This window comes from uncultured Bradyrhizobium sp., assembly GCF_936943645.1.
In the GTDB taxonomy this organism is placed as follows: domain Bacteria; phylum Pseudomonadota; class Alphaproteobacteria; order Rhizobiales; family Xanthobacteraceae; genus Bradyrhizobium.
In genome coordinates this window covers 113,194-169,500 of sequence record NZ_CAKZJO010000054.1, presented here as the reverse complement: position 1 = coordinate 169,500, position 56,307 = coordinate 113,194, and the positions used below count along the sequence as shown (strand labels likewise).

The window sequence follows — 56,307 nt, the reverse complement described above, 5'->3', positions numbered from 1 at the left end:
AGATCGACCCATCCCCCCACAAGACCTCACGGAACTGATGATGCCGAGCTTTCACAACGGCGCCGTTGAAATTGCCTATCTCGACGAAGGCGAGGGCGATCCGATCATCCTGGTGCACGGCTTTGCCTCCAGCAAGAACGTGAACTGGGTCTATCCGACCTGGGTTTCGGAGCTGCGCAAGAACGGCCGTCGCGTCATCGCGCTCGACAATCGCGGCCATGGCGAAAGCGCAAAGCTCTACGATCCCGCGCAATATTCGATTCCGGTGATGGCCGGCGACGTGCTCGCGCTGATGGATCATCTCGCGATCCCGCAGGCCGACATCATGGGCTATTCGATGGGCGGACGGATGACGGCCTGGCTCTCTCTCAACGAGCCGCAGCGCCTGCGCTCGGCGATCCTCGGCGGCATCGGCATCGGCGGCCTGATCGAAGGCACCGGCCCCGGCGAGAACGTCGCATTAGCGCTGGAAGCGCCTGCACTCGACGACGTCACCGATCCCGTCGGCCGCACCTTCCGTGCGTTCGCGGACCAGACCCGCTCCGACCGCAAGGCGCTCGCCGCCTGCCTGCGCGGCACGCGCGATCTCATGACGAAGGACGAGGCCGCGCGCATCGACGTGCCCGTGCTGATCGCGGTCGGCTCGACCGACGACGTCGCCGGAAGCGCCAGCGCGCTCGGCGCGATCATCCCCGGCTCCGAAGTGCTCGACATCCCCAATCGCGACCACATGCGCGCGGTCGGCGACAAGGTCTACAAGAACGGCGTGCTGGAGTTTCTGGCGCGGCGGGGGTGAGGGGATGTTGTCCGAAGCGATGAGGTTGTTGCCTCCATAACAGGGCCTCGCCCCCTCCGAGGCAGCTGTCCTCTCCTTCATGCGCAGAGATCTACAGCCCGCTAAGGGCGCTAACGAGACGGAGGAACGTCAGGAGGCCATAAGCGGAACGGTCCACTCTCTTCAGGTCTGCGAAGCAAGAACTGAACGCGCAAGATCGATTATCTCGGCACGAAGATGACTTTTTCCAACTCGGGGATGCAACAACATCATCCCCCAAGGGCTCGATCTCCCAACATCCAAGGAGTGAATGAGTGATAGGCCGGCCGAGTCGCCGAAGGCCTTTGTTAATTCTTCCATACGCTGAGCAAGAACTTTAGAGTTTGCCGCGACCGCATATCGGAGCTGGTACATCCCAGATCGCCGCATTGAAGCGAGAATGAGTGGTCCATATTCTCCGGGGGGAGGCACCTTGCTCGCAAGCACTTGGCTTACCAACCCAAACCAATAAAGGTCAGCGAATGTGAGGTCGACTGAAATGCGGCCGACTTCTTCTCTGTCCACGTCATGACCTCGGATGGCGCTAAATGACGCTTGAACGTAGGTCTCCATGCTCTTGAGAAACGGAATCACGTCATGCACCGACACCCGGGAAGGTAGTTGCAGTAGCGGATCCACGTTGCTCAACGCAAATCGCACCAAGGCCATCTCTTGGCTTTGTTGAAGGTGCATCGCTCCGACGAGGGCGCCGTCGCTCATGCGCCCCCTAGATTGGTGCAGATGCGATAACCAATAAACAATCTCTCGGGGGCCGCCGCCCGATCTCGCCAGCTCAAGGAGCGCTTTCTCCGTCACAGTTGCACATGCTGCGAGCTTTCGCTGGCTGTTGCGCTGCACTTCATCGATGTGAAATTCGCACCATGTCTCGCCGGCGCCGATAACGGAAAGACCCACTATATGATCGATATCCGCGAAGGATATTTGAAAGCGGCTTTGACCCGATGGCCCATGAGAAGAGCCGACAAGCTGTCGTCCGGCGCTCCATTTTCCTAACCATCGTCGAAGCTGCCTCAGGTTGTGCCTTACCTTCTTGTCGTACCCATGAACGGATCTTCTCATGTACATGAGAATGACGCACCGATCAGCGTACCAGACTAAGTCTGCCGGTTCTTCGGAAGCGCTCGTTTTCTCTGGCTGAAACAGCGCATGCGGTCCGAGTATTCTGGCGGAGAAGTTGAATATCAGCTCCTCCTGAACTGATGCGAATGATCTATTTAGCTGCATGGTGCCAGTTTAGATAACCGGCGGTGGCAGTCCACTCTTCAAGTGCGCCTAGGATGGGTTGAGCCCTTGCGAAACCCATCATGATTCGTCAGCGGCGAACGGATTGATGGGTTTCGCTGGTGCTCCACCCATCCTGCGCGTCAACCTTGGTGCGATCGATTGACTGACCTGGCATCTGCCGGTACCCGCCGTCCGCTCCCTTTAGCGGACCGCTCCCGGACGCGTTTCCGAGAGCGGCTGTTTTGTGTGGCCCGTCACGCTGCCTTTTCTTTGAGTTCGAAGTCCATCGTCCAAGTCGACTGACCCGGCTGCTTGCGGAATATCCAGATCGTCAAGGTCGAACCTGGTGGGATGACGATGCTGTCACCTTCGTGCATCGTGAACTGCCGAATGTTGCTTTCGGTCGCCCAAATCGAATGAGAGTAGACATCCTTGTCGCTGGACTTTGTGCAGCTCAATACGCCTCCGTTCAAAACGGCGCGGGTGGCGGTCTGGCTGATGCTCGAGTCCATGTGAATGGTAGTCATTTTGGCAAATCTCCTAAGGTATGAAAAACGGTAGATGCTCCCTTAGGTTGTTGTGGTGTGTCAAGCGTTCACGTAGGACACCGCCCACTCCTGAATGGATTGCTCTCCACTCCCATCGAGTCATTATCCGGCGCGATACCGGCCAATATCCCGTTATCAATTGGGTGGGGAACGCGCCGGCGCGGAGATCATCGAACAAGCGAGCGTGACGACGCTCCAATCTCACCGCTCTTTAGCGTCCTCACCAAACCGCCGCGCGACCGCCATCAACACCACAAACGTCGCCACCCACACCATCCGCGCGCCGTAGCGGTCATGGGGCCCTGAGATCACGCCGCAGATGAAGGCGTTGCCGAGCAGGGCCAGCGTCACGGTCGCTGCGAGCAGCGTCAGGTCGTCGAGCCGGCGGGTCGCCAGCGCATGGGCGAGCAGCGCGACCAGCGCCAGCATCGATGCCAGCGCCACCGGCACGTGCAGCCAGTTGATCGCGGTGAAGTCGAGCTGCCAGTTCTGCTGACGCGCCACGCGCATCGGCGCGGCCTGTGCGGGGATGTAGCGCTCGATGATGCCGCGAGTGTGCGGGATCCAGACGTCGGTGCCTTCGCCGGTCGCCACATGCAGCAATTGCTGCCCCATCGCGCGGAGCGCCGCGCCGGCCTGCCAGGCCGGATAGTCCTGGAGCGCATGCACGACGATGTAACCCATCTCGTCGTTGAGCCCATCGAAGCGGCCGAGCGTGTTGAACATGCTGTTGCCCCACAGGAACTCGTCGGCGGTGGCGGGCAGCTCGTTGCGATAGGGACAGAGCTTGTAGCGTTCGCGCGGGCAATGATCCCTGAGATATTGCGCGACGATGCCGTCCTGCATCATGCGGCCGAAGGCGACGCCGTAGCCGCCGGGCGTCCAGGCGACCTTGCCGGACAGCGCATAATTCGCCGAGACCAGCATCACACTGCCCGCGACGATGGTGAGGCTGGCCTGCGCCAATCCGGCCAGCGGAAGGCGCTGCTTCAGGAACGGCCGTGCCATCCAGCCCGCGACGCAAAGGCCGAGCAGCACGCCGAGCGTGGCGCTGTGGGTTGCCGCGGCGAAGGCGGTGAAGACGAACAGCGCGATCTTTTCGAGCGCCGACGTGCGGTTTGCGCCCACAATCAGCAGGAACAGCGACAGCACCGAAAGCCCGGCGAAGATGTCGGTGAGCAGCATGCTCGCAAGCCAGGGCAGCGCGGTCGACACGATCAGGCCAAGGCTGATTGCGATGAAGCGGAGGGTCTGCATCATCGAGAGCACGCGCAGTGTAAGCTGCAGCAGCCACAGCGTTGCCAGCGACTGGACCGCGAGGTTGATCCAGAAGCCGAAACTCTCGCCGTAGTGCAGGTAGAGGCCGAACACGGTGGAGCGGCTCGGGACAAGATATCCCTCATACCAGCGCGCCAGATAGCCGCCGGTATCCCATTGCAACAGCGGATAGCCGTTCCAGAACGCCGGCGCGATCATCAGCAGGGGCAGGGCCACCGCCGCCAGACGCAGCCAAGGCGCATCCGCGGCGCGCGCGCGCAATTGATCGGTGGTGATGCTCAAATCCGGCCCCGTCCTCGCTTGTCGATCATGCCCGCAATAACGGTTGGCGGAGAATTCACCAATAGTTTGACACCGCCCGGCTTGAATTTGGCAAAACTCTGACCACCTTGAGCCAACCTTGCCGCTTGGGGGCGTCAGAAGAAACCGTGGTGTTTCAACATCTTGACGCGCTTTTGCGGCGCAAGATGCTGTTCACTCTCAGGCAAGCCGGTCAGGACGTCGTCGCCTAGACTATGCTATAGAACCGGTCAAACGAGCCCCCCGAAAGGGCAAATTCGAAGAGCAAATCCATGGCAGTGCATCAGGTCAATCCCGGCGGAAAGCTCGCATCGCTCGATCCGATCTGGGATCGGATCCGGGGCGAAGCGGAGGACATCGTCCGTCGCGAGCCGGAGCTTGCGACCTTCATCTATTCGTCGGTGCTGCATCACAGCCGCCTGGAGGATTCGGTGATCCACCGCGTCGCCGAGCGGCTCGATCACTCCGCGCTGTCGGGCGACCTGGTGCGCCAGGCCTACATGGATGCTCTGCGCGACGACCCCGACATCGGCAACGCCTTCCGCGCCGATCTCGTCGCCGTCTACGACCGCGATCCCGCGACCTCGCGCTTCATCGATCCCTTGCTCTACTTCAAGGGCTTTCACGCCATCCAGACCCATCGCCTCGCGCACTGGCTCTATCTGAAGGGCCGCAAGGACTTTTCGTACTATCTGCAGAGCCGCGCCTCCGCGGTGTTTCAGACCGACATCAATCCTGCCGCGCGCATCGGCCGCGGCATCTTCCTCGACCATGCCACCGGCTTCGTCTGCGGCGAGACGGCGATCATCGAGGACGACGTCTCGATCCTGCACGGCGTCACGTTAGGGGGCACCGGCAAGGAGAACGAGGATCGTCATCCGAAGATCCGACACGGCGTCTTGATCGGCGCCGGCGCAAAGATCCTCGGCAACATCGAGATCGGCCATTGCGCGCGCATCGCGGCGGGTTCGGTCGTGGTCAAGCCCGTGCCGCACAATGTCACGGTCGCGGGCGTGCCGGCCAAGATCGTCGGCGAAGCCGGCTGCGCCGAGCCGTCGCGCACCATGGATCAGATGATCAACGCCATGGGACTTTGAGACATGGGACTCTGAGCCCGCGTGCAAGGGCCGGATTTTTGAGGCCCTTTTCCTCCCCAAATTCTTTGGCAATTCATGCTGGCGGTTCGTCGCGTCTCGTCCTAAAACGCGGCCAGCCATTTTCGATCGGAGACTTGCCGTGGACGTCAAAGAAGTCAGAAAGTTAGATGCGTATCTGAAGCGCGTATTCGGCAATCCCAAGATCCGCGTCGTGCCGCGGCCGAAGAAGGACGATTCCGCCGAAGTCTATATCGGCGAGGAATTCATCGGCGTGCTGTTCGTCGACGACGAGGACGATGATCGCTCGTTCCAGTTCCAGATGGCGATCCTGGAAGACGATCTGGTCGATCAGGAATAGTGCGAACCGATTGGTGATGCGGAACTCGCAAGTTTCACCAATTCGTGTCTGACGCGGCGGTGCGATCAGCCGCCGCATTTTCCATATTGCCTCAATGCAGACAGTGCTGATCTCCGGGGCGGGGATCGCAGGGCCGACCATTGCCTATTGGCTCAAGGCGGCCGGCTACGCGCCGACGTTGGTCGAGCGCGCGCCCGCGCTTCGTCGCGGCGGCTATGTCATCGATTTCTGGGGAGTGGGTTACGACATCGCCGAACGGATGGGGCTGCTGCCCGCAATCGACGACGTCGGTTATCATGCGCAGGAGATGCGGATCGTCGATGATGGCGGGCGGCGTATTGCCGGTTTCGGCACGCGCGTGTTCGACGAACTGACGGGCGGACGCTACATTACGCTGGCGCGAAGCGATCTGTCGCGTCTGCTGTACGGGACGATCAGTGACTCCACCGAAATCATCTTCGATGACGAGATCGTTGCACTCGAAGAGCGCGCCGACGAGGTCAGGGTACAATTGCGGCGGGGTGGCGAGCGCGGCTTCGATCTCGTGATCGGTGCCGACGGGCTGCATTCGACGGTGCGGCGCCTTGCGTTCGGCCCGCAACAGGCTTTCGAACGGCATCTCGGCTACGTCGTCGCTGCATTCGAGGCCCGCGGCTATGATGTTCGCGACGAGAATACGTATCTCATGTATGGGCAGCCGGGCCGCATGATGGGGCGCTTTTCCCTGCACGGCGATCGAACGCTGTTCCTCTTCGTCTTTGCCGACGCCGCCGCTGGATGGCCGGGCACGCCTGCCGACCAGAAAGCAAAGCTGCGCGACCTCTATGGCCGTGCGCGATGGGAGTGGCCGGCGATCCGAAACGAGCTCGATCGCGCCGATGAGCTGTATTTCGATCGGGTCAGCCAGATCAGGATGGGCAGCTGGTCGCGCGGCCGCATTGCGCTGATTGGCGATGCGGCCTTCTGCGTGTCGCTGCTTGCGGGGCAGGGCTCGGCTCTGGCCATGATCTCCGCCTATGTGCTTGCGGGCGAGCTCGCACGCGCCGAGGGACGCCACGAGGAAGCATTCAGCGCCTACCAGACCCGCCTTCGCGGCTATATCGGCGCCAAGCAGCGTGGAGCGGAGCGCTTCGCCACGGCGTTTGCGCCGCGGACGTCGTGGGGATTGTGGTTTCGCAATCAGATCGTGAGGGCGTTCTCGTTGCCGGGCGCGGCGCGACTGGCCATCGGCCGAGATATTGCCGACAAGCTGGATCTGCCGCGCTATCGCTGGGCCGATCGCGACAAGAGCGGCGTTTGAACGGCCTGTGGCCTCATGCGTGATGTCTTCCTGGAAGTCGCAGCCGCGCAGTGGCATCGGCGACCGGACGGCCCCGCTCAGCCCTTGGGTCCGCGCAGCTGTGCGGTCAGCCTGTCCATCGCCTCCGCCACCTCGCGCCACTGCGACAGCCAGCTGCGCGGAAAGCGGAAGGTGAGGTCGGCGCCGCCGACGCGGCGCTCCGACAGGCACATACCGGGCGTCGCCGCATCGCGCGTGCATCGCGCGGTCAGCGCCGGGCTTGCCGCGGAATAGAAATCCTCGCTGCCGTAAGGCGTCTCGGTGCGGAACATTCGCATCGTCAGGCCGTCCGCGGGCGTCGCTGCGGATGGGTCGAGATAGCGCGGATAGATCGTGGCCGTGCGCTGCTCCGGCGAGAGCGCATCGTGATGCGCAGCGATCGACAGGAAGATGCGGTCGATCGATTGCACCGCCGCTTCCACGGTGTCGGCGGTGACGTGTTTCGGCGCGCCGGGCGGCTCCAGCGAGGGATAGAGGAAGTCGAGATCGATGCGCTCCTGCGGTCCGGAGTGGCGCTGGATCTTCATGCGGATCGCGGTTACCGGCAGGTTGAACAGCGTGCCGCCCACGCTGACCGGCAGCTTGTCGGGAGCGTTCGCGCCGCCCGAGCCCCAGGTCGGCCACAACAGATAGGCGACCAGCGCGACCGCGCCCATCGCCGCCGCGCTGCCGAGCAGGATCGGCACGACATGCGCCCGGGGGCGCGTGCGTGGGGATCCGAGGGGAGCTGCCGTAAACATCGTCATGAGCTTGCGCGAGGTCGAGCCGGACGTCGGCCGGTGGCCGACGAATCAGCGGCGAATATGCCACGCGGCGGCGATTTCGCGCAGCGTTCCGCACCTGCGGGGCGCGTGGGCCGCCCTGCGCGGGCGGGGCGGCGGCGTTAACCTTCCCTTAAGGATAATGTAGCGTTAACCAGCCCTTTTTGTCACAGGAAGGCGGTGGCGTTGCGTAAGGGCGGACCGTTCCGATGACACCTGAAGCTTTCAATACCCTCTTCTCGATCTGCATCGGTTTCGCGCTCGCGGGCGCGCTCGTGAACGGATACCAGGCGCTCGCGCAGCGGCCCGCCGGCTTCGGCCTGCTGCAGGACGGCGTGGCGCCGAAGACCTTCGCGGCGGTTCCGTTCCTGGTGTTCGCCGCGCCCTTCATCATCATGCGCAACACGCTGCGCGGCATGCGGGTGGAAAGCCGCCGCGTGGAATTCGTGATGATGGCGACCCTCATCGCCGGCTTCTGGAGCATGATGAGCGGCACCTTCTTCCTGATGACGCTGCGCGCGGCCGGCGTTCTGGCTTGATGCCGGCGCCCTGGCCGCTGCCGAAACGGGCGGCCCTTTGCGTCAACGCTGCGGTTTGGCTATGCCTGTGGTCGACGTGACAGGAGACCTCCATGGCGATCTACGAGCTCGACGGGCAGGCGCCCGACCTTCCCGCCGACGGCAATTACTTCATCGCCGAGACTGCGACCGTGATCGGCCGCGTGCGCCTGAAGCCGGGCGCGAGCGTCTGGTTCGGCGCGGTGCTGCGCGGCGACAATGAGTGGATCGAGATCGGCGAGGGCGCCAATGTGCAGGACGGCTCGACCTGCCACACCGACCTCGGTTTCCCGCTTCTCATCGGCAAGAACTGCACGGTCGGCCACAACGTCATCCTGCACGGCTGCACCATCGAGGAGGGCGCTCTCGTCGGCATGGGCTCGATCGTGATGAACGGCGCCAGGATTGGCCGCAACAGCATCGTCGGCGCCGGCTCCGTCATCACCGAAGGCAAGGAATTTCCCGAACGCTCCCTGATCATCGGCTCGCCGGCGCGCGTGCTCCGCACGCTCGACGATGCACAGGTGCAGCGCATGGGAAGTGCGGCCAGGTTCTATGTCGCCAACGGTCCGCGCTTCAAAAAGGGCCTGAAGCGGATCGGTTGACGCTCGGGCGGTATCTGCCCGGTCCCGCGCAAACGGGTTCCACGCCGTAAAAATACCGGTTGAAACATTAAGCCTCCGCTAGCGCCGCACCGGTATCGTGGGGTGTTTTCAACCAGGGGGAGCTGCGCCATGAATGCTGCGGCACCGGCATCCGGCCTCGTCGCCGGAACCAATTTATTGAAGAAGTTCGTTCGCCTCGCGCGCGGCGCCGACACGCTGAGCGTCGCGGAGAAGGTCTACAGCATTGCCGCCTTCCTCGCGATCGTCACCACATTCCTGCTGGTGATGTCGGTGCAGACCGTACGTCTGCAGACGACGTATCGCCACATGCATGTCTCCTCCGCGGAGGCGGCGATCACCGTGGGGCGCATCAACGCGCTGATCTACGCCGTCGTGATGGAGTCGCGCGGCATCTACATGTCCACCGATCGTCGGGCGATGATGCCGTTCGCGGATAGGCTGAACCAGCGTAACCGCGAGCTGGCCGACGCGGTGAAGAGCATGGAGCGCACCGTCGGCAATGACGATGCCGAGCTGTTCGCCGCCTTCCGCCAGCGCATCGCGCAATTCATCGATTTCCGCAAGGAGCTGGTGCGGCGCGGCGTCGAGATCAGCTCCGCGGCGGCGCGCGAGTGGGGCGACAACACCGCCAACCGGACGCTGCGCAGCCAGCTCAACACAGACCTCGAAGCGCTCGAGCAGATCTACAGGCAGCGCGCCCTCGATGCTGACGCGCTCGCCGACGAGAACCGCTACGCGGCGGCCTATCTGTTCGCGCTCGGGCTCGCGGCACTGCTGTTCGCGGGACTGAACGTCGTCGTCATGCGCGGCTCCGTGGTCGGCGCGCTGGCCGATATCACGCAGGCGACCGACCGGATCGCGCAGGGCGACGTCAAGAGCGAGGTGCCGCATCTCGGCCGTCACGACGAGATCGGACGTCTTGCCCGTGCGGTGCAGAATTTCCGCGACGCCGTGGCGCGCATCTTCGAGCTCGAGGAGCTCGAGCTCGGCACGGCGCAGGCACGCGACGCGGCGAGGACCGAGCGCGACACGTTCAACGACAAGTACCAGGCCAAGAAGTGGCAGCTTTCGGCTGCGATCAACAGCATGCCGCAGGGCCTGATCATGTTGGACGGCAAGGCCAACGTGGTCGCGATGAACTCGAAGTACCGGCAGATCTACAATCTGCCCGAGACGATCCAGGCCGGATCGACCCTCGAGGAAATCCTCGAGCACCGGGTCAAGAGCGGGCTGTTCAATGGCGACGTCACGAAATACGTCGCGGCGGTGCTCGGCCGGATCGCCAGGCGCGAGCCGACGGCCTATGAGATCGCCTTGAACGACGGCCGCAGCATCAAGATCTACGAGCGACCGATGGACGGCGGCGGCTGGGTGTCGGTGCAGGAGGACGTCACCGAGCAGCGTCAGCGTGAGCGCATTCTCGAGCGCATGGAGCGCTTCCTCGCCACCATCATCGAGAACGTGGCCGAGGGCATCATCGCCAAGGACGCGCGCAATTTGCGCTACGTCTTCGTCAACAAGGCTGCCGAGAAGATGATCGGAATGTCGCGTGGCGAGATCATCGGCAAGACCGCGCGGGAATTGTTCTCCGCGGAGGCGGCAGCGCTGATCGAGCGGCGCGATCAGCAGCTGCTCGCGCAGAAGCAGCAGCTCGAACCGATCGTCGACACCATCGACAATCCCACGCGTGGCCGCCGTGTGATCTCGGCCCGCCGGGTGCAGATCGGCGGCGCCAACGAAGAGTCCCACATGTTCGTGACGATGGTCGAGGATCGTACCGAGGCACTGGTCGCGGCCGCGTAATTGTCGGCGCGCCGCCGACACGGCGCGTCAGCCGCCTTCGGATTCGCCCGCTTCGATGGTGCCGGCGATCTTCTCGTGGCCGGCGGCCCACAGGGCATGCTCGTCGCTGCCGTTCTGGTAGGGATTGGCCTCGGCCGGAATGTTCTCGCGCGCGGCGCGTTGGCCCTCCGCGAAGGGATCGCGATCTCTCATCGTGACTGGTCTCCTCAAACCTTCAAGCTGGTGCGGTGGCAATTGTTCCGGAACCGGACTTCGCAGCGGCGGTTGACCGGTGAAGGAGATTTCCGATGGCCGCATCCTCCGCAACCGCTTCACTCAAGACCATGATTCTGATCTTCGCGCTCGCGGCGATGCCCGCAATTGCCTTCGCGCAGGCGGCCGGCGGGTCTGCCGGATCGAGTGGTGGCTCCGCGGGATCGACCGGGGGCGTCGCCAATTCGCCGGCCCCACCGCCCGGCACCAACAGCCTCGGCACGGCTCAGTCGTCAGGTCCCGGCGGTGGAGGCGGCGCCGCCACCGGCGGCGGGACGGATGCCGCCGTCGCCGCCGAGAACCGTATCCTCGACAAGAAGCTCAAGAGCATCTGCCGCGGTTGCTGAATGCTCGCGCGGAAGTGAGGCAGGGTGGCTGTCCGGAATGCCCTGCTGACGTTAGCTTGGTCCCTGCTTTGAGCGTGGAGCGTGTCCACGCGGAGGAATCGAGTGATGTTACGCAGGATGATGATGGCGGCGCTGGCCGTAGCAGTGATCGGGCTGTCGGTGCCACAGGCGGCCGAGGCGCGGGGATTCGGGCACGGTGGCTGGGGCCACGGTGGCGGCTGGGGCCATGGCGGCCACTGGCACGGCGGCGGCTTCTGGCCGGGAGTGGGGATCGGGGCGGGCATCGCAGGCGCCGGCCTGTACGGCGGCTATTACGGCTACGGTTACGGCTACCCCTATTACGCCGTTCCCGACGACTATGGTCCTGCCTACAATGATGGCTATGGCGGCTGCTACGTCGTGCGCAAGCGCGTCAGGACGCCTGCGGGATGGCGGTATCGCCGTGTGGACGTCTGCGAATAGCGCCTTGAAATGCGCCTTGGCGCGAGGCTGACCGACCAAAAAACAAGGCCGTTGACGCAGTATACCGTCAACGACCTTGCCAGCCCCGGACATTGAAATCGGCTCACGCCATCCGGTAGCCGCAAGCATCGCGCGGAATCATACGGACGAATGTGATCCAGTTCACAAGTCGGAAAAATTAGTCCCGTTGTGAGGTGCTCAGCCGCGCGAGCGCTTACGTGCGCTGGCGTGGACGCGATGCCGCACCGGTTTCCTGCGGGTAACCGTGGGGGTCTCGACGTCGGTCGATCGTGCGCTGGCAAACGATTGCCGCAGGCCGTCGATGGATTCGTTCAGCGATGCCACCTGTTCGGACAGGCGCTTGGTGTCGGCCTGCTGCGCCGCCATCAGCCGCTTCATGGTCTGGAGCTGGTCCTGCACCACCTGGAGCTGGTCGATCGATTCCTGCTGGGTCGCCTCCAGCCCCTTGGTCTTCTCGACCAGTTGCTCGGAGGCCTGAGCGGTCCGGGCCTGAAGCTGCCGCGAGGCCACCACCCGGTCGGGCTCCGGCGAGGCGCCGGTATAGGCCCGCCAGATCGCGATCGAGGTCACGCCGGCGATCAGCAGGAGGAGGGCGGCGGCGGTCAGCGCGATCGGCTGGGCGCCAAGGCGAAGCAGGGGGTTGGACGGTGTGTCCTGGGCGAGATCGATCATCGCTGACAAAACCCAAATTGAAACTTGGTGAGTGGCGAAGAGCGGCAGCACGGGAACGCAGAACAAGGCGCGGCCGGGAGGGTCCCGAAAGTGTTACTGATCGGCAACAATTGGGACCAAAAAGAGGCTGAGGGTGGAAAAAGATAAGCGGTCCAGTCCTTTCGGCCCGGCGGCCGGCTCATCGAAGTTGATCTCCGTAAAACTACGGATGCGTATCCCCGCGACGGTTCGGCCGCGCTCCGCGACGCGACAACGCCTGCGCCTTCGCGTCGAACGTCCTTCATCTGATCCGGCTTCGTCCGTTCGCAATCGCAAGACATCACGCCTTGCCGCGACGATGCGGCTCTTCGATCGCGATAGGAACAACCACAACGCGCGCTTGTTCGGGAATCGATCCGTCCCCAAGCCCGAGGCCTCTTCCCTATGTATCACCACGTCAAGAAACTGATGTTCACCGTTCGCGTCGACGAGCCGGACCCTCGCTTCGGCAACATGCTGCTCGAGCAGTTCGGCGGCGCCAACGGCGAGCTGGCGGCCGCCATGCAATACTCAATTCAGGGCCTCAACTGCGAAGACCCTGACCGCAAGGATCTGTTGATGGACATCGGCACGGAAGAGCTGAGCCATCTTGAAGTCGTCGGCACTTTGGCGCGCATGCATTTGAAGCCGTCGAAATTCGACCGTCAGGCGGCCGAAGCCGATCCGCTGATCGCGATCGCGGGAGGCGGCGGCGTCAATCTGTTCAATTCGCAGGGCAATGCCTGGACTGCCGACTATCTGAAGATCACCGGGGAGCTGGATGTCGATCTGCGCAGCAATATCGCTGCGGAAGCGCGTGCCAAGATCGTCTACGAGCGGCTGATCAATTTCTGCGACGACGCTGGCACCAAGGACGCGCTGCAGTTCCTGATGACGCGCGAGATCACCCATATGAAGGCGTTTGCGCTGGCGCTTGAAAGCATGGAAAAGCCTGCCTTCAGTATCGGCCGCCTCGCGCCGACGCCGGGTCTGGTCGACCAGTTCTTCAACGATTCGACGGGTGCCGGCGACCACGGCGAGATCGACACCCGCGGCCCCTGGAACGAGGGCGGCGACTGGGTCTTCACGGAATCGCCTGCAATCCAGGCCGGTGAACCCGGGCCGGCGAGCGCCATCGTGACCGAGAGCTCTCCGCCCGTGGACGAGACCGGGCTCGGCGATCTCCTGTTCGACGAGCTTCGCGATATCCTTCACGCCGAGAAGCAACTGACAAAAGCGCTGCCGAAAATGGCGGAGGCGGCGCGCTTCGATCAATTGCGCGAGCTGTTCGAGCTGCATCTCGCCGAGACCGAGGCCCAGATCGAGCGCATCAACGAATGCTTCGAAATGCTCGGCAAGACTGCGCGGGCCAAGCCCTGCAGGGGCATGATGGGCCTCGTCGAGGAAGGGCAGGAGATCATCGAGGAGAGCGAAAAAAAGGAAGATGCGGCCGCCGATCTCGCCTTGATCGGCGCGGCACAGCGCGTCGAGCATTACGAGATCGCCGGCTACACCACCGCGCGCAACCTCGCCCAGCAGCTGCGCCACAGCGCCATCGTCGCCTTGCTGTCAAAGTCGCTGGCGGAGGAGGAGAATGCGGATCAGTTGCTCAACCAGGTCTCGCGATCCCTGATGTCGGTGGCGAAGATGCCGGCGGCGGTGGAGCAAACGGAGTAGCGCGATCTGGATTTCGCGAACCAGCCATCGGCGGCCGGCGAGCCTCATCGGAGGTCACCGGCCGCAAGCTGTTCATACGCCCCGGACGGCTCCGAGCCTACGGCTCGAACTGCGAGAACGGCCCTGCATAGGCCTTGGCGCGCGGCGCCGCATAGGGCCCCAGCCGCGACGTCTTCAGCCCCAGCCGGACCAGAGATTCCGCCAGCGTCACAGCAGAAGCGACGCCGTCGATCACCGGCAGGCCGTGGGTGGCGGCGAGCTCGCTGGCGAGATCGGCCATGCCGGCGCAGCCGAGCACGATGGCCTCCGCGCGGTCGTCGCGGATCGCGGCCGTGATCTCCGTGGAGATCTTGCCGAGCGCCTCGGCGATGCGCTGTTCCAGCGCCAGCACCGGGACATCGGCGGCGCGGACGCGGGCGCAGCGATCGGCGAGGCCGTATTTTCGTAAATTGTGCTCGATCGGCACGATGGAGACACCGAGCGTCGTCACCACGGCGAAGCGCGCGGCGATCAGGCTCGCCATGTGGAAGCCGGCTTCACCGATGCCGATCACGGGGGCCTTTGCGACCGCGCGCGCGGCATCGAGACCGGTGTCGTCGAAGCAGGCGATGATGTGCGCCTCGGCACCGTCGCGGTCCGCCTCGCGGATGCAGCCGAGCATGCCGGGCACGGCGAAGGCTTCGTCGTAAAATCCCTCGATCGAGACCGGGCCCATCGCCGGCTGCCGCGCGTCGATCACGGTGCCGGGCAGCGCAACTGTGCGCGCCGCAGCGGCGATCTTCGCCGTCATGGACGCGGTGGTGTTGGGATTGACGATGTGCAGTCGCATCGCGATCAGACGAGCCCTTTGCCGGCGTCCGATCCTTTGGCCGCCTGCCGCTTGTTGAGCATGTGGATGGTGCCGAGCGCAAGCGTGATCACCGTGAACGACACCGCCGAGATCACCGTGCCGAGCGCATAAATATCAGGGTTCGTCACCGTGGTGGTGAGGCCTTGAAGATCGAGGGGCAATGTATTCACCGCGCCGATCGCCTGGCTGGAGCGGGCGAGCTCGTCCCAGGACAGCGTGAAGCCGAACAGGCCGATGCCGATCACCGAGGGCAGGATGATCGGCAGCACGACATGACGGAAGGTCTGCCAGGGCGTCGCGCCGAAATCGCGCGCGGCTTCTTCCAGCCTGGGATCGAAGCGGTTGAAGATCGCGAACATGATCAGAAGCCCGAACGGCAGCGTCCAGGTCAGATGCGCGCCGAGCCCCGAGGTGAGCAGGCCCATCGACGTCTCGAAATTCTCGTTCCAATGCGCCTTGATCAGATCGTCGATGATACGGAATTCCAGCGAGATGCCGAGCGAGGTGATGATCGAAGGAACGATGAGGCTCGCGATCGCCGAATAAAACAGGATGCTCTGCGCCCTGAACTTGCGGCGGAACGCCATGCCGGCGGCGACCGACAGCACGACGGTGACAATCATCACGATCACGCCGAGCAGCAGTGAGCGGCGGAAGGCTGCGCCGAGATCGACGATGCCGGTGCCCTGGAACAGCTTTGCGATCCAGAATGTGGAGACGCCGTTCATCGGGAAGGTGAGTCCGCCCTGCGGCCCCTGGAACGACAGCACGTAGATCGCGATCATCGGACCGTAGAGAAACAGCACATAGGCCGCGAAGAAGATCGCGAGCACGTAGAACGACCGCGGGCGTCCTTCCTTCATGCTCTAGAGCTCCTTCTTGATGTCCACGATGCGCGACATCATGGTGATGATCAGGAAGGTGATGACGAGCAGGATCACCGCGTTGGCGGCAGCAGCCGGGAATTGCAGCGCATTGACCCGCGTTTCGATGATCTTGCCGGCGGCCGCGATCTGCTGTCCGCCCATCACGCCGATGGTGATGAAGTCGCCCATCACGATGGTAATGACGAAGATCGAGCCGATCACGATGCCGGGCTTGGCCAAGGGAATGATGACGTTGACCAGTGTCTGGAAGCCGGTGGCGCCGGCGTCATAGGCGGCCTCGATCAGCGACTTGTCGATGCGGATCATCGAATTGAAGATCGGCACCACCATGAAGAAGGTGAAGAGGTGCACCAAGGCCAGCACCACGGAGAATTCGGAGAACAGCAGCCATTCGACGGGATGGTTGATCAGGCCCGTCTTGATCAGGCCTGAGTTCACGAGGCCGTTGCGGCCGAGCAGCGGAATCCAGGCGATCATGCGGATCACGTTGGAGGTCCAGAACGGGATCGTGCAGAGCAGCGACAATCCCATCTGCCAGGTCTTGGACCTGACGTGGAAGGCGAGGAAATAGGCGACCCAGAAGCCGATGAACAGCGTGATCCCCCAGACCATGAAGCAGAGTTTGAGGGTCTTCAGATAGGTCTTGCCGATGGTGCAGAGATCGGGGAGCTGCGCGATGCAGCCCTCGAATGTGTCGGTGTAGCCGCGGCCGGAGAACGCCGGCAGCAACTGGTACTCGTTGTAGTCCCAGAACGAGACGATGACGACGAAGACGAGCGGAATGAGGAAGAAGGCGAGAAACACCAGCATCATCGGCCCGGCCTGAAGCCAGGAGATGAACGACGGCGACAGGCGCGTCGGCTTGGCCGCGCGCACCGTGCCTGACCCCGGGATCAAGCCCGGGGATGCCTGTTGCAGGACTTCTTCCGACATCCGCGTTACGCCGCGATGAACTCATTCCATTTGCGGACCATGTAGTCATTCTCGTCCATCACCGCGTTCCAGCAGGCGACGCCGCCCATGCGGTCCTCATAGGAGCCGCCGTCGCGCACCGCGCCGGCCTTCTCCAGCAGCGAGCCGTCGGGCGCCTTGATGTCCTTCTCGGCGGGCTTGCCTTCCATCCAGTAGGCCCACTCGTAGGGCTCCATATGCGCCTTCGCGGTGGAGAGCACGGCGGAGTAATAGCCCTGGCGGTTGAGATAAGCGCCGGCATAGCCTGATAGAAACCAGTTGACGAACTCGTAGGCCCAGTCGAGCTTCGCGCCAGACACGCCCTTGGAGACACAGAAGCCCGACGCCCAGGAGCGGTAGCCTTCCTTCAGCGGCTGGAAGATGCAGGCGATGCCCATCGAGCGCACCTTCGTCACCGCCGGCGACCACATCGATTGGATGACAGTTTCACCTGACGCCATCAGGTTGACGCTCTCGTTGAAGTCTTTCCAGAACGCGCGGAACTGGCCGGCCTTCTTGGCTTCGGTCATCACCTTCATGGTGAGATCGATCTCTTCCCTGGTCATGTTGCCCTTGTCGGCATATTTGTGCTTGCCGGTGGCTTCAACGACCATCGCGGCATCCATGATGCCGATCGAGGGGATGTTGAGGATCGAAGCCTTGCCCTTGAATTCGGGATTGAGCAGCTCGGACCAGGAGCTGATCGGACGCTTGATCAGGTCGGGGCGGATGCCGAGCGTGTCGGCGTTGTAGACGGTCGGGATCAGCGTGACGAACTCGGTCGCCGACGTCGCGAACTTCTTGGAATCCTTGCCTTCGAGGTAGAGCACCTTCCACGGCGCGGTGCCCTGGCCGCCGATCTTCTTGCCGCCGGGCGTCTCGCCCTTGGTGAAGACGGGCGTAATGTTGTCGAATTCCTTGATCTTCTTCGCATCGAGCGCAAGGATGTTGCCCGACGGAACGATCTTCTTCAGCGAGAAATATTCGGTGTCGAGCACGTCGAAGGAGTTTGGCTGGGTCATCACGCGCTTGGTGACGTCGTCAGTGGTCGCGGTGATGTATTCGATCTTGATGCCGGTGTCCTTCAGACACTGCTTGGAGATGTCGTCGCCCTCGTTCACGGCGGTGCCGAGATAGCGCAGCACCTTTGCGTCGGCCGACTTCACATAGGGAAAACCGGTGATGGCGCCGGAGCCGGCGGCAAGGCCGGCGAGACCGGCTGTGCCTTTGAGCAGCGTGCGGCGGCTGACGCCCTTCGTCCCAGTGATCTTGCTCATGTCAGTCACTCCTCTGTTGCGCATTTCCAGTGATCGATCGGCGCTATTGCAGGCGTTGCGCCTTGGCGGGGTCCCAGGTGGCCAGCACGCGATCGCCCGGACGGAACGGGTGGACGTCGAACGCGGCCTCGGGAACGTGGGAGAACAGGGCGGTGCCGTCGTCCAGCGTGAGCGAGACGGCGATGTAGGAGCCCTGGTACTCGGTCTGGGTCAGCAGCGCCGGCGCGCCGAACGCGCCGTCAGCGAACGGCACGATGCCGAGCTGATCGGCGCGCACGGCGATGAGGTTGCCGGCGTCGCTGAGCACGTTGTGGCCGCCGATGAAGCGCGCCACGAATTCGGTGCGGGGGTGGTGGAAGATCTCGCGGGCTGTGCCCTGCTGCTCGATCTTGCCCTGGTTCATCACCACGATGTGGTCGGCGAGCGCCATCGCTTCTTCCTGGCCGTGGGTGACCTGGATGAAGCTGATGCCGAGCTCGCGCTGCAGACGCTTCAGTTCGCCGCGCATCTTCACCCGCAGGAACGGATCGAGCGCCGACAGCGGCTCGTCGAGCAGCAGGATCTGCGGCTCGGTGATTAGCGCGCGCGCCAGCGCCACCCGCTGCTGCTGGCCGCCGGAGAGTTGCGCGGGCAGGCGGCCTGCATATTGGCTCATCGCGACGAGCTCGAGCAATTCGCCGGCGCGCTTGTGCCGCGTCGGCTTGTCGATGCCGCGCATCTTCAGGGCGAAGGCGACGTTGTCGATCACGGACAGATGCGGAAACAGCGCGTAGGACTGGAACATCATCGCGGTGCCGCGCTCGGCCGGCGGCAAATCGGTGACGTTCTGGTTGCCGAGGATGATGTCGCCTTCGCTGACCGCCTCGTGGCCCGCGATCATGCGCAGGGTCGAGGTCTTGCCGCAGCCGGACGGGCCGAGCAGGCAGCAATAGGTGCCGGCCGGGATTTTCAGATTGACGGTGTCGACCGCCAGCGTGGTGTCGTAGCGCTTGGTGACGGCGACCAGTTCGAGGGCGGCGGGAGTGGCCATGGCATGTCCAGGGAGGCGGTGCTTGGGCCTCTCTCCGCAAGGTCCGTGCCAACCGCCCGTCCGGAGGCCAAATTCCGGAACTGTGCAGCGGAGTCAGATCGTTAGATCGAATCCCGGAGATCGGGCTACCTGCCGCGCACACTATTGCCTGCACACAAAACGGGCGCCGATTGTATAAAGTTTCGCCTGTGATTGGATACAGCTCGTCGACTAACATTCGAAGCGAACGTCGTCGATCGAGCCCACGCACCATGGCCGCCAAGTCCCGCCCCAAATCCGACGTGCCAGATGCGAGCGATCGCGTCGGCCGCATCCGGGAGGGGGTGACCGCCGCAATCCTCGAGCATCGCCTGCTGCCGGGCACCAAGCTCGGCGAGGACGAGATCGGCGAGATTTACGGCGCGAGCCGCACGCTGGTCCGCACCGCGCTGCAGCAGCTCGCGCATGAGGGCATCGTCAGCATCGAGAAGAACCGCGGCGCCTTCGTCGCGCGCCCGACGCCGGCCGATGCCCGCGAAGTCTTCGAGGCGCGCCGCCTGATCGAGCCCACCATCGTCGATCACGCCATCGATGCAGCATCGCCGGCATGGCTCGATCGTCTCGGCCGGCATCTTGCCGAGGAGCGCGAGGCCGAGCGGCGCGGCGATGCGCGGGCTTCGGTCCGACTCTCCGGCGAATTTCACAAGCTCGTCGCCGAGATGAGCGGCCACAGCATCTATCTCGGTTTCCTCAAGGAGCTGATCGCGCGTTCCTCGCTGATCATCCTGCTTTACCGCCGCCACGACACGCCGGCCTGCGGCACCGATCATCACGCCGAGATCGTCACCTCGATCCGCGAACGCGACAAGGCGAGGGCACGCGCGCAGATGCTCTCGCATCTGAACGAGATCGAGGCCGAGCTGTTCTTGAAAGATCCCGCCGCCGACGAACTGCGGCTCGCGGATGTGCTGGGTTCCTGAGCGCGCGCAGCACCAGGGCACGATCGTCCGGACTGGATTGCTTCTATTCCTGATCGTCGGGAACCTGCTTCTTGCATTGCGAAGCAGTTGCGGTTTGCAGGACGGCAGGAGACGGCGCGGAGCTTGTCACAATATCGGGTCGGTCATCGGAGGCGTGACTTCTAAGCGTCTCCAAAACCAGAAAGAATTTCTCGGCCAGCATGAGTCAGGTTCGCTGATGCGTTCGTCTTGGTTTCGAGAGTGGCGAGATTCGCTATCAATTCGATCGCCCGCGAATCTCTGCAGCAATTTAGCTCGCAACGTCGCGACGAATTATGACAGTCGACGATCACGCCGCGCGACGTAACGTGACTATTCCTCGCGGGCCTGACAGGCTATATGCTGGCGCTCTGTCATCGAACTGTCATGTCTCCGGAAATGCTGAAATCAGACGCTACGCCGGCGTGCAAAACTGTGAGCGCGCCGCACGGGATTCCTGTCCCAAAAGACAACAAGAGAACGCAAGTTATCGCCGGCTTCCTCAGGCACATTGAACCGGCCGAGCCCGGCGCGGAACCTGCGGTCGTCGAGGGCGCTGTGATCGATCAGACGCCATCGCAAGACACGACGCCCACGCCGCAAGCAGCTCAGTCGACGGTTGCCGCGCATCCCGCCGGCGAGATCGAGCTCAAGCTTCTCGTCGATGCCGATCGCATCGCGGATTTCGACGCCGCGCCCGTCATCGCGGCCAACGCGCGCAACAAGGGCGTGCGCAAGCATCTCAAGTCCGTCTATTACGACACGCCGCAGCGGACGCTTCGGCGCAACGGCCTGAGCCTGCGCGTTCGCCAGAATGGTGCGCGCTTCGTGCAGACCGTGAAGACCGAGGCTGCCGACGATCCGCTGCGCCGTGGCGAGTGGGAGGCCAGCGTGCCGTCGCTTGCTCCCGATTTCGCTCTGGCGATGCCTTTCTTTCCGGAGAAGCTTCGCGGCTCCCTTCAAACGCATCCGCTCGAAGCCGTGTTCACCGCCGACATCCATCGGCATGCACGGATGATCGACCTGCCGACCGGCGTGGTGGAAGTCGCATTCGACCAGGGCCGGCTGACGGCCGGCGACCGTTCGCTGCCGGTGAGCGAGATCGAGCTCGAGCTCAAGAGCGGTAGCGCGAGCACGATCTACGATGTTGCCTTGCTGCTTGCGGAGCAGGGGGCGGTGAAGCCGTCGATCCGCAGCAAGTCGGCGCGCGGCTTCGACCTTGCCGCCGATCTGCCGCCGTCGGCGCGACGGCCGCGCAAACTTCGCCTCGATCCGTCGGTGACGCTCGACGAAGCCTTCGCGACGATCCTGCGCTCCTGCTTCCTTCATCTGCTTCAGTCGCTGCCCGCGGCCGAGGACGGCCGCGATCCGGAAGGCGTGCACCAGCTGCGCGTCTCGCTGCGCCGGTTGCGATCGGCGCTGGATCTGATGCGATCGGTCGGCGCGCTCAGCGATCTCGACGCGCTGCGCTCGGAAGCGAAATGGCTGGCGCAGGCATTGTCCGCTGCGCGCGACTGGGATGTGTTCCGGCTCGAGACCTTGCCGGCGGTCGCAACAGCCTGTCCTGCGGTGGCAGGCTTCGATGCGCTCGGCCGCGCTGCCGCCAGGCGCCAGTCCGATGCCTATCGCGGGGCGCATCATGCGCTCGACGATCGCCGCTGCGCCGTATTCCTGATCGGCCTCGGCCACTGGATCGAGACGCGCGGATGGCGCAACGATGTGGCCGCCGAAGATCTCGGCCGGCTCGCCGAGCCCGCCGTCAACTTCGCGCAGCGCATCCTGTCGGAGCAGCACGCGAAGGTGCTGAGGCGCGGCCGCCGCTTCAAGTCGCTCACGATCGAGGAGCTGCACAGGGTCCGGCTCGCGACCAAGCGGCTGCGCTATCTCGGCGAATTCCTGCTGCCGCTGTATGAGGACCGCAAGTCGACGAGACGCTTCTCGCGCCGGCTTGCCGATCTGCAGGAGCAGCTCGGCGCCTTCAACGACATGGCGGTCACGGCCTCGTTGCTGGAGGGGCTCGATGCCGAGCCCGACAGCGCCATCGCCGCGGCGGCGATTGCCGGCTGGCAGGCGCGCGCATCGGTCGGCGTGCAGCCCGTCTTGCAAGGCAGCTGGCGCGATTTCACCCGCGCACGTGTGCCCTGGTCGCGGCCGACACCGCAGGACTGAGCGCGTCTCGCAGCCCCAAAAAAGTTGCGGCCAGGCTTTGGGGGAAGCCTGGCCGCGCGCGAACCGGTCTGGGACGGGGAGGGGTGGGGATGTGACCGGGTCGCGTAACCTGTTGTCTCGTTTCTAATCTCTTGCCTAGTCTCTTGCGCTGGCGGTGGAGACCGCCGGCCTGGTATCGCCGAGCGAGACCCAGACGTTGGGATCGCTCTGCGACTGGCGCTTGACGAAGCGGTAGCCGGTCTCCGTCCAGGCGACGACGTTCTCGTTCTGATTGTCGAGAACGAACTCGCCCTTGTCGGTCTTCACCGTCAGCACCGCGTGTCCTTCGCCCTTCTTGTCGCGCACGACGGTGATGAGCAGGGCCTCGCGGGGCCAGCCGGCATCCATCAGCATCTTGCGCTTCAACAGCACGTAGTCCTCACAGTCGCCGTAACCGTCGGTCGGCAGCGACCACTTCTCGATCACGCCCCAGTGCTCCTGGTCGGTCAAAGGCTTGACGGTCTCGTTGACCCAGCGATTGACCTTGACGAGGTCGCGCCATGCAGCCTGCGACATCACGATGTCGCGCGGCTGCGTCGGTGCGCCCTGGCACTGGGCGGCATTGTCCGCGCAGAACTCGACCCAGCCGATCGGTGCACGCGTGGTGTCACCGAGGCTCGCGTAGAGCAGACGGCCTTCGCCGGCCTGCGCTGCCGCGCTGATCCCGAAGAGCATGGCGGCGATCGCCAGACCCTTCCCCTGTCCCCTGAAGTCAAACATTGCGGCCCCCGTTTCTTGTTGGGACCACATTTCGCACGGAGCTTTTGAGTTGCCGCTAAGTCAGCCAAGTCAAGTCGAGACGAATACAAGTAAAAGCTGGAGCGAATTCGATCTATACTTGAATCGAATTCTCATAAAATTTGAAACAACTGCAATTGATTCAAATTTTATCGATTAACCCGGAAATGCTGGCGGAACCGCCATTTCCCTCCGCAAACGGCGCGCGCGTTAACCCACGCCGGAGCCGTCGCGAGGCACGAAAAAGGCGGCGTCCGCATCGCGGAGGCCGCCTTCGAGGCTGGAAATACAGGGGTTTTGGCGCGGTTGCGCTTTACCGCGCGGTAACGCTCTCTTCGAGAGTCTCGATCGGTTGCTCGTGCAGGAACTCCAGCGCGAAGCCGTCTTCGAGGTTTCGGACCACGCGGCCCTGGACCCGGCCGAGCAGAACCGTCGATTTGAGCGGCGGCCGGTTCTCCGCGGCAATGGCCGCGCCGGACAGCGAGAGGTCGATGATGCGGCAGGTCATCTTGGTGCCGTCCTCGAGCGTCAGCACCGCGATCGGGTTGCGCGGCACGATACGATCGTGACGGCGGTCTTCCGGCAGATTGAGGATATCGCGGTTGGCGAGCCATGTCAGCTGCGCCGCGAGCTTGTCGCGCTTCCTCGGCGTCGCCCCGATCGTCATGGCAAAGCCGTTGTCGATGATGCGGGTGATCTTGCCCTCGACGCGGCCGATATGGTCGAGATAGGCGACCACGCGGTCGCCGACATTGCCGATGCCGGGGGCGAGCAACGCGAGGCCGCCCGGTGACATGTTGATCACCTGGCAGGGAAATTCCCGGCGGTCGGGCAGCATGTAGCGGCCGAGCAGGTGCACTTTCACCCGCTGGAAGCGCCGACGCTCCTCGGCGGCCGGAAGAAATTTTTTGTTCGCCAACGCCATCATCAACACCCGACCCCCCGCCCGGGCGGAGTCCGGGACGACCCTAAGGTGCACAGGGTTAATGCCGCGTTAGGATTGGGCGCGGCGGACACGGACAGACACAATGCGCTCGAAAAGCCACACCCGATGGCGGCGCTCAAGCCGGCCTCCTCGCCCGACGCTGCAGCACCACCAGCAGCGCCAGCAGCAGCGCGGCCGACAGGCCGAGCGACCAGTGGATGCCAATCGCCGCGCCAAACAGCCCGACCGTGATGCCGCTGAAGGCCCGCATGCCGAGCCCCGCCATATTATAGAGACCGACGACGCGGCCGCGAATGTCGGACGGCGCGTTCAACTGCACCAGCGCCTGCGCCATGGTGTTGAACGACAGCTCGAAGAAGCCGGCGCAGAACAACAGCACGATCGCGACCGGATAGATCCGCACCATTGCGAAGCCGAGCAGTGCCAGGCTCCAGAGCATCGCGAGCAGGATCGCGGCGCGCGGCGTACCCTTGAGGCGTCCCCAGGATTCCAGCGCGATCGCGGCGAGCACTGCGCCGGCCGCATCGGCCGCGAGCAGGACGCTGTAGGAGACGCCGGGATCGCCATGGCCGAGGTCGCCGGCAAAGCCCGGCATCTGGGCGTGGTAGGCATTGCCGATCATGAAGGAGGTGAGGCCGGCAAGCCAGGTCATCGCCGTCAGCACCGGCTGGGTGCCGATGGCGCGGATGGTCATGACGATGTCGGCGAAGCCACGGACCGCAAAGCGCCGCGCTGCCACGCTTCTGTCGCGCACCGGCGCCCAGAACAGCCACAGCAGCATCGGCAGATAGAACAGCGTATTGAAGATGATGCCGTGCGAGGTGCCGAGCGTCAGCATGATGATCCCGCCGACCGCGGGCCCGACCAGGATGCCGAGATAGCGCGCCATGGCGTTGAGCCGAACCGCGCTCGGCAGGTCGGCGGGGCCGACGAGGTCGTAGAGCAGCAGCTGGTTCGGCGTCTGCCAGAGCACGCCAGCGCAGCCATGGATCACCAGCAGCAGCATCGCGTGCCACATCTGGATCGTATCGGTGAGAAAGAAGAATCCCCATCCGCTCGATGCCACGATGAACAGCAGCATGCCGCACTGGATGATGCGGCGCGGATCGAACCGGTCGGCGAGTCCGCCGACCGCGACCGAGAACAGCAGGAACGGTAGCCAGTGCGACAGCACGGCAAAACCCGCCAGCGCCGGCGAATGGAATTTCTGGAACACCACCCAATAGCTGATCACGTGCTCGATATTGTCGGCCATCATCGCCAGCACGTAGGAGGCGAACTGGAGCCGGTACGGCCCCGACTTCATCGCCGCGAACGAGCCGGACGCGGCGGCAGGATTTTGGGGCAGGGGGTTCAAGAGATGACCTGAGGTGAGAGCTCATCCGGCCATACACGCTGGCAAATGAGCGCTCAAGACAATTGGATACGTGGGCATCTGCCATGCGCTGCTGCCGCACGCTCAGTCGTCATCCTGAGGTGCGCGCTCTTGCGCGCCTCGAAGGATGGGCTGCCGGCGCCTGTCGCCCATCCTTCGAGGCTCGCCTTGCTTTGCAAGACGAGCACCTCAGGATGACGGCGGAATGTGGGGCAGGCTGCGAGACTGCCCGCTTGGCACGGCAACGCATCTCACATACGCTTTCCATCAGCCCGCACCAGCAATCATAACAGACGGGCATCGAGGAAACGTCCATGGAATCCATCCGCGTCTGCACTCACGCCGGTCCCGGCTCGGAGCCCGTCATCAAGACCGTGCCATGGCCGAAGGTCGGCAGGAAGGCCGCACTGATCAAGGTCGGCGCCTGCGGCGTCTGCGGCACCGATCTGCACATCCTGAAAGGTCATTGGCCGAAGCCGCTGCCGTGGCCGTTCACGCTCGGACACGAGCTCGGCGGCGTCATCGTCGAATGCGGCGAAGAGTTCACCGAGGATTTCATGAGCAAGCCGCTCAAGGTCGGCTCGAAGGTGATGATCCCGCCCTTGATGCCCTGCGGCCATTGCTATTACTGCATCCACTATCCGCAAACCGCCAACAAATGCCTGACGCCGGTCTATTACGGCCGCTATCTCGGCTTCGACAAGGCGCCGCATATGTGGGGCGGCTGGGCCGAATATGTCTATGTCGATCTCGAGATGCTGCCGGGCACCAAGATCTACAAGCTCCCCGACGACATGTCGCTGCGGCTCGGCGCACTGTCGGAGCCGCTGACCTCCTGCATCCGCGCCTTCAACCGCGCTACGCGTGCGGGCGGCTTTACCTGGGGCGACACGGTCGTGATCCAGGGCTCGGGCCCGATCGGCATTTTGGCAGTCGCAGCCGCCAGGGAGATGGGGGCAGGGCGCGTGATCTGCGTCGGCGCGCCCGAGGAGCCGCGGCTCAAGCTCGCCCGCGAGTTCGGCGCGGAGGCGACGGTGAACATCGAGGAGCTGAAGTCGCCCGAGGGGCGCATCGCGCGCGTCCGCGAGATCGTCGGCGGCTTCGGCGCTGATCTCGTGATGGATTGCTCGGGCCACCCGACCGCCGGCCCCGAAGGCATCGAGATGCTGCGCGACGGCGGCACCTATGTCGAGATGGGCCAGTTCACCGACGCCGGCTCGATCGACACCTCCTGGCACCGCATCTGCACCAAGGACCTCAACGTGCTCGGTTCCTGGGGCTTCACCGGCAACGATTTGCCGCTCGGCGTCGACATGCTCCACCGCACGGCGAACAAATATCCCTGGCTGAAGATGCAGACGATCTACCCGTTCACGGAAGCGGGCGTCGCGCAAGCCGTGCAGGACGCGATGGCGATGAAGACGGTGAAGTCGACCATCGTGCCGTGGCCGGAGCTGGTGGAGTAGGAGATGCCGTCGATCCCGCATGATCTCGCGGCGTTCCTGGTCGAGGCCAAGCGGCGCACCTATGCCGGCCTCGACGATGACGCGACGGTGGCGACGCCGCTGCTCGCGGGGTCAAAGCCGCCTCGCGATCCCGGCTTCAATTCTCTGCGAAAGCATGCGCGTGTTGCTTCCATCTGAAGTTGATGCATCTATAGTGCGCGTCTCGCAAATAGTCCCATGTGCCATGAACACATCTACCGATATTCCAAGTTCCAAAATCGCGTCTCTCGTTCCCGACCTCGATCGGCTCGCTGCGGAGGCGATGGCGGTCTGGAAGGTGCCGGGCGCCGCGCTCGCCATCGTGCAGGGCGACGAGGTCGTGCTCACGCGCGCCTACGGGCAGCGCGACGTCGAGGCGGATCTGCCGGTCACGCCGCATACGCATTTCGTGATCTGTTCGATCACCAAGTCCTTCACCGCCACGGCTATCGCGTTGCTGCACAATGAAGGCGCGCTCGACTGGAGCAAACCGGTCCGCGACTACTTGCCTGAGTTTCGCCTCTGCGATGCTGTCGCGACGGAGCGCGTCACGGTGCGCGATCTGCTCAGCCACCAGTCGGGACTGCCGCGTCACGACTGGATTCATCTGCCTGGCGACCTTGCGCCGGCGGAGATGCTGCCTCTGATGCAACATCTCGAACTCAGTCGCGATATCCGCGCGGCCTGGCAATACAACAATCTCTGCTACAACGCTGTCGGGCTCATGATCGAGCGGCTGAGCGGGAAGAGCTTTGGGTCCTTCATTCGCGAGCGCCTGACGGATCGGCTCGGCATGACGGTAAGCTTCTCGCTGGACGAGCTCGAAGCCGGGCCCGAACCTGCGCGTCCTTACAAGATCGACGTCGATACGCGATTGCCGGGGTTGCGGCTGCCGATCCGTACCATTGCTGCCGGCGCGATCAACACCTCGGTGGCCGACCTCGGCAACTGGATGCGGTTTCATCTCGGCATGGGCGAGTTCGAGGGGGAGAGGCTGCTGCCGGCAACACTGGTGGAGCAACTTCATGCACCACTGGCGCATGTCGGCAAGTCCGAGTTTTCGGAGTTCGGCCAGGCGCACTATGGATTGGGCTTTCAGTCCAACGCCTATCGGGGCGATCGCGTCGTCTCGCACAGCGGCGGCTGGAACGGTTGGGGTTCGCTGATGACGCTGGTGCCGGAGGCCGGCATCGGTGTCGCCGTGCTGACGAACCGGAGCCCGAGCGAGATCCCGCCCATCCTGACCTGGTATATCCTCGATCGACTGCGAGAGCGCGAGCCGGTGGACTGGTTCGCGCGATTCCGCAAGATGCGCGAGGAATTCATCGCTCACATCCCGGTTGACAAGGCGGCGCGCGACAACACCCGTCACAAGGACACCAGGCCTGCGCACGCACTATCCGCCTATGTCGCCGATTACGCCCATCCCGCCTATGGCGTTATCTCGATTGGCGAGCGGGAGGACGCGCTACATTGGTCGTGGCGTGGCATGGGCGCACCGCTGTCGCATTGGCATTTCGAGACCTTCGTCACGCCGGAGATCGTCGACCAGCTCCATCCGGATCATCTCCCCATCACCTTCCAGACCGACCGTCACGGCAACATCGTGCATTTGTCGGCGCCGCTGGAGCCGACGGTGAAGGACATCATCTTCGAGCGCCGCGCCGCCGGCGATTGCGTCGATCCCGCGTTCCGCGCGCGTTGCGTCGGGCAGTTCAGGAGCGGCGCCATTACCCATCGCGTGACCTTGGACGGGGAGGGCAGGCTCATTCTGAAGCCGGACTACCAGCCTGCGTATCGTCTCGAGCCGCAACAGGGCCGTCGGTTTCGCATCGTTGAGCTGGAAGGTTTCGCCGTCGAGTTTCGCGGAGAGCGCGAAGAGATCAGCCAACTCGTCTTCCATCAGCCGAACGGCACCTTCGTCGCCGATCGCTTGCTGGACCAGAAGTAGGAAAGCCAATGACATCCAGCCCGCCACGCTCCCCTTTCCACGCCATCCGCGCGATCGACTACACCGTCATCTTCGTGCGCGACATGGTCGCGATGCGCCGCTTCTACGAGGACGTGCTCGCGTTTCCGCTGCTGCGCGAGTTGTCGCCGAACTGGATCGAGTATGGCCTCGGCAGCAACACGCTGGCGCTGGCACGACCGAGCCGAACTGCGGCCGATGCGCCGCTACCTCGGGGCAGCGCCGCGCTGCAATTGGCCTTCAAGGTCGCCGCGGCCGAGGTCGATGCCTGCGCCGACGAGCTCGTCCGGCAGGGCGTGGCGCTGGTGTCGCCGCCGACGAACCAGTCCTTCGGTCACCGCACGCTGTTCTTCCGCGATCCCGACGGCAATTTGCTGGAGGTCTACGCGGAGATCTGAGCGGAAGCCGACGCCGGAAAAGTTCCCTCTGGCTGCGGCGAACTATCCATGCGCAGGTGAAACTTGGGCCGGGGTTCCGGCTTTCCCTCTGCGGGAGGGATGCCGTGCAGCGAATCTTGAAACCGATCACCTACATCCTGGCCACGATCTACTTCCTGGTGGATGCGGTGTTCATGGCCGTGGCGAGGCCGATCGCGCGCTGGATCGGGCGGCATTTCGAATTCAGGCGGTTGCGCGCCTGGATCAGGTCGCTGTCGCCTTATGCATCGCTCGCGCTGTTCTCCGTGCCCGTCATTGTTCTGGAGCCGATCAAGCCGGTCGCTGCCTATCTCACCGCAACCGGTCAGGTCCTGAGCGGCGCGGTGACGTTTATTGTCGGCGAATTGCTCAAGCTGGTGCTGGTCGAGCGCCTGTTTCATCTCACCCGCGACAAGCTGATGCGCATTCGCGCCTTTGCCTGGGCTTACGGGAAATACGCCGCGGCGAAGGCGTGGCTGCAGGCGACCGAAGCCTGGCGCGCCATCCGTGCCGTGAGCCGCGCGGTGAGGGACGTCGTTGCGCGCGCGAGAGCCAGGCTGGTCGGCAGCTTCAGCCGGTTGGCGGCCTCGCGGGACTAGACCGCGCGGGCGCTAAGCCAGCTTGCGCTTCGCCGCGGTGGCCTTGTCACCGGTGTTCGGCGTGCCGGTCGGCTCGATCAGCATCAGGTGAACCTCCTCGCGCGCCACCGGGCGGTGCTCGACGCCTTTGGGCACGACATAGAGCTCGCCCGGGCCGAGCGTCACGGTGCGGTCGCGCAATTCGATGTCTAGACGTCCTTTCAGAACCAGAAAGAAATCGTCGGTGTCGTCGTGCTTGTGCCAGGTGAACTCGCCCTTCACCTTCACCACCATCACGTCGCAATCGTTGAAGGTGGTGACCGTGCGCGGCGACCAATGCTCTTCGAAGGTCGCGAGCTTGTCTGCCAACGATATGCGATCTGTCATGTTTCCCCCGTTGCTCTCGCGTGAGGTGGGATGTGGGATCGCATGGCGGGCGCCGCAAGCCATGGTCGCTGACCGGTCGATCCTGCCGTGCCGATGTCTCTCGGAGATCGCGCCGCAGCCGGCTATTGGACGCATCCGGTCAACATGGCCTGCGCCCAATCGGGGCGGTTGTTGGCGAGCGCACGCGCCGATGCGGCGTCCCAATCGTATTCGAGGGCCAGCAGCTCGACCTGCCAGCCCCTCTTTTTCCTGGTGAGGATCGCGTAGCGGGCGTGAGGCGAGCGGTGCTCGAGGCTTGCGGCAAACGGAATGTCCGCGAAGACGGGGCAACCGACGCTGCCGGGATTGAGCACCAGGCAGTCGCCTGGTCCCTGAACCGCGGCCTGGCGGTGGCTGTGGCCGCACAGCACCACGCGCGCCGAAGGCTCGCTTGCCAAGCGCGTCGCCAGCACCTCGCGGCGTGCCGGCACGAAGCGGCCGTCGTCGAGCGATTCCTCCAGCAGGCATGCCGTATCGCTGTCGGGCGTGCCATGGCAGGCCAGGATCCCGTCGTCGAGACGAACTTGCGAGGGCAGGCTATGGAGCGCGCGCCGTTGCTCGGCCGTCAATGCGTTGCGGGCAAACAAGCCCGCCGGCGACAGCTTGTCGTCCGGAAACTCCTCGATCCAGCGGTCATGGTTTCCGCGCACGGTCGGCAACGCCAGCGCCTGCAGCGCCTCGAAGGTTTCTTTCGGCCACAATGGGCTGGTGACGCAGTCGCCGAGATTCACGGTGCGATCGACGCCCCGCGCCTTGATGTCGGCCAGCACGGCCTCCAACGCAGCAAGGTTGCCGTGGATATCGGAAATGACTGCCAATCGCATCGTTGCGCTCCCCGTCCAATTCGGTTCGATCGATCCCGGTCCGTTTGTCGCCAGATCCGCTGCGCCGATGTTAATCAAGACTGCCGCAAAAATCCGCTGCAACCTTCAGGCGGGGCGCTCCCCCTCAAGCCATGCAACATAGGCATGGTGATTTCCGCGCGCTTGGCGTAAAGAGCGCCCAGATCAAATCGCCAGCGTGCGGCCGGGCCGATTGCCGCGCACGTCAGCCTCAGGCCTCTCGGCTCACTGTGCCGCGCCTGAATTAACCAAGGTTCTCCATCCCGTGTCTCTTCCGGCCCTGACCCCGCCGCTCGCCCGCGCTTTGGCCGAGCGGAACTATGATTCACTGACCCCCGTCCAGCTCGCCGTGCTCGCCCACGAAGCCACCAGCCGCGACCTTCTGGTCTCGGCCCAGACCGGCTCCGGCAAGACCGTCGCCTACGGTCTGGCGATTGCCAAGAATCTCCTCGGCGACGACGAGCGGTTCGAGCAGGCCGCAGCTCCGCTCGCCCTGATCGTGGCACCGACCCGCGAGCTGGCGCTCCAGGTCCAGCGCGAGCTGGCCTGGCTCTATGGCCATGCCGGCGGGCGCGTCGTCTCCTGTGTCGGCGGCATGGACCCGCGCCGCGAGCAGCGCGAGCTTGCGGCCGGCGCGCACATCGTGGTCGGCACGCCCGGCCGTCTTTGCGATCATCTGCGGCGCAACCGCCTCGATATCTCCGAACTGAAGGCTGTCGTTCTCGACGAGGCCGACGAGATGCTCAATCTCGGCTTTCGCGAGGACATGGAATTCATCCTCGAGACGACGCCCGAGACGCGCCGCACCTTGATGTTCTCCGCGACGTTCCCGCGCGGCATCGTCGCGCTGGCCAGGCAGTATCAGCAGGACGCCTTCCGCATCGAGGTCGCCGGCGACGAGGGCGGCCATGCCGACATCGAGTATCGCGCCATCCGGATCGCGCCCGCCGACGTCGAGCACGCCGTCGTCAACGTGCTGCGCTTCTACGAGGCGCCGAGCGCGCTCGTCTTCTGCAGCACCCGCGACAACGTCAGGCATTTGCAGGCAGCGCTTTTGGAGCGCGGGTTTGCCGTGGTCGCGCTGTCGGGTGAATTGACGCAGAACGAGCGGACCATGGCGCTGCAGTCGCTGCGGGACGGCCGCGCCCGCGTCTGCGTCGCGACCGATGTTGCCGCGCGCGGCATCGACCTGCCGAGCCTCGACCTCGTCATTCACGCCGACCTGCCCAACGACGCCGAGGTGATGCAGCATCGTTCGGGCCGCACAGGACGCGCAGGCCGCAAGGGCACGAGCGTCCTGCTGGTGCCGCCGGCACGGCGACGCCGGGCGGAGCTCTTGCTCAATCTCTCAGGCACGGATGCGACCTGGGGCACGGCGCCGCAGGCGGAGGAGATCCGCAAGCTCGACCACGATCGCATGAAGGACGTGCTGTTCACTGAGGAGACCACGCCCGACGATCTGGCGCTGGCGCAGGCCTTGCTCGCCGAGCGATCGGCCGAGGACATCGCCGCCGCGCTGGCGCGGCTCTATCGCGCGCGGTTGCCGTCGCCGGAGGACATCATCGATCCCGGCGAGCGGCCCGCCCGGTCGCGTGACGATCGCGGTCGCGACAAATTCCGCGATCGCGGCGAGGGTGGCGACGACCGCGCCGACAAGCCCCGGCCGAAATCGGGGAAGGCGTCGGCAAAGCACGCCATGGCCGAGGGCAGCGTCTGGTTCCGCGCGGCGATCGGACGGCGCAAGAATGCGGAGGCGCGCTGGCTGCTGCCGATGATCTGCCGCCGCGGCGGCATCGACAAGCGCGACATCGGCGCCATCAAAATCATGGACACCACCACCGAGTTCGAGATTTCCGAGCGGGTCGCGGAGTCCTTTGCCGCCAAGGTCAAGCGCCCGGACAAGGAAGACAGCATCCGCATCGAGCCGATGACGGAGGCGCCGCAGCGGCAAGAGGCCGCGGACGAGCGGCCGCACGCGCCGCGCCGGGAGCGGGACGATGGTGATCATCGCGAACGCCGCGACGAGCGCCCGCGCGAGCCGCGCGAATTCAAATCGCGTGATTTCAAGTCAAGTGATTTCAAGTCACGTGAATTCAAGCCGCGCGGCAAACCAGCTGGTGAGCGCGGACCGCGTTTCGACGATGCGCCGCCGTTCGGAAAGAAAAAGAAGCATCGCGACAAGCAGGCGCGGGCGGAGCCATCGGTCACGCCATGGCCGGTGAAGGGTGCGCCGGGAAAGAAGCCGAAGAAGAAAAAGCATCGCGGCTGAACGGCCGGCGGCCAGCACAGACAGCAATGATGCCGCCGGAGGACACCGGCGGCATCATCTGAAGGGTCAGGTGTGCGTTCAGCGACCGCCGCCGCCACCGCCACCACCTCCGCCGCCACCACCGCCACCGGCATCACGCATGGATGAACTGTAGCGGGGATCGGTCTGCTTCATATAAGTGGGCGAGGTGTCGTGATGGATGACACTCGGGCGGCTTCGGCCCACGTTCGGCGTCTCGACCACGATGCCACAGCCTTCGAAGAAGGCGGTGTCGCAGCCATAGGTGCGATACTGAGCCGCGTTGGCGCTGGTCGCGCTGAATGCGGCCGCGGCAACGCATGCAATCAAGGCAACTTTCGGCAAAGTGAGTTTCATGGATCTTCTCCAGCCTCGGTTCGGCGAGACCGGAACGGCTCGCACCTTCCTTCGACGGAGGCTGATCGAGGTCGGTTCGAGGCGGAGGTTCACGCCCGCGTGAGGCGGGGCGGTTGGGGAGGGACGTTACGTCGCAGTGAGATCGCGCAGCATGTAGGTTGCGCCTTCGCCGTAGGAGGCTAGCTTTCCGCGCAGCGCCGCATCGGCGGTGACGGCCCGAAAGCCGAGACGCTCCCATAGCGGCCGGGTGGCGTAGACCGAGACCAGCGCGAGCGTCGTGATGCCGGAGGCGCGCGCCAGCTCCGCAATTTCGGCGATGTAATCGCGTGCCACGCCGCCGCGCCGGTCCGGCAGCACGGCGACATCATGGACGTAGAGGCAGTCTGCATGTTCGGGCAGCCGTTCGAGGAAACCGTCGAGCTGCGGGATCTTATGCCGCGTCCAGGGATGCGCGAGGCCGTAGCCGTCGACCGTATCCTCCGACGCGAGCACGCGGCAGCCGGGAGGATAGAGCTGCATCTTCTCCATGAACACTTCCGGGCGTTCCGGCAGATCAGGATGGATCTGCGCGGCGATCGCAACGATCGCGCGGAAATCGGATACGCGCGCGGGGCGCCAATGCGGCTTGCTCATCTCGATCCGTCGTTCTGTCTCACATCATCCAGTTTATTCCACCGCGCAGTCGCGTGCAGTGAAAAATATCTTCGTCCCCTTTTCAGGAATACAAGGCTTCGCGCGGCGTCCTACCCCATGCAAGCCAATTGCATGACAGGAGATATCATGACGTCCCCGATCCGCCTCGCGCTCACGCTCGCAATCTCGCTCGCGATCGTTCCGGCCGCCTTCGCCGCACCGCCGACCAAGACCGGCAAGACCGACAAGGGCAATGTGCTCACCGATGCCAAGGGCATGACGCTCTACACCTTCGACAAGGACATGGACGGCAAGTCCGCCTGCAACGGTCCGTGCGCGACGAACTGGCCGGTGCTGAAGGCCGAGGCGAGCGATGCCGCCGGCGACGGCTACACCGTCATCACCCGCGACGACGGCTCCAAGCAGTGGGCCTACAAGGGCAAGCCGCTCTACACCTTCGCCAAGGATACCAAGCCCGGCGACATCACCGGCGACGGCTTTCTGAACGGCGCCTGGCACCTGGCGACGCCGTAAATGCGCAGCGTGCGCCGGCTGTCGTGTGCGCCGGCGCGCGGTCGTGCCGCTATCTCGGATATTCCAGCTGCATCGCAACGAAGTCGGCGGTGCGCGTCCCGTAGCGCGCATCGATGGCGTGCAGCGTCTGGTCCAGCGCGCGCGCCGGCGGCAGGTCGATTGCGGCCGGCGGCGTCAGCCTTGCCGGCCACTCGGTCGCGACCTTGTCGGGCAGGATGCGAAGGCCGCCGCGGCTGATCAGCGGCTCTGTCGTAGCGGCGAAGGTGAGGGCGCGCGAGCGATAGGTGCGTGACCACGCGTCAGCGACGAGCGCAAGCGAGACCTCGTCGACACCAGGCGTCAGCGCAATTCCGAGCTGCTCGCGATTCCAGAAGGCGAGCGTGTTCGCGATCGCCGTCAGCGCGAAGGGGCGTGCGAATTGAAACGCCTCGCTGCGGTGGCGCGCATCCCAGTGCGCAAGTCCAATCTCGCGGGCGACCGCCTCCGCCCTCGCGCGGCCGGCGATGGCCTCGACCAGGGTCAGGGCCATTGGCATGGACGCGGTGATGCCGGTCGTTGTCGCAACGCCGCGGTCGACCACCAGCCTGCGATCCGCGACATAACGGATCTTCGAATGCTTCCGCAGGTCGCGCACGGAATACCAGTGCGTGGTGGCCTGCCGGTTATCGAGCAGCCCGGTGCTGGCAACGACCATGGCGCCGACGCAGACGCCGATGACGATGGCGCCCTTGCCGGCCTGGCTTCTGATCCACTGCAAGGCCGCGGCGTCGTCCTCTCGGCTCATCGCGGGCACGATCACGTAATCGGCGCCGTCGGGATGGGCCGCATCGAACGCGGCGATGGTTGCGTGCGGCTGCACTTTCAACGCGGGAAAGAGTGTGACGGGTCCAGGCTGCGTCGACAATGTGAGGACGTCGGCAACGTCGGCGCGCGCGAGGATGCCGTAGGGCATCAGATAGTCGGTCGTCTCGGTCATGTCGTTGATGCCGACGATGGCGATCACGGGACGCTTGCGCTTGGGCGGCTTCAGCGCCGCAAGCGTCGCCTCGGTTTCCTCCTTCGAGATCGCAGGCGCGGTTCCCGAAGCCGGGGCGCCCGGCAGCAGCAACAGCCAGGTTCCGCCGACGACTGCGAGCAACGCCACGCAGCCGAGAGCGCTCAATGCCAGAATGCGCCAGCTCATGAGATGTCACCCGATCGTCGTTGCTTCACGCAGCGCGGAAGCTACTCGTTCGCAGCACGATCAGGAATGACGCAGATCCCGCAAAAACGGTCGCGTGCGCCGGCGCGATCAATTGTCACGCAGTGGGAACTACCGCAGTCCCTCATACACCATGAGCCCGCGTGCGATCTGCAGCTTGCGGATCGCGCGCGGCAGCAGCTTCTCGGGCTGGTGCAGATAGCGCCAGGAGGTGAGGGTGAAGGCCGAAAGCGCGCCGCACTCGTCGTCGAACGGCGCGAGCACGCCGGTCACGCTCACCGGCGTGTGCGGGCGGGCGTTGAAGGGCAGCAGCAACAGCTCGAGATGCGCCTTGCTGCCGTCCTCGCGCGCGGCCGTGACGCCGGCGATCGCACCCAGCGTCTCGTCGGCGACGATGGTCGCGATCTCCTCGAGCTCGCTGCGGCAGGCGTCGGTGAACAGCGCCGCAAAGCTCTGGTCCTTGAGGTCGCGCCCCGCCAGTGCGCAGACGCGCGTGCCGGCGACGCGGAAGGGAAAGCCGAGATTGGGCTCGCAGGAGAGCACGAAAATGTCGCCGAGCAGGCCGCGCACCGCGGCCGGATCGATGTCGGCCCTGTCAGGGGCTCGCGCGGCGCCGCGCTTCGTGTCCCAATACGCGAAGAACGCGCGGCTCGACGAATGTTTCATGTCTGAACGCTTACCCCGGAGCGCACATGCGCGGGACAGACCTGTCCCGCTTCAGTGCACCCGCGATCCCTTGTGTTGTTGTGCAGGAGGGGATTTGCAGCGTCCATGCCGCAGCGGCGTTTTCGCCTCCCTCGAGGCCGCCTTTGCGCCGTTAACGTTAAGTTAACTATGCGCTTTGCCCCGCGCGCCGCGCTGCTATGGTGACCCCAGTCGCAAGTCCCGCCGCTTTCTCCAGGTTCTCGGCGGGGTCTGTACACAGGGCGTCAAACAGTTTGGCCACGGGCCGGGGAGGGGTGGGGATTCACCTTCATTCCCTGGGCACGAAAAGGCCGACACGGACAGGCGGGGCTTTCCCAGGGCCCTGCCTTTTCCTTTTGTGCACTTGCGCAAGGCCGGGAAAGGCGACTATCTGCAAGGGGATCGCTCCGATCGCGCCTGAAAGCGAAGCTGCCTTGGATTCCCCGCCGCACGATTCGTCGCAAGATCCCCAGCCGGGCCTGCCGGCCGCCCAACAGGCCGTCCATGAGGAGGCTCCGCGCGAGCCGATCCTGACGCTGCCTGTGGCGCTGACCGCCTATATTCTCCTGCTGGCGGTGATCCATCTGCGAGTGCTGCTGCCGCCGGAGCTGGAGAACTGGACCATCGACGTCTTCGGTTTCATCCCGAAGCGTTATGATTCCTCGCTGCTCAATCTGCAGATCCCCGGCGGCGCCGGCGCCAAGGTCTGGACCTTCGTCACCTATTCGCTGCTGCACGCCAATCTGACCCATCTCGGCTTCAACGTGCTCTGGCTGCTGCCGTTCGGCAGCGCGCTGGCGCGGCGCTTCGGCGCGGTCAGGTTCTTCCTGTTTCTGGCGGTGACGGCGGCGGCCGGCGCGCTCGCCCATCTCATCACCCACGAGCACGCGGTGGCGCCGATGATCGGCGCTTCGGCATCGGTGTCGGGGGCGATGGCCGCTGCGATCCGTTTCGCCTTCGTCCGCGGCAGCTTCCTGTCGTTCAACCGTTCGGATGCCGATACCGCCGCAAGGGTTCCGGCGCTGCCGCTGTCGCGCGCACTGCGCGACGGGCGGGTGGTCGGCTTCCTCGCCGTGTGGTTCGGCGTCAACATCATCTTCGGCGTCGGCGCGATCGGCGTCGATTCCGAAACCACGAGCGTGGCCTGGCAGGCGCATATCGGCGGCTTCTTCGCCGGCCTGTTGCTGTTCACCCTGTTCGATCCGGTGCCGCGCGTGCGAAGCGATGCTGCGGATGCGTCATCACAGGACGTTTCAGACCGTATCTGAAGCGGCGCTTGCGGCGCGGCCCGAATTCATCCATCATTCGCGTGAAGAATGTTGCGAAGCGACGGCCCTAGCCGCGCCTCGCAAAGCGCGCGAGCGTGAAACCCGCGCCAAGCAAAACTGTTAGTTGAAGACTCGAAGAACAGGTCCGGACCGCCCACGGGTGGACGGCTCGGATTCAGGGAGGCGACAATGACGGTACGTTCCATTCTCAACACCAAGGGCCACCAGATCATGAGCGTCGAGCCCGACGCCAAGCTGGCGGCCGCGGTCAAGCTGCTCGGTGAGAAGAAGATCGGCGCGGTGCTGGTGATGAACCAGAGCCGGCTCGAGGGCATCCTGTCCGAGCGCGACATCGTGCGCGTGCTCGGCGAACGCGGCGCCGGCGTGCTGGACGAGCCGGTCTCCCAGGTCATGACCCGCAAGGTCGTCACCTGCAAGGAGACCGACACGGTCGCCGAGCTCATGGAGATGATGACGTCGGGCAAGTTCCGCCATCTGCCCGTGATCGACAATGGCAAGGTGGTCGGCCTGATCTCGATCGGCGACATCGTCAAGCGCCGGGTCCAGGAATACGAGAACGAGCAGGAAGCCCTGCGCGACTACATCAAGACGGCCTGATCAGGCCTGCTCGTCGGCTTTCGGCGCGTGGCCCGCGGGCGCTGGCGCCAGCACGTCGATCGCCTCCTGGATCGACTCCAGCGCGCGCTCGGCGGCGCGCGCGCCGTGGGCGATCAGGTCCTCGGAACGGTGGAAGTCGAACCAGCCGAACTGGCCGACCCGGGGCGAGATCAAGAGATCCGGCGGATCGCCGGCGAGGCGCGCGCGGGTGATGCGGTCCTGCATGATGTTGAAGGCGTCGACCATCACCGAGGAGATGCCCGGGCGCCCGGCGCTGCCGAAGAACTCGCGCTTCATGGTCTTCTCGGGCGAGAACAAGCGCGGAAAGCGCCGCTTGGCGGTTGGCTCTTCCGGCTCGGCTGTAACAGGCGCGGGCATCGCCCCGTGCGAATAGATCGTCGTGGAATGGGTGAAGATATCGCTGGAAAGATTTGCCGCGATGACGATTTCGGCGCCGAGCGCACGGGCCGCCGAGACCGGTACGGGATTTACCAGCGCGCCGTCCACCAGCCAGCGATCGCCGATCAGCATGGGCTGGAAGATGCCGGGCAGCGCATAGGACGCGCGCATCGCATCGACCACGCGGCCATGCGTCAGCCAGATCTCGTGGCCGGTGCGGACCTCGGTCGCGACGCTCGCGAACTTGACCGGCAAATCCTCGATCAGGGTCTCCCCGACCGCGTCCGCGAGGCGGCTTGCCAGCTTCTCGCCGCCGAGCAGGCCGGAGCCGTTGAGGCGGATGTCGAGATAACCGATGATGTTGCGCATGCCCTGCAGGCTGCGCCCCCATTCCTCGAACGTCTCGAGCCGGCCGGCCGCATGGAGGCCGCCGACCACGGCGCCGATGGAGGTGCCGACCACGACGTCGGGCACGATGCCGTTGGCGAGCAGGGTCCTGAGGATACCGATATGGGCAAAGCCGCGCGCCGCGCCGCCACCGAGGGCGAGGCCGATGACGGGACGGCGGGTTGGGCCAAGGCCAATCTTTTCGCCGTTCGCCCCGCTTGCGCCGCGCCCCTTCAAGATCTCCAGCACCGAAACTCTCCTACGCCGGGGCCAAGGCTGCGGCTATGCCTGCGGCCGAGCCCGTCTCGTCAGACTAGGCACCGCACTCGCACTCTGCCATCCCGGGCGCGAAGCATGGTTTATGCCGCTTTGGAGAGGGCACCGGGCAGGAGTATGGCGAGGGGCGGTTGCCTCAGGACTAATCACGCAGGCGTCAACTGGGTTCCATCAATCCGGGGGCCCGTATTTCCTGGGGTTTCAGAGGCTTGAATTTGCCGCGTTTTCGGTGAAAAGCAGGGGGCATGACACGCGGGGGTGACGGCATCATCGGATGGCGGCGCAGCGGCAGGCTGCTGCCGGCGCTGATCTTTGCTGCGTGCCTCGCTACCTCCGGCCAAAATGCTGCCCAGGCGCAGCTATTCTCCGATCGCCCGCCACCGGTCCCGCCCGCCTCGGTGCCCGATCCCGGCGGCGCTATCAATCTGGCACCGCCCGGCGGGCCGGGTGCCGGCCCGCCGAGCCTGCCGCCGACCCTGATGCAGCCGGCGACGCCCAGCATGCCGCCGCCCGCGGTGTCCACCGTGCCGCCCGCCGCGCCGCTCAATGCGGCCGTGCCCGGGCAGGGCGTGCTGTCGCTGACCGCGAAATACGGCAAGGACACGCCGGCGATCACCAGCGGCCTGGTCTGGCGCGTGTTTGCCGACCGTCCCGACGAGAACGGCACCTTCAAGCTGATCCGCGAGGACCGCAACGCCTCGCCGAACATCGTGCTGCCGCCCGGCAATTACGTCGTGCATGTCGCCTTCGGCCTCGTCAGCGCGGTACGCACCGTCAGCCTGAAGGCCGAGACTGACCGCGAATCCTTCGTGTTGCCGGCCGGCGGCCTGCGCATCGAGGGCCGCGTCGGCACCAGCCGCATTCCGCAGAACCAGATCTCGTTCGCGATCTACAAAGGCAGCCAGTTCGAATCCGGCGAACGCGCCTCCCTGGTGCCGAACGTCGCCGCCGGCGACGTCGTGCTGATCCCGGAAGGCACCTATTACATCATCTCTAACTATGGCGACGCCAACTCGGTGGTGCGCTCGGACATCCGCGTCCAGGCCGGCAAGCTGACCGACGTCACCATCACGCACCGCGCCGCCGTGATCACGCTCAAGCTGGTCAGCGACAAGGGCGGCGAGGCGCTCGCCAACACCGCCTGGTCGGTGCTGACCCCCGGCGGCGACGTCATCAAGGAATCCATCGGCGCCTTCCCGCGCGTGGTGCTCTCCGAAGGCGAATACCGCGCCATCGCCAAGAACGAGGGCAAGGTCTACGAGCGCGGCTTCAACGTCGTGAACGGCGTCGACGGCGAGGTCGAGGTCGTGGCGCGGTAGTGCCGGGCGGCGCGGCTGCCTGCCGGATCAAGTCCGGCCTGACGTCGAGCGGCGGCTTCTCATCGCGCGCATCATCATGCATCTCCTGTTACCGCTTGCCAGTTGCGGGGCCGGAGAGCCGATCTTCGCGCTCTGTGTACGGTGTTGAATACCGAGGCAATTTGCCGCTCGGGGCCGACCAAACACCGCTGATCACTGCTTATTCCCGCGCTCTGCGCGTTCATCACAGCCGGTGCAAGATACCTATTTCCGATCATCAATTTTATTCTCTTTCCGTCCTGCTGCGTTATATGTCGGGCATCCGTCTAATGGAGGAGGCCGGAGCAGGCTTGTGCGTCTGCGAGACCGGCAAGGAGCAGGGGACCAAGCTCGTCGGCATGTTCGAAGTGATCCTCACCAGGCGCAAGCGGTTTGGCTGGCGATGGCAGGTGTGCGACCAGTCCGGCAAGATCTTTGCCGACGGCTTCGAGCGCACCCGGCCGTCGGCCAAATATCATGGCGAGCGTGCATTATTCTTCCTGTTGTCGCAGGCTTACTTGCGCAACCGCTCCGCTGCGTCCAGCGAGGACTAGCGGCGAGCGAACCTTCGTAGCCCCACCTCACACATCGACGACCAGCTTGCCCTTGGCGGCGTGATCCCTGATCAGCGCATAGGCTTCGCCGACATTCTCGAGCGTGAAACGCCTTGCATCGACGAGCGGCACCAGCTTGCCGGCTTCGGCGAGGCGCGTGGCCTCGGTCATGATCTCCCCATGGTGCGCGCGGCCTTCGCCCGACAGCAGCGGCAGCAGGGTGAAGACGCCGGAATAGGTGGCGGCGCGGAACGACAGCGGCGCGAGCGCGTGCGTCCCCCAGCCCAGTGCGCTCACCACATGGCCGAAGCGGCGCACCGCATGGAAGGACGCGTCGAGCACTTTGCCGCCGACAGTGTCGTAGACGACGTCGAAGCCGCGGCCGCCGCTATGCTGCGCAACGTAGGCGTCGACCGGGCTGTCGCGGTCGATGAACACCGCGCCGAAACCTTCGATGGTGGCGCGCTGCGACGCCGAGCCCGTGGCGAACACGCTCGCCCCGAAGGCGCGCGCGATCTGGATTGCGACATGACCAACGCCGCCGGCGCCGCCATGGATCAACACCCTCTGGCCCGCCTTCAGGCCCGCGCGATCGATCAGGCCTTCCCAGGCCGTGATGACGATCAGGGGCAGGGCGGCTGCTTCCCGCATGCTGAGATTGGCAGGCTTCAATGCGAGCAGATCGGCATCGACCGCGGCGAATTCGGCCAGCGATCCCTGGACGCCGCCGACACCTCCGGTCATGCCATAGACCTCGTCGCCCGGCTTGAACCGCGTCACCTCGGGCCCGCTGCGCGCGACGATGCCGGCCAGATCGATTCCGGGAATTGCCGGCAGCGGATGGCGCGCATGCACGGCCGTGCCGGCATGGATCTTGGTGTCGAGCGGATTGACGCCGCTGGCCCGCACACGGACAAGCACGTCACGCGGACCGATCTCGGGCGTGGAGATGGTCGAGAGGCGCGGCGGCACGTTGTGGGCTTCCAGCACGGCCGCTCGCATCGTCGATTGTGTCGTCATGATCGTCTCGCTCCGTTGTCGGCCTCCAATATGCCCATGAATTTTTGCATGAGAAGGAACAAGGATGTACGATCATCGTGCGTTTTTGTATGAGGGCTTCCCATGGATTGGAGCGATCTGCGCGTCTTCCTGGCGATCGCGCGCGAAGGCACGCTCGGCGCGGCCGCCCGGAAGATCGGCCAGACCCAGCCGACGATGGGACGGCGGCTTCGCGCGCTCGAGGCGGCGTTGGGTCAGACGCTGTTCCAGCGGACGGCGGACGGCTTCGTGCTGACCGACGAGGGCACCGCGGTGCTGCGTCACGCCGAGCGGATCGAGGACGAGGCGCTCGCGCTTCAGCGCCATGCGACCGGCGCCGAGACGCAGCTCGACGGTACGCTGCGCCTGTCCTCGTCGGACTGGTTCGGCACGGTGATGCTGTCGCCGGTGATTGCCGCATTCGGCAAGCGTCACCCCGCCGTGACGGTGGAGCTTCTGACCGATGCGCGGCTCTACAGCCTGCCGCGGCGCGAGGCCGATCTGGTCTTCCGCATCAAGCCGTTCGGTGAGCCCGAGGTGATCTCGCGAAAGCTGCTGCACATTCCCTACGCGCTCTATGGCAGGAGAGGCAGCAAGCCGCCGCGCGCCGGCGACGGCAGCGGCGTTCGCGTCGTGACCATGAATGCCGAGTTCGCCGACATGCCGGACGCGGTCTGGCTCAAGCGCATGCTGCCGCATGCGGACGTCGCCTCGCGCAGCAACAACAGGCAGGTGCAGGCCGAGCTTTGCGCGCGCGGCGGCGGCCTTGCCGTGCTGCCACGTCCGCTCGGTGACAGCGACCGCCGCCTGGTCGCACTCGACATCGGCACGGCGCCGCCCGGCCGCGACACCTATGTCGGCTATCACCGCGACCTGAAGCGCCTGGCCCGCCTGCGCGCGCTGCTGGATCTGGTGATCGAGCGGCTTGCCGGCTAGGCTCCGGCAGCCGCGGTGCCGTAAGGTGGGCAAAGCGAAGCGTGCCCACGATTGGCCCGAGTGGAGAGAGATGGCGGGCGCAGCGCGTTGCGCTTTTGCCCACGCTACGAATACGACCCACAAGCCCTTGCGTTGCCCGACGGGCAAAACACCCAAGATGCCGGTCAACGCGCGCCAGCAAAAATATTCTTCTTTACCGAAATTCGGAAAGAGCGTATCCATCGCGGCAACCCGGCCCAAGGAAGAGGGGCGTATCGCGATCGTCACGAACGCGGGCCGGGCGGCGGTGGACGCAGGTCACGTCGGCGCAAAGGATTTTGCAGGGCGGGCAACCGTGAGCGAAACACCTGGCGCATACGACCGGTGTGATTGGCGTACGGCAAAATCGTGTGGTCCTGGCGCCCGGGGTCTGTGCGCCAAGTTTTGTGGTGATGCATGTCGTTCAACCGGACGCACGCATCAGCCATCCGCAAGGCGACGGGGGCAATAGTGCAACGCTCCCCGGGGAGATCACGACATAAGCCGTAAAGCCACTGCGCAGGGAAGGCCGGGATGTCCTGGCTACACCTGTATGCCGCTGTGCAGCTTCTTGTTACGCAGGATTCGCACAGTGGACCGCGGGTGCCAGCCGGCGCCCGGCCTTCCCTGCGCCCTCTCCATTCAAGAGGGTGAAGAGATCAGGCAAAGCTCGGGCGAACAAGCCGCGAGAATGCGATCCCATGTCAGCTATTCAACAACGTCAGTCATTCAACAACGCTCTCGTGCCCCGGACGCAGCGCAGCGCTACTTCAGCGTTGCGCTGCAGAGCCGGGGCCCACGTTGCAGCACGTGCTGTGGCTTGCTGGGTCCCGGCTCAGCGCAGCAACGCAAGAGCGTTGCAGTGCGTCCGGGACACGAGAGACGGGGGCCGAACTTCGAACGCGCGCCCGAACGCATCGCCTTCGCACCACCGTCATAGTCTCTAACGCGCACTAACCAACACCTGACTTAAAACTGTCATAATCGCCGAACGGAACCCGCGCCTGCGTCCTTTTTACACGTCGTTAAGTGCGCCTGCATTGGATGCGCCGTGAAAGTGCGTTGGGGACTGCCATGACTGCCGCGAAGAAGATGCCGGGAAAACCGGCCGCCGAAATGTTCGACGACATCCCGGTGCTTCAGCGCAAATGGCGCGCCGCGTTGAAGCCGGGCGACCGCTTGCCGCGCTACGAGGACGTCATGCTCGGCAGTCTCGGACGGCTCGCCGATCACATCGCGCTGCTGAGGAACGACGGCAGGCTCGAACTGTCGCGCAGCGGACGCTACGTGCAGAAATGGCTCGGCGAGGAGCGTTGGGACATTGCGGTCGCGGAGCTGTCGCCCGATTGCGCCACGGCGCTGACGGAAGCCGCACACATCGCGCTCGCGACGGGGCGGCCGCACCACGTCAGCGCGCATTGCGTGCGCGACGGCATGGTCAGGACCTACGATGTGCTGACGCTGCCGACGGCCTCGCGCTGGGGCACCACGCTGGTCGGCGCCTATATCAACGAGCGCGGCGCGCAGTACAATCTGCTGGACGCGATCTTCGCCGCGACCGACGACGCGGTGATCGCGCTGGCGACGATGCGCGATGCCGGCGGCAAGCCGTTCGATTTGCAGGTCGTGCATCACAACAACAGCGCAGGCGCGCTGCTGAATGTCGCGAACGGCAGCCTGTTGTGGCGGCGGATCGGCGAGGGCAACACGCTGCTGGCCTTGCCCGAGATCATGGATTTCCTGCTCAAGGTCGTCGCGGGCAGCCGCGGCGAGCAGCTCGAGATCGAGCACGGGGATCGTCACCTCCGCCTCAGCGCCACCGCCTTCGCCGACATTGTCTCGCTGACGATCTCCGATGTCACGGCCCTGAAGCGGCGCGACGCCTCGTTCCGCCTGCTGTTCGACAACAACCCGATGCCGATGTGGGTGTTCGACGCCGAGAGCAAGGAGTTCCTCAGCGTCAACGACGCCGCGGTCCAGCATTACGGCTACAGCCGCGCCACCTTCCTGCGCATGAAGCTGCACGAGATCTGGCCCGAGGACGAGTGGGACAGCCACGCCGAGGCGCTGGAGCGCGTCGGCGAGGCCTATCATTCCTCGCGCAACTGGCGGCATTTGCGCGCCGACGGCAGCGAGATCGAGGTGCTCACCTTCGGCCGCCGCGTCGCCTTCGACGATCGCGACGGCTATCTGGTCGCCGTGGTCGACATCACCGAGCGGCGCAAGGCCGAGGCGCGCATCGCGCACATGGCGCATCATGACGGGCTCACCGATCTGCCGAACCGCGAATATTTCCAGGAGCGCCTGAAGCAGGCTCTGGACCAGGCCGGCGACAAGCGTGTCGGGGTGCTCTACATCGACCTCGACCTGTTCAAGAACATCAACGATTCCTTCGGTCATCCCGTCGGCGATCGCCTGCTCAAGGAGGTCGCCGGACGCCTGACCACCGCGGTGCGCGGCGCAAATCTCGCGGCCCGGCTCGGCGGCGACGAATTCGCGGTGATCCTGGGGGCTGACGTCTCGCCGAACGAGGCCAGCGCCTGCGCCGGCCTGCTGATCGACATGCTGAAGGCGCCTTACGATCTCGACGGTCAGGAGATGGTGATCGGCGCCAGCATCGGCATTGCGCTGTCGCCCGGCGACGGCGTGACACCGGAAGAGCTGATGCGCAATGCCGACATGGCGCTGTACCGGGCGAAGTCCGAGGGCGGCGGCGTGCACCATTTCTTCGAGCGCGAGATGGACCTGCAGGCGCAGAAGCGCCGCGACATGGAGCTCGATCTGCGCCGTGCCTTCGCCAATGGCGAGTTCGAGCTGCACTACCAGCCGCTGGTGTCGATCGCCTCCGACCGCATCTCCGGTTTCGAATCTCTGCTGCGCTGGCGTCATCCCGACAAGGGCATGATCTCGCCCGCGGAGTTCATTCCCGTCGCCGAGGACATCGGCCTCATCACGCAACTCGGGGAGTGGGTGCTGCGCGAGGCCTGCGCCGAAGCGGTGAAATGGCCCGTCGACGTCAAGGTCGCCGTCAATCTGTCGCCGGCCCAATTCCGCAGCCGCAATCTGGTTCAGATCGTGATCTCGGCCCTGGCGCAGTCCGGCCTGTCGCCGCGACGTCTCGAGCTCGAGATCACCGAGTCGATCTTCCTGGCCGAGACCGATGCCAATCTCGCGATCCTGCATCAGCTCCGCGAGCTCGGCGTCGGCATCTCCATGGATGATTTCGGCACCGGCTATTCCAGCCTCAGCTATTTGCGCAGCTTCCCCTTCGACAAGATCAAGATCGACCGCTCCTTCGTCAAGGATCTGGCCGAGCGGCCCGATTGCGGAGCGATCGTGCGCGCGATCTCCGGGCTCGGCCGCAGCCTCAACATCACCACGACTGCCGAGGGCGTCGAGACCGAGGACCAGCTCGACTGGCTGCGCGCCGAGGGCTGCAACGAGGTGCAGGGCTTTCTGTTCAGCGCGGCGCGGCCAGCGGCCGAGATCGCAAAGCTGCTCGCCGATTTCGGCCAGCGCGCCTCACGGGCGGCGTAGGCCTTCGGGGTAGCTGTCATAGACCAGCGCCTTGAAGGCGGGCGTGATGCGGCTGCGCTCGTTCTGGGTCTGCTGCATCATGAGGTAGACCATGTCGAGCTTGGGATCGACGCCGAAATAGGTGCCGCTGCCACTGTCCCACTTCAACTCGCCGAGCGAGCCCGGCGGCGGCGGCTTCGCATTGCCGGGATCGGTCCGCACCGCAAGGCCATAGCCATAACCAAAGCCGTCGCCCGGAAAATAGAAATAGTCGCGTCCGACGCCGGAGCCGGGCCCGATATGATCCGTCGTCATCGCCTTGAACGCGGCGGGGCTCAGATAGCGCCGGCCCGCAAACGAGCCGCCGTTGAGCAGCATCTGCGAGAAGCGCTGATAGTCGGTGATGGTCGAGAGCAGGCCGCCGCCGCCGGATTGCCATTCCGGATGGTCCAGACGATCGCGCTCTCCAGCGAGCAGGATGAAATCGTTCGGCAGCGGCCGCGCCATCCGCGCCAGCTCATCCTCGGTCGCCAGCGCGAACTTGGTGCTGTTCATGCCGAGCGGATCGAAGATGCGAGCTTTGAGGAACTGGTACAGCGTCTGGCCCGAGACGATTTCGATGACACTGCCGAGCACGTCGGTGGAATGGCCGTAGCGCCACAGCGTTCCCGGCTGCCGCGCCAGCGGCAGCTTGGCGATGCGGTCGGCGAATTCCCTGTTGTTGAACTGGCCTTCGAAGATGTCGGCCGCCTTGTAGGCCTGCTCGACCCATTTGCCGCCGATATAGTCGTAGCTGATGCCCGAAGTGTGCCGCAGCAGATCCTCGATGTTGACGGGACGGACCGGCGGCACGAGATCGAGCTCCAGCTTGCCGTCCGGCTCGGTGACCTCGAGGCCGACCTTGGTGCGCGCGAACAGCGGGACGTATTTCGACACGGGGTCGGTGAGCGCGAGCTTGCCGTCGTCGATCAGCATCATCGCCCCGAGGCACGTGATCGGCTTGGTCATCGAGTGGATGGCGAAGATCGTATCGGGCGTCATGGCAAGGCCCGTCCGGGTGTCGCGCACGCCGAAGGTCTTGAGATAGACCGGCTTGCCGTGCTGCTGCACCATGATCACGGCGCCGGGCAGACGGCCGCTTCCGACCTCGTTGTCGAAATAGGCGGTGATGCGGTCGAGCCCCTCGGGCGAGGGGGCAGGGATGTCGGCGGCCCGGCCTCGCGCCATCGAGCCGGCGAGCGCCGCGGCTCCGACCAGAAAATCACGACGCTTCATTCGGGCTTCCTCCCTCGGCGGGATCAAAGCCGCAAGGCGTCGCAGGCGTCAACACGCCATCGATCAAAAACGCGTCACGATTTCCGAAAGGAACGGTCGCGGACGGTCCTCGCTCGGCTTGGTCGGCGTGCCCACGTGAATGAAGCCGGCGAGCTTCTCATCCGGCTTGAGGCCGAGGCCGTCGAGGACGTCGCGGTCGAACGAGAACCAGCCGGTCAGCCAGCAGGCACCGTAGCCGAGCGCGGTCGCGGCCGTGACGATGTTCATGGCGCTGGCGCCCGCCGACAATTCCTGCTCGAACGCCGGCACCTTCGGATGCGGCTTGGTGAAGCTGACGATGCCGATCACCAGCGGCGCATCCATCAGGCGCTTGCGCTCGATCTCGACGTCGGCCGCCGGCGCGCCGGGATTCTTCCGCGCAAACACCTTGGCGATCACCTCGCCGGCGCGTGCGCGGGCATCGCCCTCGAAAATGATGAAGCGCCAGGGGGCGAGCTTGCCGTGATCGGGCACGCGGGCGCCGATGGTGAGGATGGTCTCGAGCTCGGCCGCCGAAGGGCCGGGTCCGGTCATCTCGCGCGGCTTGACCGAGCGGCGGGTCTTCAGGAGTTCGATGGCGTCGGGCACTGCGATATCCTCTTCAAATGGTCTGCGGGCGTGCCATGCCGAGATAAGCATGCACGCCCGCAACCGGAAGCGAATTTAGATCGATTTCAGAGATCAGACCGCAGCCCGCGCCCGCTTGACATCGGGCGGCGTTGCCTCGTCGACCAGCGCGGCGATCGCTTCCTCGGTCGTCATCACCTTCTGGCCGTCGCTGCCGAGCCGGCGGACCGAGACCGAATGCGTCTCGGCCTCCTTTTTGCCGACCACGAGCAGCGCCGGGATCTTCGCCAGCGAGTGCTCACGGACCTTGTAGTTGATCTTTTCGTTGCGCAGGTCGATCTCGACCCGAAGCCCGGCGCGCCGGGCCTGCTCCAGCACCACCTTGGCGTATTCGTCGCCTTCGGAAGTGATGGTCGTGACCACCGCCTGCACCGGCGAGAGCCAGAGCGGGAAGTTGCCGGCATAGTGCTCGATCAGAATGCCGATATAGCGCTCCATCGAGCCGCAGATCGCCCGGTGCACCATCACCGGCGGTTTCTTGCCGCCGTCATGGTCGATGTAGAACGCACCGAACCGCTCCGGCAGGTTGAAGTCGACCTGCGTGGTGCCGCACTGCCAGTCGCGGCCGATGGCGTCGCGCAGCACATATTCGAACTTCGGCCCGTAGAACGCGCCTTCGCCCGGATTGATCTCGGTCTTGATGTGATTGCTCTGCGACTGGATCTCGCGCAGCACGGTGGCCATCACGCGCTCGGCGTGATCCCACATCTCGTCGGTGCCGACGCGCTTTTCCGGCCGCGTCGACAGCTTCACGGTCAGGTCGCCGGTGAAGCCGAAATCGGCGTAGGTCGACAGGATCAGATCGTTGATCTTCAGGCACTCCTCGGCGAGCTGGTCCTCGGTGCAGAAGATGTGGGCATCGTCCTGGGTGAAGCCGCGCACGCGCATCAGGCCGTGCATGGCGCCGGACGGCTCGTAGCGATGCACCACGCCGAACTCGGCGAGGCGCAAGGGCAGGTCGCGATAGCTCTTCAGGCCGTGCTTGAAGATCTGCACGTGACCCGGGCAGTTCATCGGCTTGAGCGCGAACCAGCGCTTGTCCTCGGCCTCGTCGCCGGCCGACTGCGCCGCGAACATGTTCTCGCGATACCAGCCCCAATGGCCCGAGGTCTCCCACAGCACCTTGTCCAGGATCTGCGGTGCGTTGACCTCGCTGTAGTCGCCGGTCAGGCGGCGGCGCATATAGGCGATCAGCTGCTGGAAGATGGTCCAGCCCTTCGGGTGCCAGAACACGACGCCCGGACCTTCCTCTTGGAAATGGAAGAGGTCGAGCTCGCGCCCGAGCTTGCGATGGTCGCGCTTCTCGGCCTCCTCGATCTGCTTGAGATAGGCGTCGAGGTCCTCCTGCTTGGCGAAGGCGGTGCCGTAGATACGCGTCAGCATCGGGTTGTTGCTGTCGCCGCGCCAATAGGCGCCGGCCACCTTCATCAGCTTGAAGGCGTTGCCGACCTTGCCGGTCGAGGTCATGTGCGGGCCGCGGCACAGGTCGAACCAGTCGCCCTGGTAGTAGATCTTGATCGGCTCGGTGCCGGGGATGGCGTCGACCAGCTCGACCTTGAAGGCCTCGCCCTTGTCCCGGAACACCTGCTTGGTCTTTTCGCGATCCCAAACCTCTTTCGTGAAAGGTTTGTCGCGCGCGATGAGCTCGCGCATCTTTTTCTCGATGGCGGCAAAATCGTCCGGCGTGAACGGCTCGTTGCGGAAGAAGTCGTAGTAGAAGCCGTTCTCGATCACGGGGCCGATGGTGACCTGTGTGCCCGGCCACAGCGTCTGCACGGCTTCGGCAAGCACGTGCGCGCAGTCGTGGCGGATCAATTCCAGCGCGCGCGGGTCGTCGCGATTGACCAGCTCGATCTTGGCGTCGTCCTCGATGGGGTCGTTGAGATCGGCGAGCACGCCGTCGAGCGCCATCGCAACCGTGCGCTTGGCCAGCGACGGCGAGATGCCCTTGGCGATCTCGAGGCCGGTGATGCTCTTGTCGTACTGGCGCTGGGCGCCGTCGGGGAAGGTGAGGGTGATTTTGGCGGCGGGGGTCACGGGCTTGAGATTGGAAAGGCTGTACTGGAAGCCGGACTCGGATTTGGGCTGGTCGGACATTGCTTTTCTCCTGAGGCTCACTCCTGCGAACGAGCGCAGGTAAGCGGGAACGAGCGATATATCAGGCGATTCGGCCTGCGCAATCCGGCATTTCCAAGAAAGTGGCGCGCAAAAGAAGGGACATTGCACCAACTATTTCACGCAACGCCCTTTAACCGGCGGCAAGGCCGCTCTACATGCATCTGCATGGAAAGTTCGCCCGCCGGCCGTTTCGCATCGACCGCCCTGATGCTCGGCAATCTCGTCACCGGCTGCTCGGTGTTGGCGCCTGCGGGCATGCTGCCGGAATTGTCGGCGGGGCTCGGGATCAGCATCCATGCGGCCGGGCTGCTGATCACCTTCGGCGCGGTGACGCTGTGCATCGGTTCGCCGCTGACGGCCTGGCTGACCAGCCGCATCGACCGGCGGACGCTGCTGACCGCGACGCTGGCGGTGCTCGCGCTCGGCAATCTCGCCTCGGCCTTCGCGTCCGACTACACCAGTCTCCTGATCATCCGCCTCGTGATGCTTGGCGTCGGCGCGCTCTACACGCCGCAGGCCGCCGGCACGGCCGCGTTGATCGTCCCGGCAGAGAAGCGCGGCAGCACCATCGCCTATATCTTTCTCGGCTGGTCGCTGGCCGCCGCCGTCGGCCTGCCGCTGATCACCTTCATCGCCAGCCGCTATGGCTGGCGCGCGGCCTATGGCGAGATCGGCGTCCTCGGCTGCATCAGCTTCCTGCTATTGCTGCTGCGGCTGCCGGCAGGCCTGAAGGGCGCGCCGGTGGACCTGAAGACCTGGGTCGAGGTTGGCCGCAACACGACGATCCTGCTGCTGCTTGCGGTCACCATGCTGCAGATGTCGGGCCAGTTCGTGGTGTTCACCTTCATGGGCCCGCTGCTTGGCAAGCTCACTGGCGCCGGCCCCGATGCGATCGGCACGGTGTTCGCGCTCTACGGAATCTGCGGCTTCCTCGGCGTCGTCATCGCCACCCGCATCGTCGATAGCTGGGGCCCTTATCGCACCTCGCTGCTGTTCACCTGCCTGTTGCTGACCGGGATCGCCGGCTGGGCGCTGGGTGCGGGCACGCTTGCCTTCATGACGGCCGGGGTCGCGGTGTGGGGGCTCGGCTTTGCCTCGACCAATTCGATGCAGCAGGTGCGGCTGGTTGCGGCGGCGCCGCCCCTCGCATCGGCGACCGTCGCGCTCAATACGTCGGTCCTCTATGTCGGCCAGGCCGTCGGCTCCGCCATCGGCGGCGTGTTGTTCGCCCGCGAACTCCTGCATACGCTCGGCTTCGCGGCCGTCGGCTTCGTCATGCTGGCGCTGATCCTGGTGGTCCTGACCCGGCCCCGTCGGGCTGCCGCCACGGCCTGACTTCCGCGTTTCCTGTGTGCAAGGTGCTTGGCAAACCGCGCGCGGGAGCGCTAGAAGGCCGGTCATGGGGACCAAAGAGAGTTGACTGAAATGAGGATGATTCTGGCGGTTGCCGCGGTGCTCTATTCAGCCTCCGCGTTCGCGCAAGCCGACAAGCCACCGATGGTGGGGGACAAGCCCTTGGTGCAGGTCAAGCCCAAGGGGACCAAGGCGGGGACCAAGGAGGCCGCGGCCAAGCCTTCGGCAGCGCCGAAGGGCAAGCCGCAATCGATCGCGGCCCGGCTTCAGGCCTGCCTCGAGCTTGATGATGGCACCAAGGACCGGCTCAATTGCTACGACGCCATCATTCCACCGGCGCCAAAGCCGAAGCCGGCGAAGGCCAAAGGCTACGCCGATTGCAAATTCTTCAAGGAAGAAGACGAGCGTCTGGCCTGCTTCAACGGCTTCGCCGAGAGCATTCCGAAGCTGCCCAAGACCTGATTCTCGGAGCTAATTCTCGCTGTGCTCAGTCGCTGATGCGGCTGAGCACGGCGCGGAAGGCGACGCCCGGCGCCTGCAGCGCGTTGCCTTCGAATTCCGCGGTGTCGCCGTCCTCGCGGCCGGCGAGCGCCAGCGTGATGCGGTCGAGGCCGAACAGCGCCTTGAAGGACGGGTCGTCGTTGTAGCGCTGGGTCGAGATCTTGACCTTGATGCCGTCGCCTTCGCCCGTGTACGTGCCGATGAAGGCGAAAGCGGAATTGCCCCCGCGCATCTTGCCATCCGTCACGTAGACGACGCCGCAGCCCGTTCCGTGAACGGTGTGGAAGTCGACCTTGTACAATCCCTGACGCACTGCCTGTCCCCGCGGAATTCCAGTCACAACGTGGTCGGCAAATTATGGCCGTTGCCGGCGGAAGCAATCCGGAGGCTTCCGGGGATGTCGGCCATCAACATCACATTTTGATCAGGGCCTGAGGCAATTGCAGGCAGCGCAGCCAAATGCCGGCTCGCGCAATATCCGTCAGCGGCTCGACGCAGAAGGGGCGGTGGCCGCGACGCGCGTGAGCGCCAGCGCCGGCGTCGCCGACATCTTCACCAGCACGTCCTTGAGCGGATCCCGCGTCCAGGCGCGGGTGACATAGTCGCGATGGGTGATGCCATCGCCAGTTTCGACGAACACGACGCTGCCGGGGCGCAGGGGTCCGTCCATGTCCTCGGAGACGCTGATGCCCTTCTGGCGGAGCGTGCTCATCAGCTCGCGGTCGCGCCGTGCCGTGCCGCTTGTGTAGGCGCTGACGAAGAAGCCGGAGCGGTGGCTCTCGATCCAGGAGGCGAACTTGTCCATTTCGCCGTAGATGGCGTCGAGCAGCACGACGCCGCGGACGCGGTCGCTGATGCCGCCGACTTCGAGGCTCCAGGCCGTCGGCAGGAAGCCACCGCTGTAGCCGACGATCACGATCGGCATGTTGGCGAAGGCGCGCGCGCTGTTGGGATCGCCGGTGACGCGGGCGAGGTGCTCGGCCGATTCCGCCATGAAGCGCTTGAAGCCGCCGGGCTGCCAGAACTTGCCGGCGCTGGAATCGGCGGCATCGACCGCCATCTGCGGGGCGAGCAGCACGGCATTGGCGCCGGAATCGGTGATTTGTTTCGGCACCAGCTGGCGATCGCGCACGTCGCGTTCGAGCTTCGCGCCATTGCCGTGGAAGAACACCACGATCACGCCCGGCTTGCGGACGTCGAAATGCTCGGGCACGTGCATCAGCACGCGGCTGTCATTGTAGGTCTCGTCCTGCCAGAACACGCGCCCCGAATAGCTGCGATGTCCGCGACGGTCGCCCTTGCTGATGTTGAGGAAGGGCGCGTCGGAGGCGGGGGTGTTGCCGAAATAGGGAAAGGCCGACGACTTCATGCTGACGAGCGTCGTCAGGTCGTCGCGGGGCGGACGCTTGTAGGGGACCTGCGGCTCCAGCGAAGCGACCTTGTAGGGCACCTGCTCCGGCGGCTGTTGCTGCACAGCGCGCTTGGGCGAGAAGTCCGACATCTGCCGTTGCAGCAGACTCTCGCTCGCCGTGGGAAAGCGCTCCTTGAACTGCGGCGCGGGAAAGCGATCCTCGAACGTGTCGCCGCTTGCAACTTGCTGGTTGGTCTTCGCGACGACCTGAACATTGGCCTGCGAGTTCGCCGCAAGCGCCGCCGGGTTCGGCGCCTTGCCGCATTGAACCAGCGTTAGCGACAGCGGCACCAAGGCTGAGACCAGGCCGACCCGAAGCGCGCGACCGCGCCGACCGGACGGTGTCCGGTCGCCACGACCATCAGCTCTCAGTTTCGGAACGGCCCCGACCATCCACCCATGACCCCAAAGTCACGTCCATCGGCATTTCTTGAGACAATTGAGCCGACTGGCGTTTAGGCGACGTTAAGCGTCCGGACAAACTTCCCCACATCCGGAACGCTTAAAGGGACCATGCAATCGTGTCCTGATTGTGGGGAAAAGGAACGGGGCTTCCCGGGGTATCGGCAGGCTTTTCGCCTGATAGCGGGAATAAGCGGTGCTGAAATACCTGTTCACGCCGCCTCATTTAACCCTTGTTAACCCTGCTTGAATTGACTGGGCCAAGTTGCACGATGCGCCCGCGAGGCAAGACGCCTGAGCGAAGGACCCTGATGACGGCATCAGATGCGGGAACTGCCCCCTGGACTGGCCGGCTGAGCGGAAGCGGGGTCTCGGTTCTGGTCGCAACCGCCATCGTGGTGGCCGACATGATCGGGGTCGGCGTCTTCACCAGCCTCGGCTTCCAGGTCAAGGACATCCCGTCCGGCTTCTCGATCCTGCTGCTGTGGACCGTCGGCGGCATCGTCGCGCTGTGCGGCGTGTTCGCCTATAGCGAGCTCGGGGCGATGTTTCCGCGCTCGAGCGGCGAGTACAATTTCCTGGGACGGGCCTATCACCCGGCTTTCGGTTTTCTCGCCGGCTGGGTGTCCGCGACGGTGGGCTTTGCTGCGCCGGTGGCGCTCGCTGCGATGGCGTTCGGCGAATACGCCAAATCGGTCGTGCCTGATCTGCCGCCGATCCCGCTGGCCATCGCCGTGGTGTGGCTGGTCTCGCTGGTGCAGCTCACCGGCGTCCGGCACTCCTCGACCTTCCAGTTGATCTCGACCATCATCAAGGTCGTGCTGATCGTCGCCTTCCTGGTCGCCGGCTTCGTCATCGGCGTGCCGCAGCCGATCGCCTTCACGCCGCAGCCCGGCGATCTCGCCCACATCGTCAGCGCGCCGTTCGCGATCGGGCTCGTCTTCGTGATGTACTCGTTCTCGGGGTGGAATGCGGCGACCTACATCATCGGCGAGATGAACATGCCGCAGCGTGATCTGCCGCGCGCGCTTCTCGCGGGCACGCTGATCGTGCTCGTGCTGTATGTGGCGTTGAACGCGGTGTTCCTGCATTCGACGCCGGTCGGGGCGCTCGCCGGTCAGCTCGATGTTGCCAGCGTCGCCGGCAGCGCGATCTTCGGCAGCCTCGGCGGCCGCATCGTCGGCGCCATGATCTGCGTCGGCCTGATCTCCTCGATCTCCGCGATGATGTGGATCGGCCCGCGCGTGATGATGACGATGGGAGAGGACATTCCGGCGCTGCGGGTGTTCTCGAAGCGATCGACGAGCGGCGCGCCGGCCTATGCCATCCTGTTTCAGCTTGCGGTCGCCAACCTGCTGCTGTTCACGCGCAGCTTCGAGGCGGTGCTCGATTTTATCCAGTTCGCGCTG

Annotated in this window: 55 protein-coding genes (1 of these 55 only partly in view); 28 read left to right on the top strand and 27 right to left on the bottom strand. The window is 64.9% G+C overall.

Annotated elements, in window-relative coordinates; translation table 11 throughout:
* Positions 1-40 precede the first annotated feature (40 nt).
* Positions 41-796 (top strand): alpha/beta hydrolase, encoded by a 756-nt coding sequence (locus Q0743_RS14185; protein WP_298242156.1) that lies wholly within the window; start codon positions 41-43, stop codon positions 794-796.
* Between the two features lie 162 nt (positions 797-958).
* On the opposite strand, the gene Q0743_RS14180 is transcribed toward Q0743_RS14185, so the two are convergent.
* From Q0743_RS14180 to Q0743_RS14170, 3 genes are all read right to left on the bottom strand, one after another.
* Positions 959-1,729, bottom strand: coding sequence for a hypothetical protein (locus Q0743_RS14180; RefSeq protein ID WP_298242155.1), 771 nt, complete (start codon positions 1,727-1,729; stop codon positions 959-961).
* Between the two features lie 584 nt (positions 1,730-2,313).
* Positions 2,314-2,586, bottom strand: a complete 273-nt coding sequence (locus Q0743_RS14175) for a hypothetical protein (protein ID WP_298242154.1) — start codon at positions 2,584-2,586, stop codon at positions 2,314-2,316.
* 222 nt (positions 2,587-2,808) lie between these two features.
* Complete coding sequence (locus Q0743_RS14170; protein WP_298242153.1) at positions 2,809-4,167, bottom strand: hypothetical protein; 1,359 nt, start codon at positions 4,165-4,167, stop codon at positions 2,809-2,811.
* Positions 4,168-4,457: 290 nt separating this feature from the next.
* Here Q0743_RS14170 and cysE point away from each other — a divergent pair, with 290 nt between their 5' ends.
* The 3 genes from cysE (at position 4,458) to Q0743_RS14155 (ending at position 6,940) form a co-directional block, all read left to right on the top strand.
* Complete coding sequence (gene cysE / locus Q0743_RS14165) at positions 4,458-5,282, top strand: serine O-acetyltransferase (RefSeq protein ID WP_298242152.1); 825 nt, start codon at positions 4,458-4,460, stop codon at positions 5,280-5,282.
* 139 nt (positions 5,283-5,421) lie between these two features.
* Positions 5,422-5,640 (top strand): DUF3126 family protein, encoded by a 219-nt coding sequence (locus Q0743_RS14160; protein ID WP_007602550.1) that lies wholly within the window; start codon positions 5,422-5,424, stop codon positions 5,638-5,640.
* Positions 5,641-5,734: 94 nt separating this feature from the next.
* Positions 5,735-6,940, top strand: a complete 1,206-nt coding sequence (locus Q0743_RS14155; protein WP_298242151.1) for an FAD-binding domain — start codon at positions 5,735-5,737, stop codon at positions 6,938-6,940.
* 77 nt (positions 6,941-7,017) lie between these two features.
* On the opposite strand, the gene Q0743_RS14150 is transcribed toward Q0743_RS14155, so the two are convergent.
* Positions 7,018-7,725: a hypothetical protein gene (locus tag Q0743_RS14150; protein WP_298242150.1), complete on the bottom strand. Its 708-nt coding sequence runs from the start codon at positions 7,723-7,725 to the stop codon at positions 7,018-7,020.
* A 224-nt stretch (positions 7,726-7,949) separates the two neighbouring features.
* Here Q0743_RS14150 and Q0743_RS14145 point away from each other — a divergent pair, with 224 nt between their 5' ends.
* The 3 genes from Q0743_RS14145 to Q0743_RS14135 all read left to right on the top strand — a co-directional run bounded on the left by Q0743_RS14145 (position 7,950) and on the right by Q0743_RS14135 (position 10,726).
* On the top strand, positions 7,950-8,279 hold the full coding sequence (locus tag Q0743_RS14145) for a hypothetical protein (RefSeq protein ID WP_298242149.1): 330 nt from the start codon (positions 7,950-7,952) through the stop codon (positions 8,277-8,279).
* Between the two features lie 92 nt (positions 8,280-8,371).
* Positions 8,372-8,902: a gamma carbonic anhydrase family protein gene (locus Q0743_RS14140; RefSeq protein WP_298242148.1), complete on the top strand. Its 531-nt coding sequence runs from the start codon at positions 8,372-8,374 to the stop codon at positions 8,900-8,902.
* 129 nt (positions 8,903-9,031) lie between these two features.
* Positions 9,032-10,726, top strand: coding sequence for a PAS-domain containing protein (locus tag Q0743_RS14135; protein ID WP_298242147.1), 1,695 nt, complete (start codon positions 9,032-9,034; stop codon positions 10,724-10,726).
* A gap of 27 nt (positions 10,727-10,753) precedes the next feature.
* On the opposite strand, the gene Q0743_RS14130 is transcribed toward Q0743_RS14135, so the two are convergent.
* Positions 10,754-10,918 (bottom strand): hypothetical protein, encoded by a 165-nt coding sequence (locus tag Q0743_RS14130; protein ID WP_298242146.1) that lies wholly within the window; start codon positions 10,916-10,918, stop codon positions 10,754-10,756.
* A gap of 95 nt (positions 10,919-11,013) precedes the next feature.
* Here Q0743_RS14130 and Q0743_RS14125 point away from each other — a divergent pair, with 95 nt between their 5' ends.
* Together Q0743_RS14125 and Q0743_RS14120 are read left to right on the top strand one after the other, a co-directional pair.
* Complete coding sequence (locus Q0743_RS14125; protein ID WP_298242145.1) at positions 11,014-11,325, top strand: hypothetical protein; 312 nt, start codon at positions 11,014-11,016, stop codon at positions 11,323-11,325.
* A 105-nt stretch (positions 11,326-11,430) separates the two neighbouring features.
* Positions 11,431-11,787 (top strand): hypothetical protein, encoded by a 357-nt coding sequence (locus Q0743_RS14120; protein ID WP_298242144.1) that lies wholly within the window; start codon positions 11,431-11,433, stop codon positions 11,785-11,787.
* Between the two features lie 198 nt (positions 11,788-11,985).
* On the opposite strand, the gene Q0743_RS14115 is transcribed toward Q0743_RS14120, so the two are convergent.
* On the bottom strand, positions 11,986-12,480 hold the full coding sequence (locus Q0743_RS14115) for a hypothetical protein (protein WP_298242143.1): 495 nt from the start codon (positions 12,478-12,480) through the stop codon (positions 11,986-11,988).
* 423 nt (positions 12,481-12,903) lie between these two features.
* Between Q0743_RS14115 and Q0743_RS14110 the strand changes: the two genes are divergently transcribed.
* Positions 12,904-14,175, top strand: a complete 1,272-nt coding sequence (locus Q0743_RS14110; RefSeq protein WP_298242142.1) for a DUF892 family protein — start codon at positions 12,904-12,906, stop codon at positions 14,173-14,175.
* 97 nt (positions 14,176-14,272) lie between these two features.
* Here the strand turns inward: Q0743_RS14110 and Q0743_RS14105 are convergent, their stop codons facing one another.
* The 5 genes from Q0743_RS14105 to Q0743_RS14085 are packed head-to-tail and all read right to left on the bottom strand — an operon-like array spanning position 14,273 to position 19,170.
* Positions 14,273-15,004: an aspartate/glutamate racemase family protein gene (locus Q0743_RS14105; RefSeq protein WP_298242141.1), complete on the bottom strand. Its 732-nt coding sequence runs from the start codon at positions 15,002-15,004 to the stop codon at positions 14,273-14,275.
* A 5-nt stretch (positions 15,005-15,009) separates the two neighbouring features.
* Positions 15,010-15,888 (bottom strand): ABC transporter permease, encoded by an 879-nt coding sequence (locus Q0743_RS14100; protein WP_298242140.1) that lies wholly within the window; start codon positions 15,886-15,888, stop codon positions 15,010-15,012.
* A gap of 3 nt (positions 15,889-15,891) precedes the next feature.
* Entirely contained in the window at positions 15,892-16,845 is a 954-nt protein-coding gene (locus Q0743_RS14095; protein WP_298242139.1) for an ABC transporter permease, read from the bottom strand.
* A 5-nt stretch (positions 16,846-16,850) separates the two neighbouring features.
* Positions 16,851-18,140, bottom strand: coding sequence for a PotD/PotF family extracellular solute-binding protein (locus Q0743_RS14090; protein WP_298242138.1), 1,290 nt, complete (start codon positions 18,138-18,140; stop codon positions 16,851-16,853).
* 43 nt (positions 18,141-18,183) lie between these two features.
* Positions 18,184-19,170, bottom strand: a complete 987-nt coding sequence (locus Q0743_RS14085) for an ABC transporter ATP-binding protein (protein ID WP_298242137.1) — start codon at positions 19,168-19,170, stop codon at positions 18,184-18,186.
* A 251-nt stretch (positions 19,171-19,421) separates the two neighbouring features.
* On the opposite strand from Q0743_RS14085, the gene Q0743_RS14080 reads away from it, so the two are divergent.
* On the top strand, positions 19,422-20,129 hold the full coding sequence (locus Q0743_RS14080; RefSeq protein WP_298242136.1) for a GntR family transcriptional regulator: 708 nt from the start codon (positions 19,422-19,424) through the stop codon (positions 20,127-20,129).
* A gap of 417 nt (positions 20,130-20,546) precedes the next feature.
* On the top strand, positions 20,547-22,316 hold the full coding sequence (locus Q0743_RS14075) for a CYTH and CHAD domain-containing protein (protein WP_298242135.1): 1,770 nt from the start codon (positions 20,547-20,549) through the stop codon (positions 22,314-22,316).
* A 135-nt stretch (positions 22,317-22,451) separates the two neighbouring features.
* Here the strand turns inward: Q0743_RS14075 and Q0743_RS14070 are convergent, their stop codons facing one another.
* The 3 genes from Q0743_RS14070 to Q0743_RS14060 form a co-directional block, all read right to left on the bottom strand.
* The gene (locus Q0743_RS14070; RefSeq protein WP_298242134.1) at positions 22,452-23,075 is read right to left on the bottom strand and encodes a transglutaminase-like cysteine peptidase; all 624 of its coding nucleotides are present in this window, start codon (positions 23,073-23,075) and stop codon (positions 22,452-22,454) included.
* A 331-nt stretch (positions 23,076-23,406) separates the two neighbouring features.
* Positions 23,407-24,018 (bottom strand): PilZ domain-containing protein, encoded by a 612-nt coding sequence (locus Q0743_RS14065; protein ID WP_024340745.1) that lies wholly within the window; start codon positions 24,016-24,018, stop codon positions 23,407-23,409.
* A 136-nt stretch (positions 24,019-24,154) separates the two neighbouring features.
* Positions 24,155-25,396, bottom strand: coding sequence for an MFS transporter (locus tag Q0743_RS14060; RefSeq protein WP_298242133.1), 1,242 nt, complete (start codon positions 25,394-25,396; stop codon positions 24,155-24,157).
* Positions 25,397-25,728: 332 nt separating this feature from the next.
* Here Q0743_RS14060 and Q0743_RS14055 point away from each other — a divergent pair, with 332 nt between their 5' ends.
* The 5 genes from Q0743_RS14055 to Q0743_RS14035 all read left to right on the top strand — a co-directional run bounded on the left by Q0743_RS14055 (position 25,729) and on the right by Q0743_RS14035 (position 29,882).
* Positions 25,729-26,880, top strand: coding sequence for a zinc-binding dehydrogenase (locus Q0743_RS14055; RefSeq protein ID WP_298242132.1), 1,152 nt, complete (start codon positions 25,729-25,731; stop codon positions 26,878-26,880).
* Between the two features lie 3 nt (positions 26,881-26,883).
* Positions 26,884-27,057, top strand: coding sequence for a hypothetical protein (locus Q0743_RS14050; RefSeq protein WP_298242131.1), 174 nt, complete (start codon positions 26,884-26,886; stop codon positions 27,055-27,057).
* Positions 27,035-28,849, top strand: a complete 1,815-nt coding sequence (locus tag Q0743_RS14045) for a serine hydrolase (protein ID WP_298242130.1) — start codon at positions 27,035-27,037, stop codon at positions 28,847-28,849. The genes Q0743_RS14050 and Q0743_RS14045 overlap by 23 nt, the downstream gene beginning before the upstream one ends.
* 8 nt (positions 28,850-28,857) lie before the next feature.
* Entirely contained in the window at positions 28,858-29,265 is a 408-nt protein-coding gene (locus Q0743_RS14040) for a VOC family protein (protein ID WP_298242129.1), read from the top strand.
* A gap of 104 nt (positions 29,266-29,369) precedes the next feature.
* Positions 29,370-29,882 (top strand): hypothetical protein, encoded by a 513-nt coding sequence (locus tag Q0743_RS14035; protein WP_298242128.1) that lies wholly within the window; start codon positions 29,370-29,372, stop codon positions 29,880-29,882.
* A gap of 12 nt (positions 29,883-29,894) precedes the next feature.
* Here Q0743_RS14035 and Q0743_RS14030 read toward each other — a convergent pair whose 3' ends face one another.
* A complete protein-coding gene (locus tag Q0743_RS14030) occupies positions 29,895-30,248 on the bottom strand; it encodes a cupin domain-containing protein (protein WP_097658591.1) in 354 nt (117 codons plus the stop codon).
* A gap of 122 nt (positions 30,249-30,370) precedes the next feature.
* Positions 30,371-31,111 carry a metallophosphoesterase gene (locus Q0743_RS14025; RefSeq protein WP_367184906.1) on the bottom strand — a complete coding sequence of 247 codons (741 nt, stop codon included), beginning with the start codon at positions 31,109-31,111 and terminating at the stop codon, positions 30,371-30,373.
* 283 nt (positions 31,112-31,394) lie between these two features.
* On the opposite strand from Q0743_RS14025, the gene Q0743_RS14020 reads away from it, so the two are divergent.
* The gene (locus Q0743_RS14020; protein WP_298242126.1) at positions 31,395-33,398 is read left to right on the top strand and encodes a DEAD/DEAH box helicase; all 2,004 of its coding nucleotides are present in this window, start codon (positions 31,395-31,397) and stop codon (positions 33,396-33,398) included.
* 78 nt (positions 33,399-33,476) lie between these two features.
* Here the strand turns inward: Q0743_RS14020 and Q0743_RS14015 are convergent, their stop codons facing one another.
* Positions 33,477-33,773, bottom strand: a complete 297-nt coding sequence (locus tag Q0743_RS14015; protein ID WP_298242125.1) for a hypothetical protein — start codon at positions 33,771-33,773, stop codon at positions 33,477-33,479.
* A gap of 126 nt (positions 33,774-33,899) precedes the next feature.
* Positions 33,900-34,406 (bottom strand): GNAT family N-acetyltransferase, encoded by a 507-nt coding sequence (locus tag Q0743_RS14010; RefSeq protein ID WP_298242124.1) that lies wholly within the window; start codon positions 34,404-34,406, stop codon positions 33,900-33,902.
* Between the two features lie 147 nt (positions 34,407-34,553).
* Between Q0743_RS14010 and Q0743_RS14005 the strand changes: the two genes are divergently transcribed.
* On the top strand, positions 34,554-34,940 hold the full coding sequence (locus Q0743_RS14005) for a hypothetical protein (RefSeq protein ID WP_298242123.1): 387 nt from the start codon (positions 34,554-34,556) through the stop codon (positions 34,938-34,940).
* A 49-nt stretch (positions 34,941-34,989) separates the two neighbouring features.
* Here the strand turns inward: Q0743_RS14005 and Q0743_RS14000 are convergent, their stop codons facing one another.
* Both Q0743_RS14000 and Q0743_RS13995 read right to left on the bottom strand, forming a co-directional pair.
* Positions 34,990-36,123, bottom strand: coding sequence for a DJ-1/PfpI family protein (locus tag Q0743_RS14000; protein WP_298242122.1), 1,134 nt, complete (start codon positions 36,121-36,123; stop codon positions 34,990-34,992).
* A 129-nt stretch (positions 36,124-36,252) separates the two neighbouring features.
* Entirely contained in the window at positions 36,253-36,807 is a 555-nt protein-coding gene (locus Q0743_RS13995; protein WP_298242121.1) for a PAS domain-containing protein, read from the bottom strand.
* A 497-nt stretch (positions 36,808-37,304) separates the two neighbouring features.
* Between Q0743_RS13995 and Q0743_RS13990 the strand changes: the two genes are divergently transcribed.
* Positions 37,305-38,093: a rhomboid family intramembrane serine protease gene (locus Q0743_RS13990; RefSeq protein WP_298242180.1), complete on the top strand. Its 789-nt coding sequence runs from the start codon at positions 37,305-37,307 to the stop codon at positions 38,091-38,093.
* A 189-nt stretch (positions 38,094-38,282) separates the two neighbouring features.
* Positions 38,283-38,711 carry a CBS domain-containing protein gene (locus tag Q0743_RS13985; RefSeq protein ID WP_298242120.1) on the top strand — a complete coding sequence of 143 codons (429 nt, stop codon included), beginning with the start codon at positions 38,283-38,285 and terminating at the stop codon, positions 38,709-38,711.
* Here the strand turns inward: Q0743_RS13985 and Q0743_RS13980 are convergent, their stop codons facing one another.
* A complete protein-coding gene (locus tag Q0743_RS13980; RefSeq protein WP_298242119.1) occupies positions 38,712-39,746 on the bottom strand; it encodes a patatin-like phospholipase family protein in 1,035 nt (344 codons plus the stop codon).
* Between the two features lie 272 nt (positions 39,747-40,018).
* Between Q0743_RS13980 and Q0743_RS13975 the strand changes: the two genes are divergently transcribed.
* Together Q0743_RS13975 and Q0743_RS13970 are read left to right on the top strand one after the other, a co-directional pair.
* A complete protein-coding gene (locus tag Q0743_RS13975) occupies positions 40,019-41,092 on the top strand; it encodes a hypothetical protein (protein WP_298242118.1) in 1,074 nt (357 codons plus the stop codon).
* Between the two features lie 161 nt (positions 41,093-41,253).
* Positions 41,254-41,664: a hypothetical protein gene (locus Q0743_RS13970; RefSeq protein WP_298242117.1), complete on the top strand. Its 411-nt coding sequence runs from the start codon at positions 41,254-41,256 to the stop codon at positions 41,662-41,664.
* A gap of 27 nt (positions 41,665-41,691) precedes the next feature.
* On the opposite strand, the gene Q0743_RS13965 is transcribed toward Q0743_RS13970, so the two are convergent.
* Complete coding sequence (locus Q0743_RS13965; RefSeq protein WP_298242116.1) at positions 41,692-42,684, bottom strand: zinc-dependent alcohol dehydrogenase family protein; 993 nt, start codon at positions 42,682-42,684, stop codon at positions 41,692-41,694.
* A 102-nt stretch (positions 42,685-42,786) separates the two neighbouring features.
* Between Q0743_RS13965 and Q0743_RS13960 the strand changes: the two genes are divergently transcribed.
* Together Q0743_RS13960 and Q0743_RS13955 are read left to right on the top strand one after the other, a co-directional pair.
* On the top strand, positions 42,787-43,638 hold the full coding sequence (locus Q0743_RS13960; protein WP_298242115.1) for a LysR family transcriptional regulator: 852 nt from the start codon (positions 42,787-42,789) through the stop codon (positions 43,636-43,638).
* Positions 43,639-44,730: 1,092 nt separating this feature from the next.
* Positions 44,731-47,193, top strand: a complete 2,463-nt coding sequence (locus tag Q0743_RS13955; RefSeq protein ID WP_298242114.1) for an EAL domain-containing protein — start codon at positions 44,731-44,733, stop codon at positions 47,191-47,193.
* On the opposite strand, the gene Q0743_RS13950 is transcribed toward Q0743_RS13955, so the two are convergent.
* The 3 genes from Q0743_RS13950 to thrS form a co-directional block, all read right to left on the bottom strand.
* Positions 47,179-48,447 (bottom strand): serine hydrolase, encoded by a 1,269-nt coding sequence (locus Q0743_RS13950; RefSeq protein WP_298242113.1) that lies wholly within the window; start codon positions 48,445-48,447, stop codon positions 47,179-47,181. The two genes, Q0743_RS13955 and Q0743_RS13950, sit on opposite strands and share 15 nt — an antisense overlap.
* Positions 48,448-48,510: 63 nt before the next feature.
* Entirely contained in the window at positions 48,511-49,074 is a 564-nt protein-coding gene (locus tag Q0743_RS13945) for a nitroreductase (protein ID WP_298242112.1), read from the bottom strand.
* A 93-nt stretch (positions 49,075-49,167) separates the two neighbouring features.
* On the bottom strand, positions 49,168-51,210 hold the full coding sequence (gene thrS, locus Q0743_RS13940; protein ID WP_298242111.1) for a threonine--tRNA ligase: 2,043 nt from the start codon (positions 51,208-51,210) through the stop codon (positions 49,168-49,170).
* A 186-nt stretch (positions 51,211-51,396) separates the two neighbouring features.
* On the opposite strand from thrS, the gene Q0743_RS13935 reads away from it, so the two are divergent.
* Both Q0743_RS13935 and Q0743_RS13930 read left to right on the top strand, forming a co-directional pair.
* The gene (locus tag Q0743_RS13935; protein WP_298242110.1) at positions 51,397-52,566 is read left to right on the top strand and encodes an MFS transporter; all 1,170 of its coding nucleotides are present in this window, start codon (positions 51,397-51,399) and stop codon (positions 52,564-52,566) included.
* A gap of 90 nt (positions 52,567-52,656) precedes the next feature.
* Entirely contained in the window at positions 52,657-53,046 is a 390-nt protein-coding gene (locus Q0743_RS13930; RefSeq protein WP_298242109.1) for a hypothetical protein, read from the top strand.
* A gap of 25 nt (positions 53,047-53,071) precedes the next feature.
* Here Q0743_RS13930 and Q0743_RS13925 read toward each other — a convergent pair whose 3' ends face one another.
* Positions 53,072-53,398, bottom strand: a complete 327-nt coding sequence (locus tag Q0743_RS13925) for a GrlR family regulatory protein (protein ID WP_298242108.1) — start codon at positions 53,396-53,398, stop codon at positions 53,072-53,074.
* Positions 53,399-53,566: 168 nt separating this feature from the next.
* A complete protein-coding gene (locus Q0743_RS13920; RefSeq protein ID WP_298242107.1) occupies positions 53,567-54,889 on the bottom strand; it encodes an alpha/beta hydrolase in 1,323 nt (440 codons plus the stop codon).
* A 320-nt stretch (positions 54,890-55,209) separates the two neighbouring features.
* Here Q0743_RS13920 and Q0743_RS13915 point away from each other — a divergent pair, with 320 nt between their 5' ends.
* Positions 55,210-56,307: the 5' portion of an APC family permease gene (locus Q0743_RS13915; RefSeq protein WP_298242106.1), read on the top strand. The gene runs 264 nt beyond the window's last position; the window shows 1,098 of its 1,362 coding nt (coding positions 1-1,098); its start codon is at positions 55,210-55,212; the stop codon falls past the right edge of the window.

Bases quoted from the DNA above. Each gene is read 5' to 3' on its own strand.
- Q0743_RS14185 (WP_298242156.1), top strand. From the start codon at position 41: ATGCCGAGCTTTCACAACGGCGCCGTTGAAATTGCCTATCTCGACGAA.
- Q0743_RS14175 (WP_298242154.1), bottom strand. From the start codon at position 2,586: ATGACTACCATTCACATGGACTCGAGCATCAGCCAGACCGCCACCCGC.
- cysE (WP_298242152.1), top strand. From the start codon at position 4,458: ATGGCAGTGCATCAGGTCAATCCCGGCGGAAAGCTCGCATCGCTCGAT.
- Q0743_RS14155 (WP_298242151.1), top strand. From the start codon at position 5,735: ATGCAGACAGTGCTGATCTCCGGGGCGGGGATCGCAGGGCCGACCATT.
- Q0743_RS14150 (WP_298242150.1), bottom strand. From the start codon at position 7,725: ATGACGATGTTTACGGCAGCTCCCCTCGGATCCCCACGCACGCGCCCC.
- Q0743_RS14145 (WP_298242149.1), top strand. From the start codon at position 7,950: ATGACACCTGAAGCTTTCAATACCCTCTTCTCGATCTGCATCGGTTTC.
- Q0743_RS14140 (WP_298242148.1), top strand. From the start codon at position 8,372: ATGGCGATCTACGAGCTCGACGGGCAGGCGCCCGACCTTCCCGCCGAC.
- Q0743_RS14135 (WP_298242147.1), top strand. From the start codon at position 9,032: ATGAATGCTGCGGCACCGGCATCCGGCCTCGTCGCCGGAACCAATTTA.
- Q0743_RS14130 (WP_298242146.1), bottom strand. From the start codon at position 10,918: ATGAGAGATCGCGATCCCTTCGCGGAGGGCCAACGCGCCGCGCGCGAG.
- Q0743_RS14125 (WP_298242145.1), top strand. From the start codon at position 11,014: ATGGCCGCATCCTCCGCAACCGCTTCACTCAAGACCATGATTCTGATC.
- Q0743_RS14120 (WP_298242144.1), top strand. From the start codon at position 11,431: ATGTTACGCAGGATGATGATGGCGGCGCTGGCCGTAGCAGTGATCGGG.
- Q0743_RS14115 (WP_298242143.1), bottom strand. From the start codon at position 12,480: ATGATCGATCTCGCCCAGGACACACCGTCCAACCCCCTGCTTCGCCTT.
- Q0743_RS14110 (WP_298242142.1), top strand. From the start codon at position 12,904: ATGTATCACCACGTCAAGAAACTGATGTTCACCGTTCGCGTCGACGAG.
- Q0743_RS14105 (WP_298242141.1), bottom strand. From the start codon at position 15,004: ATGCGACTGCACATCGTCAATCCCAACACCACCGCGTCCATGACGGCG.
- Q0743_RS14100 (WP_298242140.1), bottom strand. From the start codon at position 15,888: ATGAAGGAAGGACGCCCGCGGTCGTTCTACGTGCTCGCGATCTTCTTC.
- Q0743_RS14095 (WP_298242139.1), bottom strand. From the start codon at position 16,845: ATGTCGGAAGAAGTCCTGCAACAGGCATCCCCGGGCTTGATCCCGGGG.
- Q0743_RS14090 (WP_298242138.1), bottom strand. From the start codon at position 18,140: ATGAGCAAGATCACTGGGACGAAGGGCGTCAGCCGCCGCACGCTGCTC.
- Q0743_RS14085 (WP_298242137.1), bottom strand. From the start codon at position 19,170: ATGGCCACTCCCGCCGCCCTCGAACTGGTCGCCGTCACCAAGCGCTAC.
- Q0743_RS14080 (WP_298242136.1), top strand. From the start codon at position 19,422: ATGGCCGCCAAGTCCCGCCCCAAATCCGACGTGCCAGATGCGAGCGAT.
- Q0743_RS14075 (WP_298242135.1), top strand. From the start codon at position 20,547: ATGCTGAAATCAGACGCTACGCCGGCGTGCAAAACTGTGAGCGCGCCG.
- Q0743_RS14070 (WP_298242134.1), bottom strand. From the start codon at position 23,075: ATGTTTGACTTCAGGGGACAGGGGAAGGGTCTGGCGATCGCCGCCATG.
- Q0743_RS14065 (WP_024340745.1), bottom strand. From the start codon at position 24,018: ATGGCGTTGGCGAACAAAAAATTTCTTCCGGCCGCCGAGGAGCGTCGG.
- Q0743_RS14055 (WP_298242132.1), top strand. From the start codon at position 25,729: ATGGAATCCATCCGCGTCTGCACTCACGCCGGTCCCGGCTCGGAGCCC.
- Q0743_RS14050 (WP_298242131.1), top strand. From the start codon at position 26,884: ATGCCGTCGATCCCGCATGATCTCGCGGCGTTCCTGGTCGAGGCCAAG.
- Q0743_RS14045 (WP_298242130.1), top strand. From the start codon at position 27,035: ATGCGCGTGTTGCTTCCATCTGAAGTTGATGCATCTATAGTGCGCGTC.
- Q0743_RS14040 (WP_298242129.1), top strand. From the start codon at position 28,858: ATGACATCCAGCCCGCCACGCTCCCCTTTCCACGCCATCCGCGCGATC.
- Q0743_RS14030 (WP_097658591.1), bottom strand. From the start codon at position 30,248: ATGACAGATCGCATATCGTTGGCAGACAAGCTCGCGACCTTCGAAGAG.
- Q0743_RS14025 (WP_367184906.1), bottom strand. From the start codon at position 31,111: ATGCGATTGGCAGTCATTTCCGATATCCACGGCAACCTTGCTGCGTTG.
- Q0743_RS14015 (WP_298242125.1), bottom strand. From the start codon at position 33,773: ATGAAACTCACTTTGCCGAAAGTTGCCTTGATTGCATGCGTTGCCGCG.
- Q0743_RS14010 (WP_298242124.1), bottom strand. From the start codon at position 34,406: ATGAGCAAGCCGCATTGGCGCCCCGCGCGCGTATCCGATTTCCGCGCG.
- Q0743_RS14005 (WP_298242123.1), top strand. From the start codon at position 34,554: ATGACGTCCCCGATCCGCCTCGCGCTCACGCTCGCAATCTCGCTCGCG.
- Q0743_RS14000 (WP_298242122.1), bottom strand. From the start codon at position 36,123: ATGAGCTGGCGCATTCTGGCATTGAGCGCTCTCGGCTGCGTGGCGTTG.
- Q0743_RS13995 (WP_298242121.1), bottom strand. From the start codon at position 36,807: ATGAAACATTCGTCGAGCCGCGCGTTCTTCGCGTATTGGGACACGAAG.
- Q0743_RS13985 (WP_298242120.1), top strand. From the start codon at position 38,283: ATGACGGTACGTTCCATTCTCAACACCAAGGGCCACCAGATCATGAGC.
- Q0743_RS13975 (WP_298242118.1), top strand. From the start codon at position 40,019: ATGACACGCGGGGGTGACGGCATCATCGGATGGCGGCGCAGCGGCAGG.
- Q0743_RS13965 (WP_298242116.1), bottom strand. From the start codon at position 42,684: ATGACGACACAATCGACGATGCGAGCGGCCGTGCTGGAAGCCCACAAC.
- Q0743_RS13960 (WP_298242115.1), top strand. From the start codon at position 42,787: ATGGATTGGAGCGATCTGCGCGTCTTCCTGGCGATCGCGCGCGAAGGC.
- Q0743_RS13955 (WP_298242114.1), top strand. From the start codon at position 44,731: ATGACTGCCGCGAAGAAGATGCCGGGAAAACCGGCCGCCGAAATGTTC.
- Q0743_RS13950 (WP_298242113.1), bottom strand. From the start codon at position 48,447: ATGAAGCGTCGTGATTTTCTGGTCGGAGCCGCGGCGCTCGCCGGCTCG.
- thrS (WP_298242111.1), bottom strand. From the start codon at position 51,210: ATGTCCGACCAGCCCAAATCCGAGTCCGGCTTCCAGTACAGCCTTTCC.
- Q0743_RS13935 (WP_298242110.1), top strand. From the start codon at position 51,397: ATGGAAAGTTCGCCCGCCGGCCGTTTCGCATCGACCGCCCTGATGCTC.
- Q0743_RS13930 (WP_298242109.1), top strand. From the start codon at position 52,657: ATGAGGATGATTCTGGCGGTTGCCGCGGTGCTCTATTCAGCCTCCGCG.
- Q0743_RS13920 (WP_298242107.1), bottom strand. From the start codon at position 54,889: ATGGTCGGGGCCGTTCCGAAACTGAGAGCTGATGGTCGTGGCGACCGG.